The organism is Archangium sp. (assembly GCF_057119385.1).
The window spans coordinates 56,080-112,079 of sequence record NZ_DBNGVP010000120.1; the positions used below are offsets into that span (position 1 = coordinate 56,080).

Annotated in this window: 49 protein-coding genes and 1 pseudogene (2 of these 50 only partly in view); 19 read left to right on the forward strand and 31 right to left on the reverse strand. The window is 69.8% G+C overall.

Annotation, left to right across the window (positions count from 1 at the left end):
• Window positions 1-141: the end of an Mpo1-like protein gene (locus AC16DP_RS29575; protein ID WP_329730534.1), read on the forward strand. Its footprint begins 267 nt before the window's first position; the window shows 141 of its 408 coding nt (coding positions 268-408); its start codon lies beyond the left edge, outside the window; its stop codon occupies window positions 139-141.
• Window positions 142-646: 505 nt separating this feature from the next.
• Complete coding sequence (locus AC16DP_RS29580) at window positions 647-2,014, forward strand: class II 3-deoxy-7-phosphoheptulonate synthase (RefSeq protein WP_329730533.1); 1,368 nt, start codon at window positions 647-649, stop codon at window positions 2,012-2,014.
• A 4-nt stretch (window positions 2,015-2,018) separates the two neighbouring features.
• On the opposite strand, the gene AC16DP_RS29585 is transcribed toward AC16DP_RS29580, so the two are convergent.
• Entirely contained in the window at window positions 2,019-4,079 is a 2,061-nt protein-coding gene (locus tag AC16DP_RS29585) for an ATP-binding protein (RefSeq protein WP_329730532.1), read from the reverse strand.
• A 280-nt stretch (window positions 4,080-4,359) separates the two neighbouring features.
• Here AC16DP_RS29585 and AC16DP_RS29590 point away from each other — a divergent pair.
• A pseudogene (locus AC16DP_RS29590) lies at window positions 4,360-5,278 on the forward strand (ornithine cyclodeaminase family protein).
• A gap of 15 nt (window positions 5,279-5,293) precedes the next feature.
• Here the strand turns inward: AC16DP_RS29590 and AC16DP_RS29595 are convergent.
• Window positions 5,294-5,551 carry a hypothetical protein gene (locus AC16DP_RS29595; RefSeq protein ID WP_329730529.1) on the reverse strand — a complete coding sequence of 86 codons (258 nt, stop codon included), beginning with the start codon at window positions 5,549-5,551 and terminating at the stop codon, window positions 5,294-5,296.
• A 217-nt stretch (window positions 5,552-5,768) separates the two neighbouring features.
• Between AC16DP_RS29595 and AC16DP_RS29600 the strand changes: the two genes are divergently transcribed.
• Window positions 5,769-6,044: a hypothetical protein gene (locus AC16DP_RS29600; protein ID WP_329730528.1), complete on the forward strand. Its 276-nt coding sequence runs from the start codon at window positions 5,769-5,771 to the stop codon at window positions 6,042-6,044.
• Here AC16DP_RS29600 and AC16DP_RS29605 read toward each other — a convergent pair.
• The 5 genes from AC16DP_RS29605 to AC16DP_RS29625 all read right to left on the reverse strand — a co-directional run bounded on the left by AC16DP_RS29605 (window position 6,041) and on the right by AC16DP_RS29625 (window position 9,582).
• Window positions 6,041-6,790 carry a hypothetical protein gene (locus AC16DP_RS29605; protein WP_329730527.1) on the reverse strand — a complete coding sequence of 250 codons (750 nt, stop codon included), beginning with the start codon at window positions 6,788-6,790 and terminating at the stop codon, window positions 6,041-6,043. The two genes, AC16DP_RS29600 and AC16DP_RS29605, sit on opposite strands and share 4 nt — an antisense overlap.
• A 77-nt stretch (window positions 6,791-6,867) precedes the next feature.
• Complete coding sequence (locus AC16DP_RS29610) at window positions 6,868-7,776, reverse strand: NmrA/HSCARG family protein (protein WP_329730526.1); 909 nt, start codon at window positions 7,774-7,776, stop codon at window positions 6,868-6,870.
• Window positions 7,777-7,850: 74 nt separating this feature from the next.
• Window positions 7,851-8,456, reverse strand: coding sequence for a hypothetical protein (locus AC16DP_RS29615; RefSeq protein WP_329730525.1), 606 nt, complete (start codon window positions 8,454-8,456; stop codon window positions 7,851-7,853).
• A 131-nt stretch (window positions 8,457-8,587) separates the two neighbouring features.
• Window positions 8,588-8,995, reverse strand: a complete 408-nt coding sequence (locus AC16DP_RS29620; RefSeq protein ID WP_329730524.1) for a DUF2203 domain-containing protein — start codon at window positions 8,993-8,995, stop codon at window positions 8,588-8,590.
• Between the two features lie 65 nt (window positions 8,996-9,060).
• Window positions 9,061-9,582: a hypothetical protein gene (locus AC16DP_RS29625; RefSeq protein ID WP_329730523.1), complete on the reverse strand. Its 522-nt coding sequence runs from the start codon at window positions 9,580-9,582 to the stop codon at window positions 9,061-9,063.
• 417 nt (window positions 9,583-9,999) lie between these two features.
• Here AC16DP_RS29625 and AC16DP_RS29630 point away from each other — a divergent pair, with 417 nt between their 5' ends.
• Window positions 10,000-10,974 carry a terpene synthase family protein gene (locus tag AC16DP_RS29630; protein ID WP_329730522.1) on the forward strand — a complete coding sequence of 325 codons (975 nt, stop codon included), beginning with the start codon at window positions 10,000-10,002 and terminating at the stop codon, window positions 10,972-10,974.
• Window positions 10,975-11,067: 93 nt separating this feature from the next.
• Here the strand turns inward: AC16DP_RS29630 and AC16DP_RS29635 are convergent, their stop codons facing one another.
• The 7 genes from AC16DP_RS29635 to AC16DP_RS29665 form a co-directional block, all read right to left on the reverse strand.
• Window positions 11,068-12,402 carry a hypothetical protein gene (locus AC16DP_RS29635; RefSeq protein ID WP_329730521.1) on the reverse strand — a complete coding sequence of 445 codons (1,335 nt, stop codon included), beginning with the start codon at window positions 12,400-12,402 and terminating at the stop codon, window positions 11,068-11,070.
• The gene (locus tag AC16DP_RS29640; RefSeq protein WP_329730520.1) at window positions 12,399-14,708 is read right to left on the reverse strand and encodes a hypothetical protein; all 2,310 of its coding nucleotides are present in this window, start codon (window positions 14,706-14,708) and stop codon (window positions 12,399-12,401) included. The genes AC16DP_RS29635 and AC16DP_RS29640 overlap by 4 nt, the downstream gene beginning before the upstream one ends.
• Window positions 14,709-14,911: 203 nt before the next feature.
• Entirely contained in the window at window positions 14,912-15,520 is a 609-nt protein-coding gene (locus tag AC16DP_RS29645) for a TIGR02265 family protein (RefSeq protein ID WP_329730519.1), read from the reverse strand.
• A gap of 54 nt (window positions 15,521-15,574) precedes the next feature.
• On the reverse strand, window positions 15,575-16,270 hold the full coding sequence (locus tag AC16DP_RS29650; protein WP_329730518.1) for a c-type cytochrome: 696 nt from the start codon (window positions 16,268-16,270) through the stop codon (window positions 15,575-15,577).
• Window positions 16,267-17,487 carry a YncE family protein gene (locus AC16DP_RS29655; protein WP_329730517.1) on the reverse strand — a complete coding sequence of 407 codons (1,221 nt, stop codon included), beginning with the start codon at window positions 17,485-17,487 and terminating at the stop codon, window positions 16,267-16,269. Before AC16DP_RS29655 ends, AC16DP_RS29650 begins: the two co-directional genes overlap by 4 nt.
• Window positions 17,484-18,104: a hypothetical protein gene (locus tag AC16DP_RS29660; RefSeq protein WP_329730516.1), complete on the reverse strand. Its 621-nt coding sequence runs from the start codon at window positions 18,102-18,104 to the stop codon at window positions 17,484-17,486. Before AC16DP_RS29660 ends, AC16DP_RS29655 begins: the two co-directional genes overlap by 4 nt.
• Before the next feature lie 3 nt (window positions 18,105-18,107).
• Window positions 18,108-19,490 carry a WD40/YVTN/BNR-like repeat-containing protein gene (locus AC16DP_RS29665; protein WP_329730515.1) on the reverse strand — a complete coding sequence of 461 codons (1,383 nt, stop codon included), beginning with the start codon at window positions 19,488-19,490 and terminating at the stop codon, window positions 18,108-18,110.
• Between the two features lie 189 nt (window positions 19,491-19,679).
• Between AC16DP_RS29665 and AC16DP_RS29670 the strand changes: the two genes are divergently transcribed.
• Window positions 19,680-21,248, forward strand: coding sequence for an LVIVD repeat-containing protein (locus AC16DP_RS29670; protein WP_329730514.1), 1,569 nt, complete (start codon window positions 19,680-19,682; stop codon window positions 21,246-21,248).
• Window positions 21,249-21,309: 61 nt separating this feature from the next.
• Here the strand turns inward: AC16DP_RS29670 and AC16DP_RS29675 are convergent, their stop codons facing one another.
• Both AC16DP_RS29675 and AC16DP_RS29680 read right to left on the reverse strand, forming a co-directional pair.
• Entirely contained in the window at window positions 21,310-22,107 is a 798-nt protein-coding gene (locus AC16DP_RS29675; RefSeq protein WP_329730513.1) for a hypothetical protein, read from the reverse strand.
• 1 nt (window position 22,108) lies between these two features.
• Window positions 22,109-23,179, reverse strand: coding sequence for an AAA family ATPase (locus AC16DP_RS29680; RefSeq protein WP_329730512.1), 1,071 nt, complete (start codon window positions 23,177-23,179; stop codon window positions 22,109-22,111).
• Between the two features lie 152 nt (window positions 23,180-23,331).
• On the opposite strand from AC16DP_RS29680, the gene AC16DP_RS29685 reads away from it, so the two are divergent.
• Window positions 23,332-24,018, forward strand: a complete 687-nt coding sequence (locus tag AC16DP_RS29685; protein WP_329730511.1) for a class I SAM-dependent methyltransferase — start codon at window positions 23,332-23,334, stop codon at window positions 24,016-24,018.
• A gap of 13 nt (window positions 24,019-24,031) precedes the next feature.
• Here the strand turns inward: AC16DP_RS29685 and AC16DP_RS29690 are convergent, their stop codons facing one another.
• From AC16DP_RS29690 to AC16DP_RS29700, 3 genes are all read right to left on the reverse strand, one after another.
• Window positions 24,032-24,859, reverse strand: a complete 828-nt coding sequence (locus AC16DP_RS29690; protein WP_329730510.1) for a methyltransferase domain-containing protein — start codon at window positions 24,857-24,859, stop codon at window positions 24,032-24,034.
• Window positions 24,860-25,158: 299 nt separating this feature from the next.
• Entirely contained in the window at window positions 25,159-26,436 is a 1,278-nt protein-coding gene (locus AC16DP_RS29695; RefSeq protein WP_329730509.1) for a YecA family protein, read from the reverse strand.
• A 97-nt stretch (window positions 26,437-26,533) separates the two neighbouring features.
• Window positions 26,534-27,745, reverse strand: a complete 1,212-nt coding sequence (locus AC16DP_RS29700; RefSeq protein ID WP_329730508.1) for an OmpP1/FadL family transporter — start codon at window positions 27,743-27,745, stop codon at window positions 26,534-26,536.
• 199 nt (window positions 27,746-27,944) lie between these two features.
• On the opposite strand from AC16DP_RS29700, the gene AC16DP_RS29705 reads away from it, so the two are divergent.
• The 4 genes from AC16DP_RS29705 (at window position 27,945) to AC16DP_RS29720 (ending at window position 33,825) form a co-directional block, all read left to right on the forward strand.
• Window positions 27,945-28,532 (forward strand): hypothetical protein, encoded by a 588-nt coding sequence (locus tag AC16DP_RS29705; protein WP_329730507.1) that lies wholly within the window; start codon window positions 27,945-27,947, stop codon window positions 28,530-28,532.
• A 261-nt stretch (window positions 28,533-28,793) separates the two neighbouring features.
• Window positions 28,794-30,749 carry a Hint domain-containing protein gene (locus tag AC16DP_RS29710; RefSeq protein ID WP_329730506.1) on the forward strand — a complete coding sequence of 652 codons (1,956 nt, stop codon included), beginning with the start codon at window positions 28,794-28,796 and terminating at the stop codon, window positions 30,747-30,749.
• A 466-nt stretch (window positions 30,750-31,215) separates the two neighbouring features.
• Window positions 31,216-33,201 carry a Hint domain-containing protein gene (locus AC16DP_RS29715; RefSeq protein WP_329730505.1) on the forward strand — a complete coding sequence of 662 codons (1,986 nt, stop codon included), beginning with the start codon at window positions 31,216-31,218 and terminating at the stop codon, window positions 33,199-33,201.
• Between the two features lie 300 nt (window positions 33,202-33,501).
• Complete coding sequence (locus AC16DP_RS29720; protein ID WP_063796948.1) at window positions 33,502-33,825, forward strand: CBS domain-containing protein; 324 nt, start codon at window positions 33,502-33,504, stop codon at window positions 33,823-33,825.
• Here the strand turns inward: AC16DP_RS29720 and AC16DP_RS29725 are convergent.
• A complete protein-coding gene (locus AC16DP_RS29725; protein WP_329730504.1) occupies window positions 33,822-34,700 on the reverse strand; it encodes an alpha/beta fold hydrolase in 879 nt (292 codons plus the stop codon). The genes AC16DP_RS29720 and AC16DP_RS29725 overlap by 4 nt on opposite strands.
• 164 nt (window positions 34,701-34,864) lie before the next feature.
• Between AC16DP_RS29725 and AC16DP_RS29730 the strand changes: the two genes are divergently transcribed.
• Entirely contained in the window at window positions 34,865-35,560 is a 696-nt protein-coding gene (locus AC16DP_RS29730) for a nucleotidyltransferase family protein (RefSeq protein ID WP_329730503.1), read from the forward strand.
• 48 nt (window positions 35,561-35,608) lie between these two features.
• Here the strand turns inward: AC16DP_RS29730 and AC16DP_RS29735 are convergent, their stop codons facing one another.
• The 7 genes from AC16DP_RS29735 to AC16DP_RS29765 form a co-directional block, all read right to left on the reverse strand.
• On the reverse strand, window positions 35,609-36,544 hold the full coding sequence (locus tag AC16DP_RS29735) for a hypothetical protein (RefSeq protein ID WP_329730502.1): 936 nt from the start codon (window positions 36,542-36,544) through the stop codon (window positions 35,609-35,611).
• A 125-nt stretch (window positions 36,545-36,669) separates the two neighbouring features.
• Complete coding sequence (locus AC16DP_RS29740; RefSeq protein ID WP_329730501.1) at window positions 36,670-37,557, reverse strand: type VI immunity family protein; 888 nt, start codon at window positions 37,555-37,557, stop codon at window positions 36,670-36,672.
• 164 nt (window positions 37,558-37,721) lie between these two features.
• Window positions 37,722-38,516: a hypothetical protein gene (locus AC16DP_RS29745; protein WP_329730500.1), complete on the reverse strand. Its 795-nt coding sequence runs from the start codon at window positions 38,514-38,516 to the stop codon at window positions 37,722-37,724.
• 111 nt (window positions 38,517-38,627) lie between these two features.
• On the reverse strand, window positions 38,628-39,461 hold the full coding sequence (locus AC16DP_RS29750) for an OmpA/MotB family protein (protein ID WP_329730499.1): 834 nt from the start codon (window positions 39,459-39,461) through the stop codon (window positions 38,628-38,630).
• Window positions 39,462-39,511: 50 nt separating this feature from the next.
• Window positions 39,512-40,099 (reverse strand): hypothetical protein, encoded by a 588-nt coding sequence (locus AC16DP_RS29755; RefSeq protein ID WP_329730498.1) that lies wholly within the window; start codon window positions 40,097-40,099, stop codon window positions 39,512-39,514.
• Window positions 40,096-40,782, reverse strand: a complete 687-nt coding sequence (locus AC16DP_RS29760) for a TetR/AcrR family transcriptional regulator (RefSeq protein WP_329730497.1) — start codon at window positions 40,780-40,782, stop codon at window positions 40,096-40,098. Before AC16DP_RS29760 ends, AC16DP_RS29755 begins: the two co-directional genes overlap by 4 nt.
• Before the next feature lie 77 nt (window positions 40,783-40,859).
• Window positions 40,860-43,439 (reverse strand): sensor histidine kinase, encoded by a 2,580-nt coding sequence (locus AC16DP_RS29765; protein ID WP_329730496.1) that lies wholly within the window; start codon window positions 43,437-43,439, stop codon window positions 40,860-40,862.
• Window positions 43,440-43,997: 558 nt separating this feature from the next.
• On the opposite strand from AC16DP_RS29765, the gene AC16DP_RS29770 reads away from it, so the two are divergent.
• From AC16DP_RS29770 to AC16DP_RS29795, 6 genes are all read left to right on the forward strand, one after another.
• Complete coding sequence (locus AC16DP_RS29770; protein ID WP_329730495.1) at window positions 43,998-44,849, forward strand: HAD family hydrolase; 852 nt, start codon at window positions 43,998-44,000, stop codon at window positions 44,847-44,849.
• A gap of 113 nt (window positions 44,850-44,962) precedes the next feature.
• Window positions 44,963-46,114 carry an AAA family ATPase gene (locus tag AC16DP_RS29775; protein ID WP_329730494.1) on the forward strand — a complete coding sequence of 384 codons (1,152 nt, stop codon included), beginning with the start codon at window positions 44,963-44,965 and terminating at the stop codon, window positions 46,112-46,114.
• Between the two features lie 11 nt (window positions 46,115-46,125).
• Window positions 46,126-46,875: a hypothetical protein gene (locus AC16DP_RS29780; RefSeq protein WP_329730493.1), complete on the forward strand. Its 750-nt coding sequence runs from the start codon at window positions 46,126-46,128 to the stop codon at window positions 46,873-46,875.
• A gap of 6 nt (window positions 46,876-46,881) precedes the next feature.
• A complete protein-coding gene (locus tag AC16DP_RS29785) occupies window positions 46,882-47,394 on the forward strand; it encodes a hypothetical protein (RefSeq protein ID WP_329730492.1) in 513 nt (170 codons plus the stop codon).
• A gap of 39 nt (window positions 47,395-47,433) precedes the next feature.
• Window positions 47,434-48,396 carry a hypothetical protein gene (locus AC16DP_RS29790; protein ID WP_329730491.1) on the forward strand — a complete coding sequence of 321 codons (963 nt, stop codon included), beginning with the start codon at window positions 47,434-47,436 and terminating at the stop codon, window positions 48,394-48,396.
• Window positions 48,397-48,413: 17 nt separating this feature from the next.
• Window positions 48,414-48,740 carry a hypothetical protein gene (locus tag AC16DP_RS29795; RefSeq protein ID WP_329730490.1) on the forward strand — a complete coding sequence of 109 codons (327 nt, stop codon included), beginning with the start codon at window positions 48,414-48,416 and terminating at the stop codon, window positions 48,738-48,740.
• Window positions 48,741-48,864: 124 nt separating this feature from the next.
• On the opposite strand, the gene atpA is transcribed toward AC16DP_RS29795, so the two are convergent.
• The 3 genes from atpA to atpH all read right to left on the reverse strand — a co-directional run bounded on the left by atpA (window position 48,865) and on the right by atpH (window position 52,742).
• Window positions 48,865-50,412, reverse strand: coding sequence for a F0F1 ATP synthase subunit alpha (atpA, locus tag AC16DP_RS29800; protein ID WP_483956898.1), 1,548 nt, complete (start codon window positions 50,410-50,412; stop codon window positions 48,865-48,867).
• A 164-nt stretch (window positions 50,413-50,576) separates the two neighbouring features.
• Window positions 50,577-52,022, reverse strand: a complete 1,446-nt coding sequence (locus AC16DP_RS29805; RefSeq protein WP_329730898.1) for a sensor histidine kinase — start codon at window positions 52,020-52,022, stop codon at window positions 50,577-50,579.
• A gap of 174 nt (window positions 52,023-52,196) precedes the next feature.
• A complete protein-coding gene (atpH, locus tag AC16DP_RS29810) occupies window positions 52,197-52,742 on the reverse strand; it encodes an ATP synthase F1 subunit delta (protein WP_329730897.1) in 546 nt (181 codons plus the stop codon).
• 160 nt (window positions 52,743-52,902) lie between these two features.
• On the opposite strand from atpH, the gene AC16DP_RS29815 reads away from it, so the two are divergent.
• Window positions 52,903-54,723, forward strand: coding sequence for an Hsp70 family protein (locus AC16DP_RS29815; RefSeq protein WP_329730896.1), 1,821 nt, complete (start codon window positions 52,903-52,905; stop codon window positions 54,721-54,723).
• 51 nt (window positions 54,724-54,774) lie between these two features.
• On the opposite strand, the gene AC16DP_RS29820 is transcribed toward AC16DP_RS29815, so the two are convergent.
• On the reverse strand, window positions 54,775-56,000 hold the 3' portion of the coding sequence (locus AC16DP_RS29820; RefSeq protein ID WP_329730895.1) for a galactose oxidase-like domain-containing protein. It continues 187 nt past the right edge of the window; 1,226 of the gene's 1,413 nt are visible here — the last part of the coding sequence; the start codon falls outside the window, past its right edge — the gene reads right to left on this strand; its stop codon occupies window positions 54,775-54,777.

Here is a 56,000-nt window from a genome sequence, read left to right on the forward strand (position 1 = left end):
ATGGCGGGCCTGATGCTGGTGGGCCGCCTGTCCAAGCACCTCGCGCGTGCCGGCGTCCGGGACGAGGACGATCAGTCCGGAGGTCATTTGCGGCGGGTGCCGGTGCCGGTTCCGGTCCGTACCCGCCGCAACGGCCGCTAGGACGCGGCCTCCCCTCTGGGGAACGGGCGCCTGGGACACCTCCCGGGCGCTGGTGTACACCGGGGCGCGATGCCTACCCGACTGCTCGCCGCCCTGGGGTTGCTGATTCCCTCGCTCGCCCTCGCCGGTGATTCCCGCTGCCAGGGCTCGCCGAAGGCTCGCGCCGCTCGCTTCTCCGCCCAGGCGTTGAAGGGCAAGCCGCCAGCCGAGCGCTACGCCGAGTACGTCCGCGCCTGCTCGCTGGACGCGGTGGTGGAGCTCACGTTGGTGTGGCACCTGCGCGCGCCTCTTCCCGCGCGCCGTCGACTTCGGGCCGGCCTTCCCCGGGGACTTCTACATGGGCCACGCTCCGGACGAGTCCATCTCCCTCGAGAACCTCGACGCCACCACCCGCATGGTCGCAGAGGCCCTCCACACCCTGGCCCTCACGCCGCCGACGAAGTGAGCCGGGGACGGTGTCGCACCCAGCGAACCAGGCGTCCACTGTGATACTCCTGTCCCTGGCATGAGCACCTGGTCCCCCACTTCCTGGAAGACGAAGCCCATCACCCAAGACGTCCGCTACGAGGTCCCCAAGGAGGTGGACGACGTGGTCGCGGAGCTCGGCCGGCTGCCTCCGCTGGTCACCTCCTGGGAAGTGGAGCGGCTGCGCGAGCTGCTCGCGGATGCCCAGCAGGGCCGCCGCTTCCTGCTCCAGGGCGGCGACTGCGCCGAGTCGCTCTCCGACTGCCGTCCGGACATCATCACCAACCGGCAGAAGATCATGCTGCAGATGTCGCTGGTGCTCATCCACGGGGGGCACCGGCCCGTCATCCGCGTGGGCCGCATCGCCGGCCAGTACGCCAAGCCGCGCTCCAAGCCCACCGAGACGCGCGGCGGCGTGGAGCTGCCCAGCTACTTCGGGGACCTCGTCAACCGGCCCGAGTTCACCCCCGAGGCGCGGCGGGCGGATCCCCGGCTGATGCTGGCCTGCTACCACCACGCGGCGATGACGCTCAACTTCGTGCGCTCGCTGAGCGACGGTGGTTTCGCCGACGTGCACCACCCCGAGTACTGGGACTTGAGCTTCTTCCAGCAGGCCGCCGTGCCGGGCGAGCTGCGCGACGAGTACGAGCAGACCACCCGCAAGCTCAGCGAGGCCCTGCGCTTCATGGAGGCCCTGGGCGAGCGCAACGTGGCGGACCTCACCCGCGTGGACTTCTACACCAGCCACGAGGGCCTCAACCTCCACTACGAGTCGGCCCAGACGCGCCAGGTTCCGTGGCGCCCGGGTTGGTACGACCTGACCACGCACCTGCCGTGGATCGGCGAGCGCACCCGCGCCCTCGACGGCGCGCACGTGGAGTTCTTCCGCGGCATCCGCAACCCGGTGGGCGTGAAGCTCGGCCCCAGCGTGTCTCCCGAGGACGCCGTCCAGCTGGCCGAGCGGCTCAACCCGGAGAACGAGCCGGGCAAGCTCGTCCTCATCACCCGCATGGGCGCCCAGAAGGTGACGGACGCGCTTCCCCCGGTGGTGGAGGCCATGCGCAAGGCGGGCCGGCTCGTGCTGTGGGTGTGCGACCCCATGCACGGCAACACCGTGAGCACCTCCTCCGGCATCAAGACGCGCAACTTCGATGACGTGCTGCACGAGGTGGAGCAGAGCTTCGACGTGCACGAGAAGCTCGGCACCCACCTGGGCGGGGTGCACTTCGAGCTCACGGGCGAGGACGTCACCGAGTGCATGGGCGGCGCCGTCGGCATCACCGAGCGGGACCTCGAGCGCAACTACGCCACCCTGTGCGATCCCCGCCTCAACTACCGCCAGGCCCTGGAGATGGGCTTCCGCATCGCCCGGCGCATGAGCCGCCTGCCCCGCCCGCCCCACTCCTGAGCCGCTACACGGGGGGCGAGGGCGGCGTGCCCCGGGGCAGGTGCACCATGAAGGTGGTGCCCTCGCCCGCCACGGAGCGCACCTCCACCTCGCCCCCGTGCGCGTGCGCCACCTGCCGGACGATGTAGAGCCCCAGCCCCACACTGCGCGTGGCCGCCTTGCCCGTGGTGCCTCGCCGGAAGGGCTGGAAGAGCGTCGCCTGCAACTCGGCGGGAATGGGCTCTCCCTCGTTGTGCACCGAGAGCAGCACCTCGCTCCCGGCCTCGCGCACCTCCACGCGCACCGGTGTGTCCGGCCTCCCGTGATGCAAGGCGTTGCTCAGCAGGTTTCCCACCACCTGCGCCAGCCGGTCCGCGTCCCACCACCCCCACCCGTCTCCCCGGACCTCCAGCTCCAGCCGCCGGCCCGGGTGCGTCACCTGCAGCTCCTCCAACGCCCCCCGGGCGATGTCGTGCAGGTTCACCCACTCGCGCAGCACCGGCAGGCCTCCGCCCATGCTGCTGCGCGCGAAGTCGAGGATGTCGTTGAGCATCCGCGCCATCCGCCCCGCGCTCTTGCGGATGCGCTCCACCGCGCGCACCGCCCCGTCGCTCAGGTCCTCCGTCCTCTCCAGCAGGAACGCCGAGGCGCTGATGGCGTTGAGCGGGTTGCGCAGGTCATGCCCCAGCACCCCGATGAGCTGCTCGCGCAACTCCGCGGAGCGGCGCAGCTCGGCCTCCACCTCCTTCTGCGGGGTGATGTCCACCACCACGCAGCCCAGTCCCAGCACCTCGCCGCTCTCGGCGCGCACCGGGTAGTAGCTGCCCAGCCAGTAGCGTGCCGGGCCCTGGTAGTCCGGGCCGTGGCTGATGAACTCGTGGTTGGACACCGGCTGGCCCGTCTCCAGGATGCGGCGGAAGAGGGGCTCGTAGAGGTCCGCCACCCAGTCGGGCACCACCTCGCGGACGCGCCTGCCCCGGTGGAACTCCACCGAGTGGCCGTGGAGGGTGGCCAGCGTCTCGTTGATGCGCAGGTAGCGCAGCTCCTGGTCCAGGAAGGCGATGCCCACCGGCGAGGCCTTCAACAGCGTGTCCAGCTGTGCCAGCGAGTGCTGGGCCTCGGCCCGGATGAGCCGCTCGCGCTCGGCCAGCTCCGCCTGCACGATGAAGCCGGTGGCCCGGGTGACCATGGCCCGGAAGAGCAGCTTGTCCGCCTCGCTGAACTCGAACACCGTCCTCGAGGCCATGTGCGCCACGCCCGCGAGCGTCTCGCCGTGCAGCAGGGGCACACTGTAGGTCGCGCGCAGGCCGAGCTCGCGGATGGGCTCGTAGAGCATCTGGGGGTGGGTGGCCACCGAGCGCACCGAGCGCGGCTGCCGCTCGGCGGCCACCTGGCCCGTGAGGCCCTGGTTCAACGGGAGGCTGGCGCCCTCCGCCAGGGCCTGTTCCGCCCCGAGCCCCACCGCCGCCCGCAGCCGCAGCCGCTCCCCCTCGCGCAGCAGGATGGAGGCCCCATCCACCGCCACCGCCGTCTCCATCAGCACGTTGAGCAGCCGTGGCAGGAAGGTGTCCAGGTCCTCGCTCTCCAGCGCCGCCTGGGACACGCGCTCCAGCGCCTGCATCATCCGCTCGCGCGTGCGCGCGTAGTAGGTGATGGCGGTGATGATGCCCTGGTCGATGGCTTCATCCATCAGCTCCAGCTCGGCGAGGCCCGGCCAGTGGCCCGAGCGCTCCAGGCACCGGAGGATGGCGTGGCGCAGCAGCCCGTACTCCAGGGCGACCTCGCCCGGCTCGAAGCCCAGCTCCAGCCGCTGCAGGCCGTGCTCTCCGGGGACGAACTCGGGCACCCGGGGGGGATGCCCCGCCGAGGCCTGCTCCGCCGCGTCCGCCAGCCGCTCCAGGAACTCGGGCATGTGGTTGCGCAGCAGGGCGCCTTCCGGTGAGTCCGGGTGGCGGCTCCGCACGGCGCGCTCCCAGTCCGCGAGGATGTCCTCCCGGTGCCGTCGCAGGAAGTCCGCCAGCCGGTACTTGCCCTCGGGCTCCGGCCCGGATGGCCCGGGTGGTTGAGGTGGCTCCTGATCCCTCATGCGCGCTCCCCCCCAAGGCGATCTCCGTGTCCCGCCTCGAGTCTGCTCATGGCGGAGGAGCGCCGCCTCGTACCCGCGAGCCAGGAGGAGGAGCCCGGGAGCCGTCCGGCATTCCCCCCTTCCGGCGGCGCGGCCTGCCGGCCCTTTCCGCCCTGGCCCCTCCTCCCTGGAGGGCAGACGACGCCCCGCTTCGACGAAGCCCCACCCGGGGGAGGGGAAGGGTTAGGTTGGAGGCAAGATGAGCACCCTCCTCCTCACCCGCAGCGATGTCGTCCGTCAAATGGAGGCCCTCACCCTCCTCTCGGAGATGCGCGAGGCCTTCCGCGCGGACGCCGAGCGCCGCCCCGCGGAGCCCCAGCGCGCCCGCGCCCCCCTGCACGACAAGGGCAGCGCGCTGGTCGTCTTTCCCGGCACCCTGCCCGGCATTCCCGCCTACACCGTGAAGGTGCACGCGCAGTTCCCCGGCCGTACGCCCGCCATCCAGGGGGTGGTGCAGCTGCATGACCTGGAGACGGGGGCGCTGCTGGCGATGATGGACTCGGGCCACCTCACGGCGCTGCGCACCGGCGTGGTGGGCGCGCTGGCGGCGGACGTGCTCGCCCGGCAGGACGCCTCCCGGGTGGCCCTCATCGGCGCGGGCGCCCAGGCCTCCATGCAGCTCAAGAGCCTGCGGCTGGTGCGCAGCCTCGACCACGTGCGCGTCTTCGACGTGGACACGGCCCGGGCCGTGGAGTTCGCCACCCGCATGTACCACGCGCTCAACCTGCCGGTGCGGCCCGCCATGTCCGTGGAGGAGGCGGTGGAGGACGCGGACATCGTCATCACCGCCACGCCCTCGCGCGAGCCCTTTCTTCCCGGGCATGCTGCGCGGCGGCTCGCACGTCACCGCGCTGGGCGCGGACGAGCCGGGCAAGGCCGAGCTCTCCGCCGGGCTGCTGCGCCAGTCCCTCTTCTTCTGTGACAACCGGGCGTTGAACGTGGCCATGGGCGCCCCCGCGGGCGTGGGCCTCGGCGACGACGTCATCCACGCGGAGCTGGGCGAGGTGCTGGCCGGCACGAAGCCGGGGCGCACCGATGCCGGACAGGTCACCCTCTTCGGCGCGGTGGGCCTGCCCTTCCAGGACCTGGTGGCGGCCTGGCACGTCTACCAGGGCGCGCGCTACGACGAGCTGGTGCAGCGCGTGGACTTCGGGGCCTGAGCCCTCTCGCGCACCTCAGTGCGTGGTGCGGCGCGGCGGGCGGGAGATCTCCCGCGGGCCGGACAGGAGGCTGTCGGGGCCGTGGTGCAGGTACACCTCGTCCGCGACGATCTCCCGCACGTCCTCCAGTGGCACGGCGTAGTCCTTGCGCCAGACGAGCAGGCTCTTCTCGACGATGAAGCCCTCGTCCGTCACCTCGACGACATGCCCGAGCTTCTCGCCCCGGTGGGTCCAGACGACCATGCCCTCGTGCAGCTCCGAACGCTCCGCCATGTGCCCACTCCTCCTCACGTTGGAGGGACCGCCGGGCGGCGGCCCCGGACATTCAAGCTAGGGACGGGGCGAGGGCCCGTCACCGGGCGGGCAACCAGGCTCGCGCCGAAGGTTGGTTGGTGCACGAAGGTGGCGAGCGGCCGGGGCGCGCTGGTGTCGTCTGCCCGCGCATGCCCATCTTCCCCGGGTCCGGAGGTGGATGATGATGGTGGGCTTCATGGCTTCGAGGACGGGGCGTTGGACGCGCATGCTGACGGGCGCGTCCCTGGTGGTGGGCGGCCTGTCCACGGGCTCGGTCAAGGGCAAGCTGATGGCGCTGGCGGGGCTCGTCCCCCTGCTCGCGGGCGCCTTCGATGTCTGTCTCTTCGGTCCGCTCTTCGGGCTGCCGCTGAAGGGGGAGGCCATCCGCCGCAAGGTGGGGCTCATCGGCGAGGACTCGCTGCTGCCCCACCCGCCGATGCCGCTCACCGAGCGCCCCACGCTCCTGCACTAGGAGCGCACGCCGAAGGGGATGGAGAGGGTGCCGAACGTCTCTCCGGTGCGCGCGTCCACCAGCCGCGCCTGGAGGGTGACGGTGCCCTCGCGCTCGCTCACGTTCTGGAAGTAGAGGAAGCCGGTGAGGGTGCCGCCCGGGTCCAGGGTGCCCTCGGGCAGCGCCTTGCGCAGCATGTCGCGCGTGGGCAGCGGCTCCGGCGGTGGGCGCGCGTACCAGGAGGAGTACGGTCCCCAGAACGGGTCGTACCAGCCCGGTCCGTACCAGGGATCATACCAGCCCGAGCCATACCAGCCGCGGCCCCACGGACGGCCCCAGGCGAACGCACCCGGTCCCCACCCCCAGCGGGAGCCCACGCCCACGCCGAAGGAGAGGCCCACGTTGTTGTCGTAGCCCGAGCCGCCCACGGCGGCGTGGCCTTCCTCGCTCAACTGGAAGGGCGAGAGGGCCGCGTAGGAGAACTGGGAGCTGCCCTTGAGCGAGAAGGCGTCGTACTGGATGCGGAGGGGCCGGCCGCTCTGGTTCTCGATGCGCACCTGGACGGGGGTGACGATGCGCTCGAGGTCCGAGGGGTTGCCCTTCCACGCGTCGCCATCGGCCACCAGGCGCACGCCTTCGGCTTCGGCGACGGCCGCGCCGGCCTGGGTGGTGGGAGTGCTCGGCAGGGGCTGCAGGGTGGTGGGGGTGACGCAGCCCGCGGCGAGCAGCAGCGCCGCGAGCGCGAGCCAGGGAGCGCGCGTACGCATGGGGGTTCTCCTCCCTCAACATTAGGAGTGGACCCGGGTCCATGCTGGAGCGGGGCGGTGGCCGCCTGGTGTGGAGGCTAGGGCCCGGCGGCGGTGGTGCCGCGCCAGGCGGTGCCCAGCAGCGCGTCCCAGTCCTGCACACGCGCCCAGTCCTCGAAGGTGTGCCAGCCCACCTCGGGGAAGTCGCGGCGCAGCAGGGCGATGTTGGCATGGTAGCCCACGCGCTGCAGCCACTCGAACATGCGTCCCAGGTCCTCGTTGGCCGAGAGCATGGCTTCCAGCGGCATCTCCTCGTAGTGCAGCTTGTGGCCGCTGACGTAGGAGAGGAGGGCCGCGGCCTGCTCACCCGTCACCTCGTCCGAGGAGACCTCGACGCGCTTGCCGTAGAGCTCCTCGGGCCACTCCATCAGCCGGGCGCAGAAGGCGGCGAGGTCCGCCATGGACACCATCTGCAGCCCCTGGTGGGGCGGCAGGGGCAGCGACAGCACGCCCTCGCGCATCCGCTGCGCGTAGGCGGCGCCGAGGAAGTTCTCCATGAAGAAGACGGGCGCCACGATGGTGTAGGGCAGGCCGCTGCGGCGCAGGTGCTCCTCCACCACGTGCTTGGTGTCGAAGTGGGGGATGCCGGTGTTCTGGTCCGCGCCCGCCACCGAGGAGTAGAGGAAATGGCGCACGCGGGCCAGCTTCGCGGCGTCGATGAGGTGGCGGCCGTGGCGCACCTCGCCCTCGAGCCCTCCGCCCGCGAAGGGCGTGGCCATGGCGAACACGGCGTCCACGCCCGCCATGGCGCGCTCGAGGCTCTCGGGATCATCGAAGTCCCCGGTGACGAGCTCCGCGCCCCGCTGCGCCAGCTCCACGGCCGCGGGTGCGTCCGGGGAGCGGACGAAGGCGAGCACGCGGTGCTCCCGCTTGAGGAGCAGGCGGGCCAACGCGCCGCCCTGCCTTCCGGTGGCACCGGTCACCAACACGGTCAGGGGTCGGAACATGCGATTCCTCCGGACGAGAACCTTCTCCCAAGGTGGGGATGGGCGGCGCGTGGGTCGAGGGGCCGGGCCAATGGCTAGCGCTTCTTGCCTGGTCCCTTCTTCTTCGTTCCGCGCTCCTGCTCCTTCTCCTGCTCCTTCTTCTGCTCCTGCTTCGCCGTGCGGCCCGTCCGGGCGGACACCTGCTGGGCGACCCGGCGCACGCCGGAGAAGGCCTCACCGGCCAGCTTCCGCGCCCCGCTGAGCGGTCTCCCCTTGGCCGCCTCCTTCGCCGCCTCCAGCACGCTCGACACCGCCTGCTGGGCCAGGCCCTTCAGGCCCGCGGCTCCGGCCTCGTCCGACTCGAGCGCCTGGGGCTGCTCGGCCCGGGGCTGCTCGGCCCGGGGCTCCTTCTTCGCCTCCTGGCGTACGGGCTCGGCGTTCCGCTGCTCCCTCGCCTCGCGCGGAGCGGCCTCGGACCGCGCGGGGGTCTCGGAGACGCGCATCTGCTCCGCGCGCTCCCGCTCCTCGCGGTGCTTGCGGTACAGCTCCGCCGTCTGCGCGTGCTGGCGCCCGTAGTGCACTCCCTCGTCGGTGTGGGGCTTGGACTGCTCCGCGGGAGGCGTCTGCTCGGCACCGCCCGGGTTCGTCGTGCTGGGCTCCGGCTTGTCCGCCTTGAAATGATCGAAGCTGTACGTGCGCATCCCTGTCTCCTTGCCCGTCGTTTGAATTCCAGCGCTGGTCCGGAAGGTAGGAAGCACCCTCCAGGACAGGAACCGGGGATGGGGGCAGGCAGGAGGGCGAGGGCCCCTCCGTCAGGCGCTCTGCGAGTGCTTCAGCTCAGGTAGGACGCGGCGAACTCGTGGGCGTGGACGATGGGCTGCCGTCCCGCGAAGCCGCCCTCCAGCTCGTGCCAGTGCGACACCTCGGGCTCGCCGAAGCGCCAGCAGAGGTACACCGGGCGGCCGCCCTTGAGCGCGCGGAAGTCCACCAGCCCGTCCGCGGCCTTGATCTCCACGCCCAGCTCCTGGAACTGCTCCAGCTCGTTCTGGATGGTGTCGATGAGCGCATCCCGCTCCCCCCGCAGGGGCGCGGTGCGCTCCGGGCCGGCACCGGCCGCCTGGAGCTCGTCCAGCTCGCGCACGAGCGCATGCACGCGCTCCACGAAGGGCCGCACCCCGGTGAAGGTGCGGGTGAGCAGCGGGATGAGGCGGTTGGCTTCTTCCACTCCGAAGTAGCGCATGGCGGCCCCGAGCTTAGCGCCCGGGACCGGTGAAGAGGGGCGGAGAGCGCCTCCGCGCTTCGTCGTCAGCGCTTCTTCGTCGGCACGCGTCTGGCGGCGGTCTTCACGGCGCGCGCCACGGTCTTCTTCGCCGCGGCCGCGGCCCGCGACAGCACCTTGCGTCCCACGTTGCGCAGCGACACGGGCGTGTCCGCGCTCTTCCGGGCGGGGCTCTTCTCCACCAGGGGCTTGCGGCTCGGGGTGGCCTTGGGGGCCGCCGCGGCCGCCGTCTGCTTGCGAGCGGGTGCCTTCTTGGCCGCCGCGGGCTTCGCCTGCGCCGTGGCCTTCCTGGCCGCGGGTTTCGCCGCCCCCGCCGTCTTCGCCGCCGGTGCGCGCTTCCTCGCCTGCGCGCGCGAGCGGTAGCGCTTCACGGTCTCGGCATGGGCCTGTCCGTACGTGGCGGGGGCCTTGGGCAGCATGGCGTGCTCCGCCTTGTCCTGGCTCAGCGCCAGCTCGTGCTCGTCGTTGCCGAGCCGCGGGCCCGAGCCCTGGTAGGTCTGGGCGGGCTGCTGCGACTTGAAGGGTTCGAAACTGTAGGTTCTGCCCATAGATGTCTCCTGCTGGCGTACCTCGGCTGCCCCAAAGGTAGGGAGCCCGCGCAGCAGGTGGAATGTCTTGCGGGACAGGGGGAGCGGGCGAGCGGCGGGTCTGAAAGGACCTGTGGAGACCCCCTAAGTCAGACGTCTGTTCGCGCGCGTCCTCCTCTCGCGACCCACGCGCACGGGTTGCGCATGGGGGGCGGGTGTCTGATGACCTGGAGGGTCGGACGGACCTCCCCGCAAATCCGGACAGGGCTGAATAGAATTGAAAGCCCTATTGGAATTCTACGCCCCCCCATCTCGAAAGGCTCGCATCACGCGGGAGCCAGGTCTGGTGGGCGAGGGCAACCCTTCACGTGGGCCCATGCCTTGCACGACTCCGTGTCGAAGCAGACTCGTCAGCAGTCGGGGGAGAGCGAGACCATCATGAGCGACTTTCATCTGCCGCAGCTGTTCTGCCCGATCACTCCGGAACTGCACCCCCTCATGACGCAAATCGAGGGCGACGCGCTGGAGCGCTGGTCGAAGTACCTGGGTGTGCACGCGAGGCACTCGGTGTTCCGCAAGCTGCAGCGCAGCCACTTCCCCTTCCTGCTGGGCCGCTGCCACCCGGACGTGCCGCAGGAGAACCTGAGGGCGGCGCTGGACTTCCTCATCTGGAACTTCTCGTGGGATGACCAGGTGGACGTGGGCGAGGTGCCCGCCGAGTGGGTGCGCCAGCAGAGCGAGATGGCGCGGGCGGTGCTCGAGGGCGCCATTCCCTACCACGACGCGCCGCCGCTCTTGTGGCTGCTGGCGAGCATCCGCGAGCGCATCGCCGCGCGGATGCCGGAGCAGTGGATGAAGCGCTTCATCCACGCCTGCTGGTGCTACTTCGAGGGCACCATCTGGGAGGCGGATGTGCGCGGCAACCGCGTCTGCCTGGACGTGGACACGTACATCCAGCTGCGCCGCCTGTCGGTGGGCACGTACATGGGCTTCACCCAGGTGGAGGCCATCGAGGGCTTCCTGCTGCCCGACGAGGTGCTGGCGCACCCGGCCCTGCAGCAGCTCGTGGAGACGGCCACGGACATCATCGCCTGGGCCAATGACTTGTTCTCGCTGGCGCAGGATCTCCAGGACGAGTTCCACCCCAACCTGGTGTTCTCGCTCCAGAAGGAGCGGGGGCTGGGGCTGCAGGAGGCCATCGACGTGGCGGTGGACATGCACGACACGGCGATGCGGCGCTTCCTGGAGCAGGAGAAGCGCCTGCCCTCGTTCGGCGAGCACGACGCGCACGTGGCGCGCTACGTCACCGGTATCCGCCGCTGGGTGCGCGCCAACGTGGACTGGTCCATCCAGACGGGGCGCTACCAGGAGGGCGCGGGCGAGGCGGCCCCCCAGGGGGTGCGCGTGGCGTGAGCGGCTCCACGCTCGTTGGTGTGCCCCTCCCGTAAGGGGCAGAGCCGTGGGCGCTCGTGAAGCGGGGCGGCGAGCACCGTGTCGTTTCGCCCTTCAGCCCCGGTGCCGCTCGGCGATGCGGTAGAGCCAGGTGAGGGAGTAGTCCAGCAGTGCCTGCCGCGAGCGCATGTAGTTGCGGGCCCGGAGGAAGGGAAGCCAGACGCGGTTGCCCACGAGCACCTGGGCCTCCTCGAGCTTCTGGCGCGGAATCCACCGGCCGCCGAGGTTGCGCACCAGCACCTCGCCCAGGTACGCGCCAATGGCGGGCACCGCGTGCGCGTCGATGGCTTCCCTCAGGCGGCTCTTCGGGAATTCCTCGCGCCAGAAGTAGAAGTCGGCGTCCGTGAGGGACTCGGGCGTGGCCTCGAAGACGGAGGGGACGTCCGAGTGCAGCAGCGCCACGAGGTGCTCGGCCAGGTCGCCGTAATGCTCGAGCGAGCGCTCCGGGTCGTCCACGTCCGGAGGCAGCGCGGAGCCGGCGGGGCGCCACTCCTCGGGCTCGGGGGGTTGCCACGCGTTGAGCTCGGCAATCCTCCGCTGGCGCTCGTGACTGGCGGCCTGGTCCACCACCCGGGAGAGAAGCGAGGCCAGCTCCGGGTGGAAACGGGGCTCCACGGGGGCGAGCATGGCACTGCGCTCATGCAAGGTACGCAGCACGGTGTCGAAGTCGAGGTCCGGGCGGAGGTGGGCGTGAGCGCGGGCCTGTGCGAGCCGTGCCTCCTTGCTGGCGAAATCCGCCACGGTGGGCCACGTCACCAGGAGGACGGAGCCGTTGGGCAGCTCCTCCACACGGTGGGCTGGGGTGGACAGCATGCGCTCGCGGCCCACGGTTTCCACCAGATGGGGGCCGAAGACGTTGAGCCAGAACACCTCGTAGATTTTGTCGAATCCGTCTCTCAGTGCCGCCTTTTCATCCCGCCCAAAATCAGGAGAGCCCGCCAGGCTCCTGTCAGCGACGCTGTGGGCTGCGGCATGAGTCACAGGGTAGTGAGAGGCCCAGGCTCGCGTCATCTCCACGAACAACCGGCAACGCTCCGCTTCCGAGAAGAATGCGAGCGGCTGCACCTCGAGCAAGATGGTGAGCTTGGGAGTAAGCGGTGGGAAATCAAGCCGAGGCCATATCTCCAACGTGGGCCAGGTCGTCCGGTAGAGGCCAATGGACGTTCCTCTTTCGTGACGCTTCTCCTCCAGCGCCTTCCAAATCGCGGAGCGGGAGTACTTGCGTCGACGCTTGCCTTCAACGATGTCCGGCATCCACCCATCAGCGTATCGCTCGAGTTCTCCAAGCAGGGGCTCCAACTCACTCTCCAGTGGAGCTTGCTGGTCGAAAGCACCGTCAAATGTGAGCAGGAGGCTGTCCTCCAGGCGCGACAACTCCAACACCTTCATTGGAATAGAACCTCCACGCCCGGGACGGCGTCTTTCGTTGCGGTGACAGCGGCTCTCAATCGGTCTGCGTTCAAGGGCTTGAGGTCGCCGCCCTCGTAAACCAGACGCACCCTCGGCACTTCCACCTCGCCACCTCTCGGGAGAAGGGACCGCAGAGAATCCCGGCGAATGTCCAGCTTTTCTCCATATTTCTGCAGAGCTTCTCGCGCATCCGCAGCCAGTTGGGTTTCGAGAGCTGGACCTCGCAGTCCCGCGAGATCGCGGCTCTTGAAGCTGAAGGTCTCCACGCGCCGTGGCCCTGGGCCGAGCGCGCCTTCCTCGATGACGAGCACGTCAGCGAAGCGCAGGCCTGAGCCCGGCTTCCACACGCCCACCTGCGTTTCGATGCGGGGCTTGTCGAAATCCCCGAGGAGGCTGCGCTGGGCCCGCGGCTTCTCCGCGTCCGCTTTCAGCAGCCTCACCATGTCGCGCTCGAAGGCCAGCCCCCGGGCAAACCACCCGCGCAACTGCTCGTAGCCCTTCCACTTGAGGGGGCCCTCGGCGGCCGTGCCACTCTCCACCTCCTTGAAGCGCTCGTTGTAGTACTCCACGTACTCGCGCCAGCGCGGGTTGCCCCGGGCCTCCGGTGGTGGGGCGTCGAGGAAGGGGCGGTGCTGCTCGAGCACCCTCAGGTCCCTGGGCAGGCGCGGGCCCGTGGCCTCGAGCTCCGCCACCGCCAGCTTCGCCTCCACCACCGGCAGCGTGTGCCCCACGCCCTCGTCCACCAGCGAGGCCAGGGTGCCCTGTCGCTCCGCGGCACCAGCCTTCGTGGCGGAGGGACGTGCGGCCTCGTCCGCCGCTGCGGCGGCTTTCCCGGCGCCCGCCCCGCTCTTCGAGGGAGGGGAGCCCGAGGCCCCAGGCCTTGCCTTGGACATGAGCGGCCGTGCACGGGCCACGTTTCCCCGGGCCTCGTGCAGTGCCAGCGCGGCGTCCGCCCCGCCCGCCGCGACGAAGCGCCCGGCCTCACGGCTGGCCCGGATGTACCCCGCCAGGTCGCGCAGGCCCTGGAGGTTCATGACTCCCTGGAGCTGCCGCGCCGTCTCTCTCAGGGCCCGCAGCCGCGCGTCCGCGGCGTCCACCCCGGTGCGCAGGCGCGAGCGCACGCCCGCGGCGCCTTCCCCCGTGGCGAGGGAGCGCACGCCCTTGTAGCCCCCGAGGAGGGCCAGCACCAGCGCCGGTGTCGCCTCGCGCATGCCCTGCTCCCACTCTCCCCGCCACAGCGACTCCACCCCATGCAGGGAGGTGGCGACGAAGTGGTAGCCCCCCAGCGGCACCCCAAAGGTGAGCTCGTCAAAAGCACTCAACGCCAGGGTGTCCGCCGAGGCGTGCTCCACCAGCTCCCTCCGGGCCCTGGCGAGGGCCTCCTGGTACTCCGGCGGCAACTGGCCCCGGATGGGGAAGAAGGCGAGCTCGCGCCCTGCGTCGTTCATGGAAGTGCTGGAGAGCGCGTCGGCGCCAAATCGGAGAACGCCTCGGCCCAGGTCGGCGAATTCGGAGTCCCTGTCCACCCGGGCCGTGGGTTTGAGCCCCCGCTTCTCCAGGGCGGCTTGGAAGGCGGGCAGCAGCGCGAGGGTTTCCTCCAGCCGCTTGTCCCGGGCCAGCAGGAAGAGCATCTCCCGCAAGTCATCGTCATGGGAGGAGTCGACGGTGAAGACGGCGAGCACCTGGGCATTGAGGCGCCCATGGGCCTCGGGGGCCTTCACCAGGAGGGCGGTGCGCTTGTCGTTGAGCAGGCGGGCGATGTCCTCGCGCGGTGGGCCCAGGGCCCCGAGGCGCACCGCGCTCCAGTCGTCCAGGGCCTCCAGCAGCCGGGGCATGTCCACGCGCTGTTGCAGGGCGAGGACTTCCCCGGGCGAGGAGCAGGTGAGGAAGGGCGCCAGCAACTCCTCGGGGCTGGAGGAGAAGTCGGGCCAGCCCGGGGGCACCGCCTGCCCTCCGCACGAGGGCGGCTCCTCGGAGACAGGCCCCGTGCTGGCCAGCTCGGACGCGGGCGCCTGGCCCGCGCTCGCGAGGGAGGCGTCCGGGCTCAATCCGCGTGCGCTGCGGCGGCGGTGCAACCGCTGCTGCCCACCCGCCTCGGAGGAGAAGGCGGGCTCGTCCGCCTCCGTGGAAGCAACAGGGGAGGACACCTCGAGTGAGGGGGCCGTGGCGCCCACCTCCCGTAGCGTGGAGAGGGCATGGGAGGCCCGCTCAGCGACGCAGCCGGTGGAGAGCAGCATGGCCCCCAGCAGCGTCGCCCACCTGTGTGCCAAGGCCTCAGCGCGCATGGTCTACCCCCGGGCCGAGCGACGCGAAGGCACCCGGGCGTAGGTTCCCCGTCCGCCTTCGGAAACACCCGCGTGCCGCCCTCGGCCAGCGCACCTGGCCCGAGTACAGAGGGCGTGCCCCTGGCTGGCCCCGGACCAACGCCCGGACAGCTCAGGAGGCTCGCTCTGCACGAGACCTCCTGACAGGACTCGCTCCAATTGGCCTACTCCCAGGAGAACTCGACCGAGAAGTCGGTGAGGGTGCTCTGCCGCACGGTGGCGCGCGCGCCCTTGAGCTGGGCGGCGTTGAGGATCTGCATCAGCGAGCCGGCGAAGTAGGCCCCGGGAACGGCGTTGACGTAGTCCACGCGCCCGCTCTTGGGGCCGGTCCACGTCAGCGTGCAGGAGCCGTGGTCCCACGCCGTCTTGTAGGCCGAGGGCATGCTCTCGATGAGGCGCTTGGGCTCCTTGCCCACCAGCGACAGCAGCATCTTGCCAGTGGTGGACTCGAGGAAGCGGGGCGCGACGCGCATGCCCAGGTGCTGCATGGCCCCGTCGAAGCCGCCGTGCTTGTCGCTCAGCTCGCGCGCGGCGGCGTACGTCAGCTTGAGGAAGGTGCTGACGGGGTAGGAGAAGAAGGCGGTGAAGTTGCCGCTTCCGGCCGCGTCCACGCAGCGCTTGAGTGACTCCGCGTTCCCCTCGGTCCGCACCAGCTCCAGCGCGGAGCCGAAGAGGAATCCGCGCGTGGTGTCCTTGGGCCCCACCAGGGCCAGACGCTGCTCCAGCTGTTGTTGCGTTGCTGCGGACCCCTGCGACGACTGCGCCGTGCTCATGCGTGTGACCCCCGGGAGTGACGTCTACTCTACGACGGTTCACGGGGGTCTGTTCTAGAGGTCCAAGAATTCGAGCAGTGCCCCCAACTCCTTGTCCGACAAAGCTTCCTGGCTGTAGGGCGGCATATTTCCACCCACGCCGAAGAAGCGGCCGTGCCGCACCTTCTCGATGAAGACGAGCCCTGGGGGCACGCCGGGGAAGAGCGTGCCGTAGTCCCGGGAGACCTCGGGGAGGATGGAGGCGAGCTCGGTGAGGCGGCCCTTCCCGGTATGCGGCTCGCCGTGGCAGTCCTGGCACGCGGCCTCGTACACGCGCTCGCCCTCGCTGGCGCTGCCACGCGGCACGTCGGTGATGTCCTTGACGAGCGTGAAGGGCTGGGCGGGTGCCTGGGCGTCCGGGCTGATGCTCACGAGGTACTCGTAGAGGGCGCGGCTCCTGGGGTCCTCGGGCGTGAGCGGGGTGACGCCACGCATGAAGGCCGTGTAGCAGAAGTTCACCGCGTCCAGCAGGCGCGTCTCGTAACCGCCCCACCAGTGGGGACGGGACGCCACGTTGTGCAGCGACAGGCCCACGTATGTCTTTCCCGCGGGCGGCGTGGCCGTGGTGGCGTGGCACGTGGCGCACGAGAAACTGTTGTACTGGCTCTCCGACAGCGCCGCGTCGCGGAACAGTTCTTCGCCGTACTCCGCCGCGGGCGTGGGCCCACAGCCGGCCGCGAGCAGCACCGCTCCCAATCCCAACCACCTCATGGCTTCCTCCGCAGGATGCCCACCGAGTCCGGGTAGATGCCCACCTTCACCGTCTTCACCACCTCGCCGGCCTGCAGGTCCAGCACGTGCAGCGTGCCCGGGCCCCGGTGGTCGCCCTCGCACACCGCGAGCGCATGCCGGCCATCCGGCGTGAGCTCCACCTGGTGCACGTTGAGGCAGCCCGCGTCCGACAGGTGGATCTCCCCCTGGATGGCGGAGGTGGCCGTGTCGATGACGGCCACCGCGTCCACCGCCTGGTAGGGCAGGTAGAGCGTCTTGCCGTCCGGAGTGACGACGCCGAACATGGGCGCGCCGCGCAGCCCGTAGATGGAGCGCTCGGGCCTCACCGTGAGCGACTCGGGGTCGAGGTAGTGCACGATGCGGCTCTTGAGCGAGCTCACCCACAGCGCGCCATCCGTGGGAGACAGCGTGAGCGCATACGGCTCGTGCCTGGGCGCGAGGGCGGTGCCCGCGTTGGGCATCTTCACGCGGGTGACGGTGGGCGCCGGCGTGTCGAGCTGCACCACGGCCACCTCGTCCGAGATGCACGCGGCATAGGCGCGCGTCTCGTCGGGGGACAGGCGCACCGCGTGCGGCGCCGGGCACAGGGGCACCATCGCCTTGCGCGTCAGGGTGTCCGCGTCGAGGATGGCCAGGCGCGCGTCCATCTTGCTCTCATCGGTGGTGCCGCTGTTGGCTGCCTCCTGGATCTTCAACATGTCGAAGTGCGTCTGGTACAGCGTGCGGCCGTCCGCGCTGAGGATGAGGTCCCCCGGGTTGCGGTCCACGCGCACCGAGCCCACCAGGCGGTTGTCCTTCGCGTCCAGCTTGAGGGCGTAACCATCCGCGGTGCCGCTGCCGTGGTTGCCGTGCGGACCCGAGCCGGCGCCGGGCACGAAGTAGGAGAGGCCCACGTAGTAGTAGTCCCCGCGCGGGGAGAAGGCGGCGTGGTGCGGCCCCTCCAATTCCACGGGGTTGAGCCCCACCGGGATGCGCGCCAGCTCGCCCCAGTCCGGCGAGCCCATGCTGTCCAGGTCCAGCAGGCTCACGGTGTCATCGAGGCTGTTGGTGACGACGATGCGCCCGCCGCCCAGGCCGGGCAGCTCCGGCCCCGTGGGCCAGGCCGTGTCATGGGCGAAGTCGAGCTCCGGCGGCTCCGTGCCGGTGCACGCCCCGAGCGCGAGCGGGGCGAGCAGTGCGATCAGGTGCCGCCTCACGGCGCGCTCCGGCGGAAGGTGCGCGGCTCGGCGAGGCGGTAGGGGCCCTCGGTGACGCGGTTCTGCACGAGGTAGGCGCTCATCACCTGCACGGTGAGGTCCTTGCCCGCGTGCTTGCCCAGCGCTTCCCACGTAGCCGTGTCGAGCTGCCAGGACAGCTCCGAGGTCACCACCTGGGCCACGGGGCACTCGCCACCGGCGGAGATCTCCACCCAGTAGAGGTCTCCCGTGTACGGAGGCAGGTGCGCGTGGGCGGTGGGCAGGAGCAGGTCTCCCAGCCAGGCGCCGAAGGAGCGCGAGGGACGGGGCGCGGACTCGAGCGCGAGCATGCCCGGGCCGGGCCGCCGCAGCGAGGCGCGCAGGGGCGAGGTCCACTCCCAGGTGGGCGGGGTGGCATCGGCCGGGTACACCTCGCCCGGGGAGGGGGAGAGGAGGTTGACGGCGCGGGAGGCGTCGAGCGGCCGCTGCTTCACATCCACGAGGGCGCGCCAGGCCTCGTCGGTGGACTTGCCGGCGTAGAGGGGCTCTCCACAATCCGTGGCGGTGCCCTGCTCACAGGCGGACGTGGCGAGGGCGAGGGCGGCCACGCAGGCGGTGCTCAGGTGTTTGACGTTCATGGGTCAGTTCTCCGGGTTGCGCCGCCGCGGACGGCGGAAGAGCGAGAGCGCGAGCAGACAAGCCGCGGGCACCAGGCCGCTGGTGGACGAGCAGCCCTTCCTGGGCGGAGGCGGGGGCTCCGGCGGAGTGGGCTCGGAGATGCCACCATCTCCGGGGTTCGTGCCCGCGTCGGCGCCCGGCGAGCCACCGTCCGGCGTCCCGGCATCTCCCGTCTCCCCGGGCGTCAGGTTCGGGTCGGCCTCGATGGTGGGGGCGAACTGGGGCCAGTAGGGCCGGCAGATGTCATGCGTCGGAGTGCCGGCGGGGCACGCGGGGGGTTTGGTGTCGGGCAGGTTGAAGAGGGGCGTGTACGTCTGGCCCTCATCGGTGGTGGTGGCCAGGGCCCAGTCGTGCAGGCGCGAGGCACCGCAGACGTAGAGGACATCGCCCTCGCGCTGCGCGCAGGCATTGCCGTCGGGCAGGGGCAACTGGGTGGCGTAGGTCTCCCCGGCGCGGACGCGGAAGAGCCGCGTGTGCGTGGCGGCCCAGAGGGTGTTGCCGTCGGCGGAGACCTCGATGCCGATGAGGTACTCGCCGAGGCCGTCCTGGGCCTCACCCTCCGGGTGGAGCACGGAGGTGAAGGTGCGGCCCCCGTCCTTGCTCTCCAGCACGTACGTCCAGCCCTGCCAGGAGACGCGCGCCCAGAGCCGGTCCGGGTCGGTGTCGGACACCTTCATGACGAACAAGTCGTACGGGTAGGGGGGCGCCGGGTAGGCCGGGAAGGACTGGGCGATCTCCTCCCAGTGCGCGCCCTCGTCATCACTGCGGTAGATGCGCAGGCTGGTGGCGGTGCCACCGGAGACGTAGATGCGCCGCGAGTCCGAGGGCGCCACCTTGACGGCGGTGAAGACGACGGTGTCGCTCTGCAGGACGGGGGTGAACGTCTGGCCCCCATCGTCGCTGCGGTAGACGCCGTTGCGCGAGGCGCTGCGGCTCGTCGTCACCCACAGGCGCGAGGGATTGGACGGGGGCGAGGCGAGCCCGATGGGCCAGAGCCCCCGGGACTTGAAGTAGTCGTGCACCGACCAGGTGCAGCCGCCGTCCTGCGAGCGGATGAGGGCGGCGCCGGTGGCCGCGAGCAGGGTGCCATCGGGCTGCCACAGGAAGGTCTCCGGGCGCCACCCGCCGTAGTTCATGGCCTCGGGGCAGATCCAGCTCCAGCTCTTGCCACTGTCGCGGGAGATGACGGCACCGAAGGTGGCGCCGAGGAACATGTCCTCGGGATGGCCGCGGCGCACGGTGACACTGGTGGTGTCGGGGTAGCCCAGGTGCGCCAGGGCGGGAGGGGTGTGGAGCGCGAGCAGGACCAGCAGCCCCGCGCGGCGGAGTGAAGAGAGGAATGTCATGGGAGGCCCTCCGTGGGCGGAGCCCGCACGATGAACGGCAGGAGTGGAAGGGTATACCGGTGCCCGGTGAGAGGGGATGGATATGTGTCGGGTGGCTCGCTCGTTCACCGGGCGTGCGCGAGGGTGGGAGGGCCGTCCTCCGGGGGCGCGGTATCGTGGGCGCTCCGAGTCACGAAAGGAAACGCCGACATGAGATGGACGCGTCGCGCCTGTGCGGTCCTGGCCATTGGAGTCCTGCCGTTGTCCGCCTGCAACCGCGAGCCGCCGGAGGTGCCGGCCACCCACGATGTCCAGGGAGACTGGGTGGACACGGGCCGCTACGCGGCGTGCACGGTGCGCCCCACCACGGAGGCCACCTGCGGAGCGCTGGAGGGCTTCGATGTCTCCCGGTGTGACACGGGCTCGCTGGCCGGCATTCCGGGGGACGGCATCTACACGATGCTGTACCGGCTCGACGCCGAGTCTCCTGGCATCGGCGCGGGCTCCTTCCGTGTGTCGGCGGATGGGAGCCTGGACTCGTTCCGGGGAGTGAAGCCGGCGCAGCGGCAGGTGGACGCGGACACCTTCTTCCTGTCGAGCACGCGCACGCAGGGGACCTCGACCACGCTGCGCAACTCGGTGGTGGGGTGCCGGGCCGAGGGCAACCGGCTGTACGGCTGCTACGTGAACTGCCGCGACGGGAGTATCTCCGGTGCGGGCACCTTCGTGGCGGAGCGCTGGGCGCGGCGCGCGGGCGAGGCGGAGGCCTCGGGGCTGAGGCTCGTCTCCGAGTCGTTCGTGGAGGGGGGCCTGCCAGTGGACGTCTACGTCACGCAGGGCCATGCGTACGTGGTGTCCATCCCGGATGGGACCGAGCCCGGAGGGCTCACGGTGTACGACGTGAGCAACCCGGAGGCGCCGGTGTTCAAGAAGTGGATCAGCCAGCCGAACGACAACTATTGGAACGGGGTATGGGCGAAGGGGAACGCGCTGTACGTGGCGAGCGCGAGCACGGGCGTGGTGGTGTTCGACATCACGAATCCGGCGAGTCCGCAGCTGGTGAAGAGCGTGTCATCGGGACAGGGGGGGCGGGTGGACGTGCACACGGTGTTCGTGGAGGGGGAGCGGCTGTACGCGATGTCACCGGGCCCCTCGCCGCGGACGTTCATCTACGACATCCAGAAGCCCACGGAGCCGAGGCGGCTCGGTGATTACGGGGAGGTGGGAGCGGGCTCGAATCCCCAGGTGGGCTACCCGCATGACGCGCTGGCCTTCGAGGGGATGCTGTACATCAACCACTGGTCGGGCGGGTACGTGATGGTGGACGTGAGCGACCCGGCGAATCCGAGGAAGGTGGGGGCGTACACGTACCCGTACGCGACGAGCCACGCGAACGCGGTGGGGAAGTTCGGAGACAGGCGCATCGCGTTCGAGGGAGGGGAGAACTGGGGAGCGCACCTGCGGGTGCTGGACGTGACGGACCCCGCGCAGCCGAAGCGGGTGGGCGAGTACAAGCGGGAGGAGAACGCGTCCATCCACAACATGGTGCTGAAGGGCGAGCGGCTCTACATCGCGTACTACCATCACGGGGTGAGGGTGCTGGACGTCTCGGAGCCGGAGAGCCCGAGGGAGGTGGCGTACTACAACACGTACCGCGAGACGGATCCGGGCCGGGGGGAGAGCTTCTACGAGGGGGCGATCGGCATGAGGGTACCGGGAGACGGGTACGTGTACGTCATCGACACATCGAGGGGACTGCTCATCTTCCCGGAGCCCTGATGCGCAACCACCCCTCTCCCTCCGGGAGAGGGACGGGGTGAGGGTATCGAGCATCCCTCTGTCAGTCCTGAGTCAGCGGCCTGGGAGGAACACCGCTCAGACGTGGAACCAGCGACTCCGTGGTCTCATCGAGAAACGGGGTCAACCCACTGTGCGTGCCGCGAGCGCGCAGGAGCACGAGGGGAGCCTCGGTCCAGCAGCGAACTTCCCGCTCCCTCTCACCGGCTGTGAGGACTTCGAGCACGCGCTTGGGGCTGCGTTTGGCCTGCTCCTTCTTCGCATCGAGCCGGTGGGCCTCCTCACAGGGGTTGAACCCAAGCTCCTGGCGCATGGCGGCGAGGCGGGCCCGTTCGGCCTCCGTTTCGGGCTCGAATCCGGCGAGCACCCAGGCCTCACGCATCGGGTCGGGGCTTCCGAGGACGAGCTCGAAGGAGACAAGGGGCCGGGCCTCGGTACGGGCCTGGTGCAGACCCGTGCGTCTGGCGGTTCCCTGGTCATCCATGTCCCAGACGAGGATGACCGCGTCGATTTCCGTGCCGCTCAGTGCGAGCTCGCGGGCCACGAGGAAGGCGGTGCGCCCCATGAGGGCACCAGCTTCTCCCGGCCGTCCCGCGAAGTGCCCCTGAGGCACACGGAGCTTGAGACGGCTCGCGTAGGCCGACAGCTTGTGAAGGTCGAAATGGTTCCGGCCCTCTCCATCGGGTACCCAATCGCGGAAGCCCTTCCGAGCGTCTTCGGAAGGGCCCTCGAGCAGCTCCCGGACCCAATCGGGACCTCGTTCCCGGAGGACACGATCGACCAGCCCCTGGATGGTCTCGAGGTCGGCGGGGGACTCACAGAAGACGAGGAGCTTCGCCATCTCACTTCTCCCCTACGACCCAACGCCACTCCGGGTCGAGGCTCCAGAGCTGGCCCGTGGTGAGGGCACCGCGCATCTTCTCCGCCTGGGGATGCTCCGAGAGGCTTCGGCATGCGACCGAACCATCCTTGCGTGGAGCGAACACACGGACATCGGAGGGCTCGAGCGCGTCGAGGATGTAGGGCGAATGCGTGGTGGCGACGAGCTGGACCTCCGGGAAGCCCTCGAGGAGGCGCTTCAACTCGCCCATCAGCTCCATCTGGGCCTGGGGATGGAGGGATTGATCGATGTCATCGAGCAGCAGGATGCGCGGACGGTTCGGGCTGCAGAGCGCGGTCAGCAGCGCGAGGGTGATGAGCGTGCCCTCACTGGCACCATGGGCCGGGACGTCGAGGGCATCCTTGAAGTCGATGAAGACCTTGTTGCCGATTCGCGGCTCGCCCTGATTCGGCGACTGGGACATCTTGACCCGTCGGACGCGAATCCGCTGGATGCTCGGGACGATCCTGCGCAGCTCCGACTCGATCTGCTCGAAGGCTTCCTCCCGCTCGAGCTTCAGGGCCGCGAGGGCAACCGCTGTGTTGCTCCCATCCGCGTCCACAGCGGGGTTCTCCTCGGAACTGTAGGCAGTGGCGGAGATCCGGTGGGCATCGAAATGGTAGAGCACCGCTGGGCCGACGAGCGATGCGAACCGTCGTTGCGGTGGGAGGGAGACCGTGTCCAACTGACCGCTGAGTCCGCCATGCGACCAGTCGACCCGGATGGCCTGGTCTTTGCCAGGATCGGGTGGAGAGAATTGGATGGCGAGCTTCCATGGAAGCGCATCATCCGTTCCCTCCGCGGCGAGGGTGATGGGCTGCTGTTCCGACCGGCGCAGGAGATCCTGGGGGCTCATCTCGTCCTGAAGGACCACGGCGGGCTGCTCGTTCATCAGCCTGTCCATCAAGTCGAGTGCCTGGAGCACGCTGGTCTTTCCGGTGCCATTCGGGCCAACGAGCACGGTCAGGCGACCCAGGGGGACGGTGGTGTCGCGGTGGCCCTTGAAGTTCCGGAGTTGAATGGACGTGATCATCCAGGGGGTTCCTTCAGCCGTTCCTGGCGGGGCACCCTAGCAAGGTCGCGCGCACTGCGGGTGGTGGACATAGGCCTCATGAGGCATACGCTCGAAGTTCCTGAAACGGAGGCAGCCAGATGAGCCCGATCGCTTTTTCCCGACCCCGAGCCGTGAGCACCCTCTTCGCCGCGGTGCTCCTATCCGCCGTGGCCTGCGCGCACCGGCCGGAGCCGAGCGAAGCACCCGCGCACACGAAACACGCGCACGGAGCGCACCACGGGGGGATGCCGCACCGCTTCGAGAACGCGGAGGAGTGGGCGAAGCGTTTCGAGGAGCCGGAGCGGGACGCGTGGCAGAAACCGGACGAGGTGGTGACGGCCCTGTCCCTGCCGGCGGACGCGAAGGTGGCGGACATCGGAGCGGGGACGGGCTACTTCGCGGTGAGGCTGGCGCGGGCGGTGCCCCAGGGGCGTGTGTACGGCGTGGACATCGAGCCGGACATGGTGCGCTACATGAGCGAGCGCGCGAAGCGCGAGAACCTGGGCAACCTGGAAGCGGTGCTGGGCGAGCCGGGGGACGCGAAGCTGCCGGAGCCGGTGGACGTGGCGCTCATCGTGGACACGTACCACCACATTGGCGATCGGGTGGCTTACCTGAAGCGGCTGGGTGAGAAGCTGAGGCCCGGGGGGCGGGTGGTCATCATCGACTTCCGCATGGAGTCGCCGAAGGGGCCGCCCCGGGAGCACAAGCTGTCCCCCGAGCAGGTGCGCGGGGAACTGGAGGCGGCGGGCTACCGGCAGACCCAGGCGCACGACTTCCTGCCGGACCAGTACTTCCTGGTGTTCCAGCGCGGGTGAGCCGTCACGCCGCTCACAGCCGCTTCGCGGTGATGACGATGTAGCCCATGCAGCGCATCGCGGTCTCCGTGATGCGCGCCCATTGCTCCTGGATGGCCGCGAGGAACTCGTCGCTGTACGCCCGCCGCACCTCCTCCTCCTTCTCCCGGATGGCGGCGGACACCGCACCGAACGTCGCCATGACGTTCTGGGTGATGTCCAGCACCTGCTCGACCTCGTAGCCCGTGTCGCGGATGAGATACGGGTAGTCCTCGGGGCTGATGAAGCTCCGGGTGACGAACGCGTTCTGCAGGAACGTCTGATCCTCCGGCGAGGCCTTCTCCGCGACGACGATGTCCGCGATGAGCAGCCGTCCGCCGGGGTGCAGCACGCGCGCCACCTCGCGCAGCACCGCGGCCCGGTCGGGCATGTGGAAGATCGACTCGAGCGCCCACGCCGCATCGAACGACCCGGCCTGGAACGGCAGCGCCATGGCGTTGCCGCAGAGGAACGACGTCTGCCCGCTCGTGCCATGGAGGCTCGCCCACCGCTCGGCCTGCGCGGCCTGCCGGGGGCTGATGGTGATGCCCTCCACCATGCATCCGCTGCTCTGAGCCAGCCGCGTCGCCGGCTCCCCGAGCCCACAGCCGATGTCCAGCACCCGGTGGCCCTTCTGCGCCCCGAGCTGTTGGATCATCAGGTCCGTGAAGCGCTGCTGCGCCTCGCCGAATGTGCCGCCGGATCCACCCGAGGGCCAATAGCCCAGGTGCAGGCTCCTGCTGCCGATGATCTCGTAGAACGGCGTGATGTAGTCGTAGTGCCGCGCTACGGCTTCCGGTGTTGTCTTGCTTGCCGCGGTCATGGTGCCCGACAGCATACGCTCCAACGCCCGTGCGGGTCGCGGGGCTCGCGTCGTATCACCCACCTCGCACCCCGATGCTCGCCGCCGGAGCACCGTTGCGAAGCTATCAGTTCCCTCAACCCACCCTCGACACAGCCTGGAGCATCCTGGAAGAGCGGCTCTCCTCGCAGCCTCCCCCGCTCCAACAGCCACCGCACCTTGCTGCTCGCCCGCGCGGCTTCACGCGCGGTGAGCCCCTGGAGCGCGCGCGCCGCACCGTGCGTGCGGCGCTCATGGGGGGGGAGGGGGCTCGCAATCTCTTACATCGAGATGGGATGGGCTCGCAGCCAGTCCTGGGCGCGGCGGATCCGCTCGGCCGCCGCGGGCAGGTTCATCTCCCCCAGCAGCTTCCGGTAGGGCTCCAGGTCCTCCGCCGTCCACTGCGTCTTCGCCTCCAGGTCCGCCCTCACCACCTGCTCCTCCGCCGAGCGCGCCTGCGGCTCGCTGTACGACGTGAGGATCGCCGCCAGTATCATCCGCACCGGCTCCGCCTCGAAGGCCACCGCCGCGTCCGAGAAGAAGGCCCGCGTCGTCTCGTTCAGCGCCGTGTCCTTCGCCTGCGCCCGCATCCGCTCCAACATCCCCGGCAGCATCTCCCGGTCCGAGTCCAGCGCCGCCCTCACCGCGCCCAGGAAACCGGACACCGCCGCGCTCCGGGCCTTCGCGTCCATGCCCGGCACCTTCAGCGCGTTCAGCGGCTCCCACAGCACGCTGGTGAGCCACACCTGCTCCTCGGGTGTGAAGACGGACGGCGTCATGCTCTGGCGCAGCGCCGCCTCCACCCGCCCCGAGCGATCCTTCGCCTCCTGCGTGATGCGCGCCGCCAGCTCCGGATCCGACTCCACGTACTTCACCAGCGGCTCCATCTCCCCCTCGCCCGCCTTGCGCAGCACGTCGCGCGCCTCGTCCGAGAGGTCCGCGTGCTCGGCGAGCGTCTCCAGCTTCGACGCCAGCTCCTGGCCGTGCCGGGCGCCCCACTCGCGGAACTGCACGCCGAACACCACGTCCAGCACCGGCCGGTCCTCCGGCTGGAAGTTGCCCGTCTTCGGCGTGGTGGACAGCAGCGCCCCCAGGCACAGCGCCTGCCGGTCCTCCGCGCTCAGGCCCGCCGTCGTGGCCCGTACCAGCAGCGTGGTCCTCAGCTTCTCCAGGAAGGCCCGCGTCCCCAGCTCGCGCACCGTGCCCAGCCGCAGCGTGTTGCGCGCCTGCGCCGGGTCCCTCGCCACGGCGTCCTCCAGCCGCTCCAGCTCCCGCGTCACGTGCTTGTCGAAGGCCGCCGCATCGAAGCGCAGGCCCGGGCCCGGACCCCACTGCGTCAGCAATTCGCCCAGGTGGTCCAACGTCTCGGACACGCGCGACATGTCGCCGCTCCCGAGCATGTCCATCGCCGCCTGCAGATCCTGGGCGAGCGGGTGCTCGGCGGGCTTGGGCGCGGCGGCCGCTTCCTTCGCCCGATCCTCGGCGGCATGGCAGCCCTTGTACTTCTTGCCACTTCCGCAGGGGCAGGGGTCGTTGCGTCCGGGCTTCTGGCGGCTCATGTCCTCACACCTCTCGAAGGAGAAACGACGGGGCCCGGCACACGGTAGTGCCGGGCCCCCTCTTCACCCAGGTGTGCTCCCTAGCAGGGCGAGCGCGTCAGGGCGAGTAACCAAGCGTCAGGCCAATCACGTGGGCCGAGCCCTTGTAGGTGCCCGGCAGCGGCGGGAAGGTGCTCTCGTTCTCCATGAGGGAGATGAACTGGTAGCCCGCGTCCACCCGGAAGGCGGAGAAGGCATAGCCGGCGCCCAGCGACACGCGGATGCGGTCCGCGTCCGGCAGGTCCGGCGCGAGCGTCTCCGCGGGCGAGGGTGTCGGGTCGTAGACGAAGCCCGCGCGCACCGCCAGCGCGTCCGTCACCATGTACTCGCCGCCCACGTGGACGTTCCACCGGTCCTCCCAGTTCTTCACGGAGGGCTGGTTGAAGGCGGGGGTGCTCTGGAACTCGAAGAGGATCTGCCGGACGCTGGACCACTTCACCCAGTTGACGTCGGCGGCCAGCAGCAGCTTCTGCATCGGCGTGAAGGCCAGGCCCAGCCCCAGCGAGGCGGGCGTCTCCAGGGCCACCCGGACGGGCTGGTCCGGGAACGCCGGGGCCACTGGCTCCGGGAAGCCCGAGAAGTCCGCGTCGCCCTCGTTGAACAGCAGCACACGGCTGCGGAAGTGCGCGCCGAGCGTCAGCATCCCCGGCAGCAGGTCCGCCTGGACGCCCGCGTTGTAGCCGAAGCCCCACGAACTCGTGGACAGCGACAGCTCGCCCGTGGCTCCGGCGGCCGGAGACGGCGGGGGCACCACGATCTGCCGGCGGACATCGAGCGTGCCATACACCGCCTGGAAGCCCACGCCCAACCGCAACCAGCTCAGCGGCGCATACGCCACCGTGGGGTTGATGTCGAAGGTGGCCACCTGCGACTCGCGGGCGATCTGCCGCCCCACGAAGTCGTCCGGCCACTTGCTGTTGGCGCCAAAGGGCGTGAAGACACCCACGCCCGCGGCGAGCTGGTGGGTGATTTTGTAGGCGAAGTAGCCGTGCGGCGGAGGCGACACCGGATTCTGCGTCTGCTCGACGCCCGTCGCCGTGGGCGTGAAGCCCAGGTGGGCGAGGATGAGCGAGTCGCCGAGCTGGAGGTCCAGCTTGTTCACCCCGAGGATGCCCGCCGGGTTGTAGTAGATGGACGAGCCATCCCGCATGCTCGCCACGCCCGTCGAGCCCATGCCGGTGGCCCGGGCGCCCTGGGTGTCGATGGCGATGCCGGCTGCCTGGCTGGCCCCCGCGGCGAGCAGGGTCACGACCGTGAGTGTCTTCTTCATACGCGAGTCCTTCTTCGCGACGACCGACTGCGTTTGCCTTTGGTGAGGTAAGGTTGAGTCGTACCCGGAGTGTGGCATCCCCTCCTCGCGGGCAGGTGCGCGTGCGCTCCCGGACAGAGGGGGGTGGGGGCTCGGCGCTTCGCGTCGGGTGGAAGACGGACGATGCCGGGGGGGCGGTTCCCGGATATAGGTTGGGCCCATGAAACGACTGCTCAGTGCGATGACCCTCATGGCGGCCGTGGGCGTGGCGCAGGCCCAGGCGCAGCAGCACCCCCCGGCGGCTCCTTCGGAGCAGCAGGCTCCCCAGGGCGCTCCCGAGGCGGGCGGCCTCACGTGGACGTCTCCCGCGGGTTGGGAGACGCAGGGCGCCCGGCCCATGCGCGTGGCCACCTACCGCATCGCTCCCGCCAAGGGCGACACCGACGCCGCCGAGCTGGCCATCTTCTACTTCGGCGCCGGCCAGGGCGGCGCGGTGGACGCCAACGTGAAGCGCTGGCTGGGCCAGTTCCAGAAGGCGGATGGCACCCCCATCACCGAGAAGGACGCGCGCTCCAAGAAGGAGACCGTCAACGGCCTCGCCATCACCACGCTGGACGTCAAGGGCACCTATACCGGTGGCGGCCCCATGATGGGCCCCTCCACGCCCAAGCCCGGCTACCGGCTGCTGGGCGCCATCGCCGAGGGCCCCGAGGGCCCGCTCTTCTTCAAGCTCACCGGCCCCGAGCGCACCGTGGCCAGCGCCGAGAAGGGCTTCCGCAAGCTGCTCGAGTCGGTGAAGAAGAAGTAGGAAGAAGTTTTCCCACCGCGTCCATCCGGAGACACCCTGGAACGTCGGGCGTGCGACGCACGTCTGGCTCGGGTGTTCCGGGATTCAACAGGCAACGGCGTTCCCTCTGCACGGCGCTCGCGGCGGACACACGTTGGCGGTGAGCCGGGACGTGTGCACTCCGACCCATCACCTTGATCCCCACGAGTGACCACGTCACCAGGGCTCCTCCTCCCTGGGTAGGGGAGGTGCACCCTCATCCCCCTTGCTTCGGATGGAATCATGCGAAGTCGCTTCCTGACCCTGATGATGGTGGCCGCGCTCTCGTCCGCGTGCGGCCAGCAGCGGCAAACCCCCGCCACCGAGGAGGTGGACGAGCAGCAGCTCGCGGAGGACTCGCGCGAGATGGCCCGGCGCTATTCGCAATGGCAGGCGTCCCTGCGCGCACAGGCGATCAAGACCGGGGACAACGAGAAGATGCCCCTGGACCTGAGCGACGAGGTGCACTACCGCTTCGTGATGAACCGGCTCAAGGCCTCGGGGCTCTCGGCGCTGAACGCGCCCCTGCTCTTCCTGCGCCTGGACGAGCTCCACCGCCGGCTGCCCCTGCCCGAGCGGCCGATGGAGGCTCCGGTGGTGGGCATGACGGCCACGGCGGACGGCATGGCGTGTGGACACATGATTCCGCTCGGCCTCAGCGGGAGTGACACCGCCTATGCCCGCTTCAACGGCACGGGCCTCACCTCGTGCTTCGGCGGCTCGGACTACGGCTACGTGGACCTCACGGCCTTCGTCACGGACGAGGACCAGACGTCCTTCCAGTTCCTCGCCAGCGAGTCCCACGAGGAGTACGCGGGCAAGGTGCTGGAGACGCCGCCGCTCGAGCTCGCCGTGCCGAGGCAGGACGACAAGCAGCTGCTGGTGGACTCGCTGGCCATGGCCTTCAACGAGACGACGGGCGAGGAGCAGCTCACCTATACGTCGGTGTCGGCCACGCTGCACCCGGTGCCGGGGCTGGGCGAGGGCGACATCGTCCTCGAGCACCCGAAGGATCTGCTCAAGGACACGCCCGAGAAGCACATCCGCGTGTGCCTGGAGCGCGGGGCGCTCGGCGGCTACCTGGATTGTGATTACGGGCTGGTGCGCCAGGAGGCGGACGGGACGTGGACGCCCTTCCCGGCCTCGGGGGCCACGGGCATCGCCGGCGTGGATGTGGCCGCCACGCGGGACTCCGGGACCGCGACCGGCGTCCCCACGTGGATTCCCAACCCGGGCGCGTACTTCGAGGCCCCGGTGAAGCCCGTGGACCCGGCGCGCTTCCAGCTGCCCATGCGGGGCCACTTCATGCCCCACGTCCTGGAGGAGTGCCAGGTGACGAAGGTGACCAGCAAGGTGGCGGCCATCCTGGTGGACGCCGGTGGCTGGTGTGAGGCGGGCACGGCGGCCGGCACCGTGGTGGGCAAGGGCGAGCTGCCCTGGAAGGTGGCCGCCCCCAGTGCGTCCGGGGCATACCCCTTCGACGGCATCGTGGATTTCGGTACGGGCAACTGCCTGATGCACGCGCAGAACGTGCGGCTGGAGATGTGGGTCTACACCGAGGGCACGTGCCCGGACCCATACGGTGGCGAGCCGGAGCCCTTCCGCTGCCCCTCGAAGAAGGTGGTGAGCCCCGTGGACTACAAGCGCGGGTGCCTGGCGGAGGGGACGCGGGTGACGCGGGCGGATGGCCGGAGCGTCCGGGTGGAGCAGGTGAAGGTGGGGGAGAAGCTGCTGACGCAGGGCACGGGGCGGGCGCTGACGGTGACGTCCGTGACGCGCGGTGGGGAGAGCCAGCCGCTGGTGAAGCTGCGCGACGAGCAGGGGCGTGAGGTGCGGGTGACGCAGACGCACCCCCTGGTGACGGCGGCGCGCGGCGTGGTGCAGGCGAGCGAGCTGAAGGTGGGGGACGCGGTGCTGACGCGCACCGGGGCCCGGAAGCTGGTGGCGGTGGAGCGCGTCCCCTACGCGGGAGCCGTCTACAACTTCGCGCTGGGCACGCCGGAGGAGCTGGCCGGGCTGGGGCCCGAGGCGAGCACGCTGTACGCTGGCGGCTTCCTGGTGGGTGACAGCCAGCTGCAGGAGTCGCTGGAGAAGGCCCGGCGCGTGGATGCCCGGGCGCTGCTGACGCGGCTGAACGGCGCCTGGCACGAGGACTTCCGGCTGTCCCAGGCCCGGAAGCTGGCGCGCGCGCGCCGGTAGCCCACGCCCAGAAGCTCGAGGTCCCCGAGGGGCCGTCCCGGACATACAGGGGCGGCCCTTCTGCTTTTCCCACGGGCCCGCCAGCTGCCCCGCGGCCCTGGGTGCGATCACACCTCCCCACACCTTTCTACAGGCCAGAAGGTAAGGAAAAGCTTTTCCCCCTCCTTTCTACAGACATGGGTATGGGAAAGGATTTGCCCAATCCTTTCTACAGCTTTCTACGCCAGCGCCATGAAAGGCTTTCAGCTTTTTCCCTCTCATCCGGGGGGGAGGCGGGCGAGGGCATCCGCTCGGCTGGCCGTGAGTCCTTCCCGGCGGGGACCGGGCATTGTCCGGTGTTCGCGGGTTTTCCTTGAAGTGTGTCTGTGTTTGGACAGGGAAGGAAAATCCTTTCCCAGACCGTCTTCCCATTGCGCGAGGCATCCCCAGTTTCCCGCCGTCTCCAGCCCCTGTGAGGTCAAACCCCATGAAACTGTCTTTGAATGCGCCGTCCCGGATGCTTCCGCGCCTCGCCCCGGTCATGTTGGGCCTGGCCCTGCTCGGCGCTGGCTGCGCCCAGCAGAAGGCGCCCGCGCAGCAGGTCGACGAGAAGGCCCTCGCGGCCGACTCGCTCTACATGGCGCGGCTCTACGCCGGCTGGGAGCAGCAGCTGGAGGCGCAGGGGCACTCGCGCGGCGGCCGGAGCTCGCAGATGGCGCTGGACCTCGCGGATGACACGCAGTACCGCTTCGTGAAGAACCGCCTGCTGGCCGCGGGCAACACGCCGGAGAACTCGCCGCGGCTCTTCGGCAAGCTGGAGACGCTGCGCAAGGAGAAGAAGACCGGCACCCCGGGCCCGAAGGCCCGCAAGGACCGGCTCACCTCGGCCGCCACCGGCGAGGCCCCGGAGAACTCGCGGTGTGGCCACCTGCTGCCGCTCGCCGACGTGGCCAGCCCCGACAACACGGTGGCGAAGTTCCAGGCCTCCGGCCTCGTCACCTGCTTCAACGGCTCCGACTACGCCTACGCCGACGTCACCGCCTTCGCCGCCAACCGTGAGCGCACGCAGTTCCGCGTGCTCGGCACCGAGTCCCTCGAGGAGTACGCCAGCGCCGTCCTCGAGACGCCGCCGCTCCCGCTCTCGCTGAAGGTGAACCTGGAGGAGGAGCTCTTCGTCGACTCGGTGGCCATCGCCTTCGACGAGGAGACGGGCGAGCAGCACCTGTCCTATGCGGTGGCCGAGTCGTCCCTGGTGGCCCTGGGCATGCACGACATCAACCTCATCACCGTCCAGCACCCCAAGGAGCTGATCGGCAAGATGCACAGCGACAATCCGATCCGGACCTGCCTGGAGCGTGGTGCCGTCTCCGGCTTCCTGGATTGTGATTACGCCTCGGGCAGCAAGGATCCCGTCACGGGCATCTTCAAGCCCTTCGCCAAGCCCTTCACGGGCGTGGGCGCGGCGGACCCCGAGGCGAGCCACTCCGTGTGGGTCCCCGCCGCCGGGGCCTACTGGGCGCCCGCGAGTGGAACCTATGAGCCCAGCCACCTCTACCTGCCCATGCGTGGCTGGTACCAGGTGACCCTGCCGTCGGACTGCACCTTGAATGAGATGCTCAGTGAGGCGACCGTCGTGCTGATGGAGCGTGGCGGCCGTTGCTCCGCGGGCACCATGCCCGGCAACAGCGTCCTCAAGGGGAGTCTGCCCTTCAAGACGCCGTTCCTCGACGAGTATGACCGCACGAAGCTCAACGTCCCCTTCGATGGGCTGGTGGACTTCGGCAAGGACTGCCTGGACATGTACCAGAACGTGCGCCTGATGATGCGCGCCACGCTGAAGGCCACCTGCGTGGACTACGCGGGCAACAGCCGGCCCTACACCCGCTCGCGCTACCAGGACATCCTCAACCTCGACTGGCGCAATGCCTGCCTCGCCGAGGGCACGCGCGTGACGAAGGCCGATGGCTCGCAGGTGCCGGTGGAGCAGGTGAAGGTGGGGGATAGGTTGCTGGCCAATGGTCAGGGCCAGGCCCTCACTGTGACGACCGTGTCCCGTGGCGGCGAGCGCAAGCCGCTCGTGAAGCTGCGCGATGCCCTGGGCGGCGAGGTGATGGTCACCCAGACGCACCCCATGGTGACGGCCACCCGCGGCGTGGTGCAGGCCGGCGAGCTGAAGGCCGGTGACTCCCTGCGGACCCGCACCGGTGCGACGAAGCTCGTGGGCGTCGAGCGCGTGCCCTTCTCCGGTGACGTGTTCAACTTCGCCCTCGGCACTCCGGAGGAGCTCGCCGTGGCCACGCCCGGGACGAACACGATGTACGCCAACGGCTACCTCGTGGGTGACAGCCAGATGCAGCTCACCCTGGAGAAGCAGCGCTCCAGCGACTCCCGCGAGGTGCTCGCCCGCCTCAACGGCGCCTGGCACGAGGACTTCCGCCTGCACCAGGCTCGCATCCAGAGCGCTCGCCGCTAATCCCCTTCACGTATGTCCGTGAAGGAGTGCCCGTGGGCCAGGCGCTGACAATGTGCCCATTTCCCCTCGCCCTCCGGGAGAGGGGATATGCCCCAGGGCCGTCCGGAGTTGCCGGGCGGCCCTCTGCTTCATCAGAAGGGCAGCCAGCTCGGCTTCACGCTCCGGGGGTTCGTGAGGGTGTAGGCGAGCTGGCTCCGCAGGTCTCCGAAGGCCATGGTGTCAGGGGGGCGCCGGGGAGCACGGCAAGGCGCTTGCTACAGCCGGAGAGAGCCCGAAGGGGCTTCTTCACTGGAGGTGGTCGTGACGCGCCGCACTGTCGAGCCCCAAGTCGTTGCAATGCCTGACATCATCCTCTATCCCCGCGACACGGTGATGCGCGCGCTCGAAGTGATGCACCGTTACGGCGTGCACCTGTTGCCAGTGGTGGATGAACGACACGGCGAAATCCTCGGCCACGTCTCCGAGGAGGAGCTGCACCGCATCTGGTCCACGCTCCCGCTGGCCCGCATGACTGAAATTCTGACTGCCCGCGCCACCCTCGCTTCGGAAGGAAGTGCAGGCGACCGTCCGCGCGTGGTGCTCGTGCCGGGCGGGCAGGGCGTTCGCTCCACCTGGTTGCACTAACGCGCGTCCGCCACCCGACGGATGGCGGCGATGATCTCCTCGGGCACCTCTTCCTGGAGGAAGTGGCCCGCGGGCGTCTCGGTGACACGGGCGCGCGGGAACACCTCGCGGTGACGCCGCAGTGCCCGGCCGAGGATGGGGTCCTTCACTCCCCACACCAGCTCCACCGGTCCCTGGAAGGAGCGCGCCCAGGCGTCTCCCTCGGTGAGCTCCGCCACCGTGGGGTGGTGCGGGCCGTTGGGCACCATGCGCGCCAGGGCCAGGGGTGCCGCGCGGTCCGCCACCCTCCTCAAGGGCCACGCATAGGCCCTCGCCACGTCTCCCGAGATGGAGGACGGGTCCCCTTGCGTGCGTCCCAGCACGGGCACCGGGAAGTTGAACAGCCGGAAGGCCACGTCGCTGACGACGGGCATCTGCGAGAAGCGGTGGAAGGCCGTGGTGCGGAAGCGCTCGGGCTTGAGGAGCGCGGTGTTCATCACCACCAGCCCCGTCACCCGGCCGCCCGCTCGCGCCGCCATCCACGCGCCGATGGGGCCTCCCCAGTCCTGCACCACCAGCACCACGTCCTTCAACTCCAGTCCCTGGACGAGCTCCAGCAGGGCCTCGCCATGGCGCCGCAGCGTGTGCGCGGACACCTCCCGGGGCTTGTCGCTCAGCCCGAGCCCGATGAGGTCCGGCGCCACCACCCGGTACGGCGCTCCCGCCAGCCCCGCCATCACCTTGCGATAGAGGAAGGACCAGGTCGGGTTGCCGTGCAGCAGCAGGACGGGGCGCCCCTCCCCCTCGTCCACGTAATGCATCCGCCCGAAGACAGTCGGGGCGAAGCGCGGGCGGTACGGGAAGAGCCGGGTGATGAAGGTGGGAAGTTCGATCATGGGCGCAAAGGCGTAGCACTTGCGTGCATGGTCAACATCAGCGGTGTGCCCAATGCCGACTTCCCAACGGGCTGCCCCCGGGGGCGCGGCCAGATCGCTCCACGCTTGCCAGGGTGTAGGGGGTCGCCCCCACGCCAACCGGTGGGGGCCGGAGGAGGCGTGGCATGAAGGCTGTGGCGATCATCCTCGCTGCGGGGGAGGCCAGGAAGATGGGCTACTCCAAGGCACTCATCGAGCACGAGGGGGGCAAGAGCTTCCTGCAGTCGCTCGCATCGACGTTTGGCAAGGCCGGCTGCTCGGTCATGGGCGTCATCGGCAAGGAGGCCGATGCCGTGCGTGACCAGCACCCGGCCATCCACCTGGTGGAGAACGAGCGGTGGCAGGACGGCCAGCTCAGCTCGGTGAAGGCCGGGCTGGAGGCGGCCTTCGAGGACGGGGCGGACATCATTCTCCTGCAGCCGGTGGACATGCCCGCGCTGCGTGCTTCCACGCTCAAGTCGCTCATCAAGGCGATGGGGGACTCGGTGGAGGCCATCCGCCCCGAGTTCGAGGGGGCCTCGGGCTTCCCCATCATCCTCTCGCGCGGCGCCGCCGAGCGGCTGCGGGACAGGGACTCCACCGAGACGCAGCTGGAGGTGGCGGTGCGCGGCCTGCAGGTGCGCCGCATTCCGGTGAAGGACCCGGGCGTCGTCGTCAACATCAACACCCCGGAGACGTACGAGCGGCTGTTCGGCTCGGCGCCGAAGCTGGCGCCTCCGCCCAAGCGCCGGGGCAAGAAGTCCGAGTCCACGGGCACCCCGGTGTCCACGGGCGCGTCGGCTCCCCTGGAGGCTTCCTCCGAGGGGATTTCCGGAACGTGAGCCCGGCGCGGCGTGCCCGGACCCGGCTGGCGGGTCCGGGGCACGTTGCTAGAAGTACAGGCCGACGCCCGCGTAGGGGCCGCTGAAGGAGTCGCGGTGCACCACGCCGTCGACCAGGCCGCGGTCATCGAGCATCAGCACCCGCCAGCCGGCGCGCAGGTTGATGGCGCTGAGGTGCAGGGCCAGGCCCGCCTGGGCGTCCAGCTGCAGGTGTGGCGCCGGGACGATCTGCGCGCGGGTCTCCAGGTCCAGGGAGCCCAGGAGGCAGCGCTCGAAGGACAGGGCGAGGCTGGGGCCCGTGAAGGTGGCGTCCGGCGCCTTCGCCGAGGCGAACCCGCCCTCCAGGCGCAGCCGCGTCTGGTCATCGGCGTACACCGCGAGCGTCAGGTGCAGGGAGAAGAGGTCGATCTTGTCCTCGCCCGCCGTGCCGTCGTCCGTGGGCAGCCGCATGCCCGTGCCCGCCAGGGCCACGCCGAAGCGCTCGCCCTCGATGCCCGCGTTGAGCCCCACCGCCGAGCCCTCTCCCAGCGCGAGCCCTTCCGCGTTCACCCGGAACATCAGCGTGTTGCGGTTGCGCACCTCCGACGTCTGAATCCGCTGCTGGACCACCGGCTCCTGCCCGTAGGCGTACATCGGCTGCTCGCCGGGGGCGGGCTGCGCCTGGGGGACCTCGGCGGGGGCGGTCTCGTAGGTGGTGGTCGCCTCCTGGTAGTGCGAGGCGAGTTCCGCGACATCCGCGGCGATGTGGATGATGTCCAGGATGGTGCCCACGGTGTTCGCGACGTCGTTCGAGGAGCTGGAGCCACCGGAGCTGGAGCCGCCGCTGTTGCCGTTGTTGGAACCCACGGGGCTGGCGTCGTGGACGTTGTCACTGCTGGAGCTGGAGGAGTCGGAGCGCTTACCGAAGCGCGCCTCGGCGGTGCCAGCGGTGAAGAGCAGGCTCGATGCCAGGGAGGTGCACAGCAGTTGCCTGAGGGTGGGCACGGGATTTCTCCGGGCGGGAAGAAAGGGGCGCCAGTGGGTGACCAGAGGCTCGGACGGCCGCCTGCCCGGTTTATTCACGGTGCTTTTCCGCGCGATTTCCGAGGCGGGGCGGAGGCATGTGGGTGTCAGTCGAGGAAGCGTCTCCACCAGCGCGTCGCCTCGTCCTGGGTGAGGCGCAGGCTCGAGTAGGTGGGGGGCTGGTCGAGGGTGGTGGTGTCCGAGAGGTCCAGCGGCTCGAGCCAGGGCTCCAGCACCCGGGCGAGCTCCCGGTACGCGGGGAGGGCCTGCCCGGTGGAGAGGTCTCCGGCTTCGGGGTGCTCGCCGAGGGCGATGACTGTGCGTTCCTCGTCGAGCGGGTACACGGTGGTTTCGGGAGATTGGAGGCGAGCGCGAAGGGCGGTGGCGCCACCGAGCTGGCCCAGCACGGGCTGCGCGAGGAAGTTGAGCCAGTGGACGCCATCGACACGTGTGCCCATCCGGTGCGCATGGGACCAGGCCGGGCGCAGGTCGATGCCCGGGTAGCGGAGGAGCTCGGCGCGGAAGGCATCTTCCCGGGAACGCAGGGGCCAGTAGAGCTGCAGGGCGAGGCCCACATGGCCGGTGGTGAAGCGAAGCTGGGAGGCCATCTCCAGGGCGAGCTCGCGCACCTTCGTGGGTCCGTGGGTGTGCAGGTACTCGGTGGGGAGTGTCGCGGTGAGCGTGCTCACCAGGTTGGGAGGGGGCGTGCGCGAGGGAAGCCGGGCCCGGTACCAGAGCTGGTAGCCGTTGGTGCTGCCGAAGCCGCCATCGAAGATGAGTTGGGTGGCGTAGCCCCTCTTCTGCAGGCGGTAGAGGGTGGGGTCGCTGAGTTCTTCGATGAAACGGAACGGACGCTCGGGCCGGAGGAGGTAGTGGAGATAGTCCCAGGTCTCCTCGTTCAGCGGGTTGCCTTCGTCGTCATTGGTGTAGAGGTGATTGATGACGCTGGGGCCCTGCCCCACCGCCTGCATGTAGCTCTTGACCGCATGGCTCACCCCAGAGCCGATATCCGGGTGGTCGTACGGTAGGTAGAAAGCGAAGCGAACAACGTCTCGTGCCAGCAACTCCCGCAGCGGAAAGCGGGGTGTTTCGCCACTCCAGAGTTTGACGTGCACGGGACAACGTCCACGGTGGCGGATGCGAGGAAATGGGGAAGTCATCAGGGGATGCCGAGTTGGAAGAGCCCCGCAGGAGAGATGACGGCCGCTGGGCATCGGTTCGAGAGGTTCTGGTAGGCTTTCAATTGAGTCTCTACCCATTGTGATTTGTGTGGAGCCAGCTTCTGGTCGGAGAGGCAAGGGAATTTGAGCTCGTAGACGCACTGTACGTCGGTGGCGTTTCTCGTCCCGTGCACGACGAAATCGGGATGGAGGGTATCGACGCCCTTGTCCGTCAGCACGACTCCATTCACCTCGGGGTCGGGCTTGTAGCGAGGCTCGACGGTGAAGTTCTCGCGGAGGTTCGGAGGCAGGCGAGCCTTGAAGCAGGCGAAGGCCGCAGCGTGCTTGAGCCTTCCGAGTTCCTGGGCAAGGGTCACTTTTTCGCCCGACGCATCGAAGCCGACTCTTTTCAGGCACTCGGCGTCATTGGGGAACTTCCCATTCTCGAATGGGAAGCCTCCTTCCCGCTGCTGGTAGGCCTCGTTGATGTCCGCGTGCGCCTGGGCCACGCAGTCCTTGAGGGTTGCTTCGACCAGATCCAGCTCCGCGCCGGTGAGGGCCCGCTCGAGGGTGTTGAGTCCCTGGATGGCCTCGACGGCCTGGACGACCTTCTCGAGTACCTGTCCGGCGCGAGTCGCCGCTGGCACGACGATCTCCCCGGTACTTGCATTGACCGGGGCGGCACAGGCCAGGCCACACGACTGGTTGAACTGAGAGCGCGCGCCGGTGAGCTGTCCGCTCCGGGATGGCGAGGGGTGGAACGTGGTGGTGCAGGAGATGCTGATGAGCGCCAAGAGGTGAATCCAACCGAGCCGAGCCACGTGTCCCCCAACGGAATGAGCCGGGGGTCGAGAATGCATCGGGCATTCACCGCCGTGAAGCGCCTTCGGTGACGCCTCTCTCGGTTACCGCGCTTGTCCCGGGCGCTTCTTGGCCAGCCGTTGATCCGCGGGCGCAGCGGGTGCGGGAGGTGGCGTGGGTTTCGGCGGCGCGGGCATGAGCTGCAGCTCCAGCCGCCGGTTGCGCTCGCGCGCCAACGGTCCGTCATCCACCACCACCGGGTGGTACGGCCCGTAGCCCGCCGCCACCAGCCGCTCCGGGCCCAGCTTCGTCTTCTCCCCCAGCAGCCGCACCACCGTCACCGCGCGCGCCGAGGACAGCTCCCAGCTCGTTGCTTCCGGCGTCGTCTCCGGCACCGCGTCCGTGTGCGCCGCCACCTGCACCAGGTGTCCCTCCACCGCCAGCTTCGCTCCCACCCGCGTCAACAGCTCCGCTCCCGCGGGCGTCAGCGCCGCCTTGCGCGGCTCGAAGAGCAGCCGGTCCGCCAGCTCCACCCGGAGCCGTCCCTCCGTCTCCGTCAGGAAGACCTCGCCCTTCTCCAGCTCCGCCTTCAGCAACTGCTCCAGCTCCGTGCGCACCGCCTCGCGCCGCGCGAGCAGCACGTTCTGCTCCCCGGCCCGCTTGTTGAGCGCCGCGTTCTGCGTGGACAGCCCCTGCTGCTGTTGCTCCAGCAGCCGCAGCCGCCGCGCCATGCTGTCCCGCAGCACTTGCAGCTCCGCCACCCGGGCCTCGGACTCGCTGGCTTCGCGCTCCAGCTGCTCCACCCGCTGCATCAGCGACGAGATGGAGCGCGACGCTCCCCACCCGCCCAGCACCGTCACCCCCAGCGAGCCCGCCAGCAGCCACCAGGGCAACCACCGGCGCTGGTGCTTCTCCGCGTCGCTCGCTGCTCGTTCCATCCGGGGCTCCTCCTCGGCGCTCGTGGTTGGAACTCCAATGATATACGGATTCAGCGCAGCCAGTGCACCAGCGCCCACGCGGCCAGGGCCACCGGGGTCAGGAAAGCCGCCACATTCACCGCCGCCAGGAGCAGCGCCGCCGCCGACCAGCCCGCGAACGTCATCCGGTCCTTCCTCGTCGGCGCGGGCACCGGCACGTCCATCCCCAGCGCGCTCCGCATCTCCTCCACCGTCCGGCCCAGCAGCGCGTCACCGTACTCGGCCCGGTAGAGGTTGCCCGTGTGCAGGCCCCGCTGGAAGGCCTTGGCAATCCGCCGCGGCATGAAGAACAGCCCCGCGCCCATCCCCGACAGGTTCAGCAGCCACGCCACCCAGTGGTCCGTGCACCCGCCCGCCACTTCCCACGCGGAGATCTCACACTCGCCCCGGAAGTCCGTGCGGTAGCCCGTCAGCACGTGGTGCAGGTCATGGAAGCGCAACGCCCGCACGCGCTCGGCCGAGTTGGGGAACCAGAAGGGCACCGGGCCCACGTCCACCCGCACCCAGCGCTCGTCGTAGTTGCCGCCCTGTCCGAAGCCGTTCTCCTCGAAGTAGTGCTCGCGCGCCTGGCGCAGCGTCAGGGTCGCCTCGTTGCTCATGACCGCCTCCGTTTGTTTCCGCCAGCCGTTCCGCTCCCCGGCCCGAGCCCCTTCAGCTGCAGCGCGAAGGAGCGCTCGAGCATCGGGCGCCAGCTGTCCCCCGGGCCCAGTGCCCCGGACAGCCAGCCCATCAACGTCGTGATGTACAGCGAGAAGAAGTTGAAGCCCGCCATCTCCAGGTCCACGTCCCCGGCCACCTCGCCGCGCTCGCGCGCCGCCGCCACCAGCCCCGCCAGCCGCGCCGCGAAGGCCCGCTCCAGCTGCATCCGCTCCCCGCCCGGCCCCGGCTCCATGAAGAGCAATTCCCGGATGAACATGCGCGCCAGCGCCGGGTCCTTCGCGTACAGCCGGAAGAAGCCCTCGAAGACGTGCAGCAGCTGCTCGAGCAGCGGGGCCCGCGGGGGCAGCGTGCGGAAGCGCTCCTCCTGCACCGCCTCCACCCGCTCGGCCAGCACGAGCATCAGCAGCTCCTCCTTGGTGCGCGCGTAGAGGAACAGCGTCCCCGTCCCCACGCCCGCCCGCTCGGCGATCTCCCGCGTCGTCGTCTCCGCGAACCCCTTGCTCGTGAAGAGCTCCCGCGCCGCCTCGCGGATGCGCTCCAGCTTCTCCTGCTTGTTGCGCTCCCTCAGTCCCGGGGCCTCGGCGGCCTTCGGACGGGCGCTTGCCTTCCGAGAAGTGACCATGCTCAAAAATGAGTATGCTCAGAAATGTGCCGCGGCGCAAGCCAATCACCCGGTGGTGGGACGGCGGGGAGGGGCGTTCAGCCGAGCGGCAGGTGGAGCAGGAAGTGGGCGCCCTGGCCCGGCGTGCTCTCCACCTTCAGCTCGCCGCCGTGGGCGCGGGCGATCTGCCGCGACACGTAGAGGCCGAGCCCCAGGCTCTCGCGCGCGTGCTTGCCCGTGGCCCGCTGGTAGCGCTCGAAGATGCGCGCCTGCATCTCCGGGGTGATGCCCGGCCCGAAGTCCCGCACGCCGAGCACCGCCGTCCCTTCCCTGTGCTCCACGTGCAGCTCCACCGGCTGGCCGGCGGCGTACTTCATCGCGTTGGACAGCAGGTTCATCACCACCTGCTCCACCCGCAGCCGGTCCACCTTGGCCACCACGGGGGCCTCCGCGCGCACCACCGCGGTGCAGCCGGCCTCGGCCAGCTTCTCCTCGAAGCGCACCACCACCCAGTGCACCAGCTGCGCGAGGTCCACCTCCTCGCGCTCCAGCTCCAGGTGCCCGGTGGAGACGCGCGACACGTCCAGCAGGTGGCTGACGAGCCGCTCCAGCCGCTCCGTCTGGCGCCGGGCCGTCACCAGCGACTGGCGCAGCTTGTCCTCGGTGGGCATGTGGCCCGCGTCCACCGTCCGCTGCAGTGCCGTCAGCTGCAGGCTCAGCGCGGACAGGGGGTTGCGCAGCTCGTGCGTGGCGATGGCGACGAAGTCGTCCCGTGCCGCCACCGCCTGCTCCGCCTGGTGGAAGAGCCGCGCGTTGTCCACCGCCAGCGCCGCGCGCCAGGCCAGGTCCTCCACGAAGGCCAGGTCGCGCTCGGTGTAGCGGCGCGTCTCGTCCTGGCTCACCACCGTCAGCACGCCCAGCGTGCGCTCCCGGGCGATGAGCGGGACGAACATCACCGAGCGCGGACGCAGCGGCGCCAGCGTCGCCCGGAAGTGGGCGTCCAGGGTGTCGTCCTCCAGGAGCGTGTCGCCCACCTCGGACACCAGCAGGGCCCGGCCGGATTCCAGCACCCGCCAGGTGGGCGAGTCCGGATGGGGGTGGGGCGACAGGCGCCGCGCCTCCTCCAGCACCCGCTGGGTCTCCGCCCGGCGTGCCGCCGCCGCCACCCGCTCCAGGCGCTTGCCGTCCTCGGAGCGCACGTCGAGCATGCAGCAGTCCGCCAGGTGCTCGGCCACCACCCGCACGGTGCTCTCCATCGTGGTGCGCGGCTCCAGCGAGGAGGACAGCCGCGTGGTGGCCTCGGCGAGGAAGCGCAGGCCCTCCTCCACCTGCTTCTGCTCGGTGATGTCCAGCACCGTGAGGCCCACGCCCAGCGTCTCCCCGCCCACCTTCACCGGGAAGAAGGTGCTGTGCACCGGGCGCGGGGGAATGCCGGGCCGCGCCGGTATCAGGGCGTTCCGGTTCGTCCGCGGCTCGCCGCGCTCCATCACCTCGCGCAGCAACCGCTCCACGAAGGTGGCCTCCTCCGGCTCCGGCAGCAGCTCGCGCACGGTGTGCCCCCGGTGCGCCTCGGGGGACTTGCCATTCATGGCGGCCAGCACCGGGTTGACGAGCGCGTAGCGCAGCTCCCGGTCCACGAAGCCCATGCCCACCGGCGAGGCGGCGAGGAAGGCCTCCAGCAGCGCCAGGGTGGTGTCGCGCGCCCGCAGCGCGCCCTGGGCCTCGCGGAAGAGCCGGGCGTGCTCCACCACGAAGGCCACGCGCCGGGCCAGCTCCTCGGCGTACTTCAGCTCGCGCTCCGTGTAGCGCCGGCCCGGGGTGGAGAGGATGAAGTTGAGCACGCCCACCCGGCGCGCGCCCACCGACAGCGGCACCGCCATGCACGCGCGCGGCCCCAGCTCCTCCATGGCCCGCAGGTGCTCGGGCGTGCGCGCCATCGTGGCCAGCGCCTCGCGGGAGATGTCCGGCAGCAGCAGGGTGCGGCCCTCGAGGAACACCCTCGACAGCGGGCTCGGGCTGCCCACCTTGGGTGGAAAGCGCAGCAGCTCGTTCATCAACGGCTGGTGCGCCGGCTCCCGCGCGGAGGCCACCAGGCGGTGCAGCTCGCCGTCCTCGCCCACCACGTCGATGATGCAGAAGTCCGCCAGCTGGCGCGTGGCCAGCCGCGCCACCGCCTGCAGCGTGCTCTCCCAGTCCAGCGACTCCACCAACAGGCGCGTGGCCTCGGTGAGGAAGGCCTCGGCGTGCTCCGCCTGCCGGCGCGTGGTGATGTCCACCTTCACCGCCACCGCGCCCACGATGGTGCCCTGGGCGTCCTTCAGCGCCGTGGTGGAGTGCAGCACCGTGCGCCGCGCCCCGTCGAAGGCGACGAGCTCCAACTCCTCGTTCACCACTGGCTGCCCGTCGCGCAGCGTGCGCGCCAGGGCCCACTCGTGCGGCTCCAGCCGCCGGCCACTCCCGGGCCAGTAGCCCTCGTAGACGCCGTAGCCCTCCAGCCCCACCCGCGGCAGCGGACCGCCCCAGATGCTCTCCGCCACCGGGTTGGACTCCAGCGGCCGCCCCAGCGCATCCACGATGTAGACGCCCACGGGCATCAATCGCAGCAACGCCCGGAGGTGCTCGCGTTCGGCGAGCAGGGCCGCGGCTTCCGGAGGACCGGATGAATCGAGATGGGACATGACTGCGTGGACTCCCCCCGCGTCCACCATAACGTCCCCTCGTGGCGGGGAGCGGGCGGGACGGGCTGGACGTCGTCCACTGCGCGTTTCATCCGTCAGCCCGGCGGCGTGTTCCCTGTGGGTTCCCAGGGGCCGAGAAAAACGGGCGAGGGCTCCACCTTCAGCGTGGGGGCCGAAAAAGTTGAGGCGGCGCGCCCGGGGAGGGGAACCGGACGCGCCGCCCCCGCCGCCCCCGCACCCATGAGGTGCCAGGCGGAAGTGCAGCCCTACTGCATGAATGCACCGGTGGCCTTCCCAGGGGACCGCCGGAGCTTTCGGCGCCTACCTCGCGCCGACACTTTCGGTTGTACTCGGAGGGTCTGACATCCCCGTGGGCCCCAGCGTCTCCCCGGCGCCAGGGCCCACGGTTCCTCCGCCGACCGCGACTCCCTTCTACACGGAGAGTCTGACACGCCCGCGCCAGCAGTGGTTCCACTCCCGGGCTGACGCGCTCCGGCTTGATTCCAGGGGCGGCGGGAGCCTATTTCCTACCTCCTGCGACAGAGAGGGCCCAGGACGATGGCGATTCGATGTGTGGTGCTGGATTTCGATGGGACGTTCACCGACGCGGCGGCGGAAGGCGCGCCCTTCGTCCAGCACTTCCGTCGGCGGCTGTCCGAGGAGCTCGGCCGGGACGTGATGGAGGCGGGGTGGGCGGACGTGGAGGCCGGGGTGCTGGCCAGCAACGAGGAGCATGGCTGGGAGGTGGGAGGCCGCATCGTGGCGCCGGCCACGGCGGACCCGTATCTGCTGGCCAACTTCGTGGCGCGGCGGCTGTGTGACCGGCTCGGGGTGAAGACGGACAAGGCCGAGCGCGCGGCGCTGCTCGACACGCTCTACCGCGAGGCGTACGCGCAGGTGGGCATGGCCTTCAAGCCCGAGGCGAAGGAGGTGCTGGAGGCGCTGCTGGAGACGGGGCTGCCGGTGCACGTCGTCACCAACGCGCACACGGCCACGGTGGAGGCGAAGCTGACGAAGCTGGCCCCGCGCGGCCGCGAGCGCCTGCGCGTCTCGGGGGACGCGCGCAAGTTCCTCATCGAGCCGGCGTCCACGGAGGACTCCATCTTCTCCGCCGTGCCGGAGACGATGCACGTGGAGGCGCTGGTGCGTCCCATCCACCTGCGGCGTGGGCGCTACTACGATGCGCTGCGCCGCATCTGGAACGAGACGGACACCTCGCCGGAGACGACGCTGGTGGCTGGCGACATCTACGAGCTGGACCTGGCGATGCCCGCGGCGCTCGGGGCCCACGTGCAGCTGGTGCAGCGCACCAACACGCTCGAGTACGAGCGCCGGGCCATCGCCGCGCTCGGCTCGCGCGGCGGCATGGACCCGAGCCTGCGTGCCATCCTCCCGCGCCTGCGCGGCTGAGGCGGACGCGCTCCTTCATTCCAGCGGAGGTGGAGCTTGCTGCCGCTGGAAGCGAAGGGCTAGCTTGCGCCCGGAGCGCACCCTAACGAACCGATGACGAGGCCAGCGCACCCATGATTCGCGAAGTCTCGATCGAGAACTTCAAGTCGATCCAGGAGCTCAACCTGCAGCTCGGACGGGTCAACACGTTCATCGGTGCGAATGGCAGCGGCAAGAGCAACATCCTCGAAGCGATCGCACTCCAATCGGCCGCGGCTCAGAACAAGCTCGACAACGAGTTCCTGGCGTCACGAGGCATCCGCGTCACCGAGCCGATGTTCATGCGGGCGGCTTTCGATGCTGAGGGCGCACAGAGTGACATCACCATCCGCGTGCATTTGGATGACGATGTTGAGATTGCCCATCGTCTGTGGGCCGAGGAAACATCAGCCTATGCGCGATGGCAGGCTGCCCCCATCTGGGATCGTCCTGACCGGATGCAGCGCTCAATGCATGAAGCCGATGAAGCCTTCAAGCACATTGTGAAGGCATTGGGGATACCCGAGTCGGTGCTGGAAGAGCGTCTGCGTTCGGCCATTGAAAAAGCGGCGCTTTCCTATTCAGACAGATTGCCAGGCTTCATCGTCTTCTCTCCTGAGAACTCCTATCTGCGGATCTTCCAGGCCGAGGGCCAGATCCTCCCGCTTGGAATCAAGGGTGAAGGACTCTTCGCTCACCTCAAGGCACTGAATGCCAGGTTCCCTGCCCGCCTTGCGGAGATCATGGACAAGCTCGCGCTGATCGACTGGTTCGAGCGCCTGGACTTCCCTGCTGATCTCGCGCCCGGCGAGCGGAGCATTCGCATTCGCGATCGCTATCTGGCCGAAGGCGCGCTCTTCGACCAGCGCAGCGCCAACGAAGGTTTCCTCTTCCTCCTGTTCTACCTCACCCTCTTCATCAGCCCGGACACGCCCCGGTTCTTCGCCATCGACAACGTCGATGCGTCCTTCAACCCCAAGCTCTGCGCCACCCTCATCCAAGAGCTCACGGGGCTCGCCAAGAAGTACGAGAAGCAGGTGATTCTCACCACGCACAACCCCGCCGTGCTCGACGGTATCGACCTCACCGATGACGAGCAGCGCTTGTTCGTCATCGCCCGGAACAAGGACGGGCACACCAAGGCACGTCGTGTATCGCCGCCCAGGCCGATTGAAGGGGAGCCACCCATGAAGCTCTCGGAAGCGTTCATGCGCGGCTACATCGGCGGGCTGCCCAAGAACTTCTGACGAGGTGACACGTGCCCAGCTTCGGGATCGTCGGCGAAGGGGTCACCGACCAGATCGTTGTCGACAACATCCTGCTCGGATACTTCGGCGACGAAGAACCCATCGTCAACTACGTGCAGCCGCCGCTCGACAAGACCGGTGAGACGAGCGAGCCCGCTCCCGGAGGCTGGGGGCTGGTGCTGAAGTTCTTCGAGCTTGGCGAGCACCGGCGCGCTCTGCAGTTCAACGACTACCTGGTGGTGCAGATCGACACCGACGTCTCCGAGCAGAAGGGCTACGACGTCCCCCACCGTGAAGGCGGCCGGGAACTGGAGGTGGCGGAGCTCGTCATGCGCGTCACCGAGAAATTCAAGGGCATCATCGGTGACGAATTCTGGAGGGCACATGGCCACCGCCTCCTCTTCGCCGTCGCCGTACACGGAATCGAGTGCTGGCTGCTGCCCCTCTTGTACGATGACAATCGGGCTGCGAAGACAACGGGCTGCCTGGATGCCTGCAATCGCGAACGTAACAAGCGCAACAAGGCACCGCTCTCGACCTCAGGCCACAAGAGCGAAACGAAGAATGTGAAGGCGTATCAGGAGGTCGCTCGCGAATATGCGAAGCGCAAGCGCCTGTACGCCGTCCATGACAAGAATCCCAGTCTCGCGCTCTTCATCTCGCAGCTGGATGCGAGAAATGTGAAGGCAGAGCCAGGTGCTGCGCCCCTGGAGGGCGTACCCGGGCAGCAGCCCCCGACCTCATCGGATGCGGAGGAGTAGCTGGTGATGTCCATCGTCCAGAAGCCGTGTCTGCTCCTCCTCGTGGGAGCCCTCGCGAGCGCCTGCGCCGCCACGCCGGGCGCGAAGCGCGAGCCCTCCCCGTTCAAGAAGTGGCCCTCCAAGCCGCCGGACTGTGCGTTCGACTTCTTCGAGGAGGGCGTCGAACCCTCGGAGCCCTCGCGTCCCTACGAGGTGCTGGGCACGCTGGCGCTCGACGGCAACCAGTGGATGGGGCAGGTGGGGCGCGTCGAGGCGCTGCGCGAGACGGCATGCAAGGCCGGCGCGGACGTCGTCCTGCTCTCCCGTCCCTTCGAGCGGGGTTTTGGCAAGCAGGTCATCCGCTCCTACGACGTGCGCTTCGCCGTCTACACGGACGTGCCCCCTCCTCCCGAGGTCCAGGCCGAGCGCGAGGCCGCCCGCGAGAAGCCGCCCCCGCCGCGTTCACCGGACACCATTGTGGTTCCCGCTCCCGCCTGGGAGCAGGACGCGGAGGGCACCGCCGTCATCCAGAAGCGGTAGGCTGGAGGGGTCGACTCCACACCGACGCAGGAGGAGCCCATGAGAGGGATGAGAGGAGGGGCGCGGGCCCTGGGAGGTGCAGCGCTGGCGCTCGCACTGGTGCTGCCCACCGGCTGCAAGACGCCCGGCAGCTTCCGCGAGCCCGTGGCCCGCTTCCAGGCGGGCAACACCGAGGCCAGCACCGCGCTCGGCCAGTACTACTCGGAGCTCAACCGCTTCGAGCGCGATCTCTACCTCGACGAGCGGCTGTACGACACCTCCCTGGAGGTGCTCGCCAGCGACGCCGCGGGCCGGCCCACGCCCCTGGTGGGCAAGCTCTTCTCCCCCGAGTCCATCCAGGCCCGCATGGACGCCATCGCCCTGCTGGGCGTCTACGCCGAGCGGCTCGCCGCCCTCGCGGGCGCGGAGAACCCCGGCAAGCTGCCCGAGGCCTCCCAGGCCCTGGGCACACAGCTCGGCGCCCTGGGCACGCAGCTGGAGTCGCTGGGGGGCAGGGGAGACGCCACCGCCAGCCGGTACGTGGAGCCGGTCACCACGCTCCTCGGCGTGGCCACCTCGCTCTTCCTGGAGGCCCGCCAGGGCGCCGCCCTCCAGAAGGCCATCGAGCAGGGCGCTCCCCAGGTCAATGCCATCCTCGACCTGCTGGAGTCGGACCTGGTGGACGTGCTCGGGCCCCAGCGCCTCACCGGGGCCAAGCAGGCCCTCGCCTCGCGGGTGATGTTCTACAACCTGAACCGCGAGAAGCTCTCCCTCGCCGAGCGCCGCGCCGTGCTCGACGACATCCGCCGCGCCTCCGATACCTACGAGGCCCTCGTGGTCGCCCAGCCCGTGGAGGTGGCCCGCGCCCTGCGCGACGCCCACCAGGCCCTCCTCCACTTCGCCCGCTCCGAGCGCAAGGTGGAGTCCTTCGAGGAGCTCTCCGCCGCCATGCAGTCCTTCCAGGGCCGCGTGCAGACCGCCGCCGCCGCCGTCCAGCGCATCAGCACGTCCCCCAAGGAGTAGTCCCAGGAGGAGCCCCCATGGTCTTCGACACCCAGACGTTGACCCGCGTCGTCGAGCGCTGCTTCGACCTGTCGATGAGTGGTGCCCTGCCGGCCGAGACCCGCGCCCAGTACAACGCCCACGGCAAGCGCCTGCGCGAGCTGCTCATGCAACTGCTCGGCGCCCGCTTCGACGCCAACTCCGCCGAGTTCAAGCAGGCCACCGATGCCATGCACCAGACCAACCACGCCCTCTCCGAGGCCGTCGATGACTTGAACAAGGTCACCCAGGCCGTCGCTCGCGTCACGGAGCTGGCGGGGTTCCTGGACAAGGCGCTCGGGGTCGCCAAACGGGTCATCTCGTAGCAACCCGGGGCCCGGATACCCTCACCCCGTCCCTCTCCCGGGGGGAGAGGGGATGTCTTGAAACACGAAGCCCCGCGTTCCTTTCGGATCGCGGGGCCTGTGCGGCTTCAGCTCGGGGCGTCGATTACAGCTTGGCGCCCGGCGTCGGCTGGAACACCTCGTTGAACTCGGCGATGCACTTGTTCAGCACCGTCTTGATGTCCGCCGTCAGCTCGCGCTTGGCCGAGATGTCCTTGGCCAGCTGCGGGTAGCGGCCGTCCGAGAACTCGATGAACTCGCGCATCCACCGCACCACGTCGCTCACCGGCACCTGGCGGATCCACCCGCGCTTGTTCGCGTCCTCGCGGTTGGTGGCCGCGTACAGCTGCATCACCTGCTTCTCGACGGGCATGGGCTCGTACTGGCCCTGCTTCAGCACCTCCACCAGGCGGGCGCCGCGCGCCAGCGTCTCCTGCGTCGCCTTGTCGAGGTCCGAGCCGAACTGCGCGAAGGCCGCCAGCTCGCGGTACTGCGCCAGGTCCAGCTTCAGCGTACCGGCCACCTGCTTCATGGCCTTGATCTGCGCCGCGCTTCCCACGCGCGACACCGAGAGGCCCACGTTGATGGCGGGACGCACACCGGCGAAGAACAGGTCCGTCTCGAGGAAGATCTGCCCGTCGGTGATGGAGATGACGTTCGTCGGGATGTAGGCCGACACGTCACCGGCCTGCGTCTCGATGATGGGGAGCGCGGTCAGCGAGCCGGCGCCCTCCTCGTCGGACAGCTTCGCGGCGCGCTCCAGCAGGCGGCTGTGGATGAAGAACACGTCGCCCGGGTACGCCTCGCGGCCCGGCGGACGGCGCAGCAGCAGCGAGAGCTGACGGTACGCCACGGCCTGCTTGGACAGGTCGTCGTACACGATGAGCGCGTGCATCTTGTTGTCGCGGAAGTACTCGCCGATGGCCACGCCGGCGTACGGGGCGAAGAACTGCATCGGCGCGGGGTCCGAGGCGTTCGCCGTCACCACCACCGTGTACTCCATGGCGCCCGCGCGCGTCAGCTTCTCCACCACCTGGGCCACCGTGGACTGCTTCTGGCCGATGGCCACGTACACGCAGTAAACGTTCAGGCCCTTCTGGTTGATGATGGCGTCGATGGCCACCGCCGTCTTGCCCGTCTGACGGTCACCGATGATGAGCTCGCGCTGACCGCGGCCGATCGGCACCAGCGCGTCCAGGGCCTTGATGCCCGTCTGCAGCGGCTCGTGCACGCTCTTGCGCTTCACGATACCGGGCGCCTTCACCTCCAGGCGGCGCACCTCGGTGGACGTGATGGGGCCCTTGCCGTCCAGCGGCTCGCCCAGGGGGCTCACCACGCGGCCCAGCAGCCCCTTGCCCACGGGCACGGAGGCGATCTGCGAGGTGCGCTTGACCAGGTCACCCTCGCGGATGTCCTTGAAGTCACCCATGATGGCGACACCGACGTTGTCCTCCTCGAGGTTGAGCACCAGGCCCTTCACCCCGTTGGAGAACTCCACCAGCTCGCCGGACAGCACGCCCTCGAGGCCGTAGACACGGGCGATACCGTCGCCCACGGAGAGCACGGTCCCGGTCTCGGCGACGGTGACCTTCTTGCCGTAGTCCTTGATCTGCTCGCGGATGATTCTGCTGATCTCGTCGGCGCGGATTTCCATCTTGCGTCCTTGCACAGGGGCGGCCGGTGGGAATGCCGCCAGAGAAACCTATATGGCGGGGCCCCCTTACCACGCGCACCCCCCCACCGCAACGCGCAAGGGCCCACCCGGGCACCGGTTGTCATCGGCGCTGTAAGCGACACTGGAGGGAGGGGGTTTCCCTCTCAGGAGCCCGGGGCGTGCCGCGGCAGCCACACGATGAAGCGCGTGCCCAGGCCCACTCCGGACTCGACCGAGATGCGGCCTCCATGGGCCACCACGATCTGCCGGGCGATGTAGAGGCCCAGTCCCAGCCCATCGCCACTGGCGCGCTTGCCCCGCTTGAAGGGCTCGAACAAGGTCGCCCGCTCCTCCAGCGGCACCGGCGGGCCCTCGTTGCGCACCGTCAGGGTGATGCCGTCCGGCACCCCCACCGCCTTCACCTCCACCGGCGTGTCCTCGGGGCTGTGCTGCACGGCGTTGCCCACCAGGTTGTCCAGCAGCTGGCCGAGCCTCGACTCGTCCCAGCTCCCCCGCACGTCCCCCTCCACCTTGGAGACGATCAGCCGCGCGGGGTGCGACACCTGGAACTCCTCCACCACCCGCTCCAGCAGCTTGTCGAGCGACAGCGGCACCGGCTTCACCGGAATCCCCCCGGCCAGCCGCGCCCGCGTGAAGTCCAGCAGCTCGTGGATCATCCGCTCCATGCGCCGCGTCGCCGTGGCCACGTGCGTCACCTGCCGGGCCTGGGTCTCGTTCAACCCCCCGCCGCGCTGGAGCGCGCCCGTGCTGAGCTGGATGGCGTAGAGCGGGGTGCGCAGATCATGACCCACCACGCCCAGGAGCTGCTCGCGGAAGGCATCGGCCCGGGACGCGGCCTCCTCGGAGGCCTTGCGCGCGCTGATGTCCCAGACGGCCGTCATCCGCACGGTGCGTCCGCAGAACTCCACCGGCCGTCCCAGCACCTCCAGGAAGAGGCGCTTGCCGTCGGCGCGCAGGCCCGTCAGCTCATACGGGGACTCCACCTGCCGGGACACCGCCCGCTGCACCGCCTCGCGGGACTCGGGCGCCACCCAGCGCGCCAGCGGCTGGCCCACCATCTCCTCCGGCGGGCTGCCGAAGAGGTTGGCCAGCGGACGGCTCACCTCGAGGATGAGGCCCGCGTCATGCAGGAAGTAGCCGTCACACGACACGGCGACGAGGCCACTGAGCCGCTCCTCGCTCTCGCGCAGGGCCAGCTCCCGCTCCACGCGCTCCGTCTCGTCCTCCAGCATCACCCCCACGCCCGTGCGCAGTCCGCCCGAGGACGCCGGCAGCACGGTGAGCCGGAAGTGCCGCACGTGGGCATTCGCGGCGAAGCTCCCCAACTGGCCCGACACCCGCGCCCCCGACACCTGCTCACCAGCCAGGGCGCGCTGCAGCAGCGGCGTCAGCTCCTTGGTCAGCCCGGGCCAGACCTCGCCCGTGGTGCGGCCCTCGTACGCGCTGCCGGGCAGCCCGCTCAGGGTCATCAACGCGGTGCTGACGAAGCGAAAGCGCAGCTCCCGGTCCAGGAAGGCCAATCCGAGGCCCGACGCATGGAGTAGCGCCCCGAAACACTGCTGGGCCTCCTCGGAAAAAGAAGGGGCCATAAGGGCTGCGTGTGAGCGTTGGAGGACGGGCTGCGCCATGGTGATGGACCACGGGCCTGGGACCCGTGTGGTCACACCATAGCCTTTCCCCGGCCCGCTGGGAATACCGGGCTTGCCGGGAAGTGGGGAGGAACCGACAGGACGGGTTCCTCGGGAGTCCAGCGAGCGAGACGGCTAGCGCTGCTTCAGCTCGCGGCGCAGCTGCTCGAGCTGGGTGCGCAGGGTGCCGTCATAGAGGGTGCTGCCGACCTGGGCGGCGACACCGCCGAGGACGGAGGGGTCCACGCGGGACTCCAGCACCACGTTGCGCTGGGTGAGCTGCTTGAGGGTGCCGGCCAGGGACTGGAGGGTGTCGGCGGCCAGGGGGACGGCGCTGGTGACGTGGCCGCGCACGCGGCCGGCCTGGGCGTCCACCATGTCCCGGTAGAGGCGGGCGATGTCCGGCAGGTAGCCCAGCCGGTTGCGGTCCACCAGCAGACGCATGCTGTTGGCCAGCACGGGCTCCACCTGGCCGAGCGCCTTGAGGAGCGACTCCACCACGCGGGCGCGCTGCTCGCGGGTGTAGGCCGGGTTGAACAGGACGTCCGCCAGCTCGCGGTTCTGGCCGACGGCGCTGGAGAAGGAAGTGAGCTGCTCCGACACGGCATCGGCGCGGCCAGCTTCAGTGGCGACGTCGAGGAGCGCGCGGGCGTAACGGCGGGCGATTGACACGTTCACCATGGCGCGGCGGCCCTTAGCACGCCCCCCGGCCGGGGGCAACGCCGCGCCGTGTTCCCCGTCCGGGGTCTCCAATAAGTTCCCCTGGGGCTGTACCCGTCAGGAGGGGTGCACGGGGGGCCTCCGGAACCTCGCATCTCCGGCGTATCATGCACTTCCTTCAATGCGCGACCCCGTCATCGGCATCGATCTGGGCACCACCAACAGCGCCGTGGCCTCCGTGGAGGAGGGACGGCCCCGCATCATCCCCTCACGCTCGGGAGGCCGGCTGACACCCTCCGTGGTGGGACTCACCCCCAAGCTGGCCGAGCGCGTGGTGGGCACCAAGGCCCAGGAGCTCGCGAAGGAGCACCCCGACTGCGTGGTGTGGGCCACCAAGCGCTTCATCGGGCGGCGCTTCACCCCGGAGCTGGTGCAGCAGGCCAAGGCGGTGGTGCCCTACCCGCTGGCGGGCGGCAACACCGGGGACGTGCGCGTGAAGATGGCCGGGCGCACCGTGCCCGTCACCCAGGTGTCGGCGATGATTCTGGGTGAGCTCAAGCTGGACGCCGAGGCCTTCTTCGGGCGCGGGGTGAGCCAATGCGTCATCACCGTCCCCGCCAACTTCGATGACAGCCAGCGCCAGGCCACCCGCGAGGCGGCCACCATCGCCGGGCTGGACGCCATCCGCCTCATCAACGAGCCCACCGCCGCGGCGCTCGCCTATGGGTTGTCTCGCGGCTTCCAGGGCCATGCGCTCGTGTTCGACCTGGGCGGCGGCACCTTCGATGTCACCGTCCTGGAGATTACCGACGGCGTCTACGAGGTGAAGGCCACCGGGGGAGATCCGGCGCTGGGCGGCGAGGACTTCGACCTGAAGATTGTGGAGTGGCTGCTGGCGCAGGTGGACGACAACCACCGCGAGCTGGTGCACCGGGACGTGGTGTCCATGCACAAGCTGAAGGTGGCGGCCGAGCAGGCCAAGCGCGAGCTGACGGAGTACGAGGAGACGCTCATCTCCCTGGAGGGGCTGGGAGACCATACCCAGCCGGCGCGCAAGCTGACGGGCCTGGAGACGGCGCTGACGCGCCACTTCTTCGAGCAGCTGTGCGAGCCGCTGTCCAAGCGCTGCATCGCGGTGTGCGAGTCGGTGATGAAGGAAGCGGGGATGGACCCGCACGCGGTGGACACGGTGCTGCTGGTGGGCGGCATGACGCGGGTGCCGTTGATCCGCCGGCTGGTGACGGACTTCTTCGGCAAGGCGCCCTCCACGGACGTGAACCCGGACGAGGCGGTGGCGCTGGGCGCGGCCATCCACGCGGACGAGCTGGCGCGCCAGTCGGGCGCCGCGCTGCTGCTGGACGTGGTGGGCAACTCGCTGGGCGTGGGGGTGATGGGCGGACGGGTGAAGCACCTCATCCCCCGGAACAGCTCGGTGCCGGTGGTGGCCAAGGACGTCTTCCACCCGGGCCGCCATGGGCAGACGGAGGCTCGCATCCCCATCTACCAGGGCGAGAGCGAGATGCAGGACGAGAACCGCAAGCTGGGCGAGGTGGTGCTGCGCAACCTCCAGGGCGCCTCGCGCGCGGACACGCCGCTGGAGGTGACGTTCGAGCTGTCCAACGAGGGCACGCTGTCGGTGCGCGCCACGGACTTGAAGACGGGACTGAGCGAGGCGGTGAAGCTCGAGGCCCGCCCCCACCTGCCGGGCCAGGAGGCCGAGCGGCTCGTGAAGGAGCAGGCCGCGTACGCGCAGCGGCAGGCCCAGGCGGACGCGAAGAAGACGGAGGAGACGTTCCGCAAGCTGCTGGAGCGCGGCGAGAAGCTGGCGAAGCTGCTGCAGCGCACCGCCGAGGAGAACCCCAGCGACGAGGCGGACGCGGCGATGATCAACGTGCGCTCGCTGCTGGCCACCGGCTACTCCGCCCTGGAGGGCCGCGACGCCGAGCAGTGCGCCCAGGTGGCGCGCCAGCTCACCCAGCTGCTCTCCGGCCGCCGGGACTGAGCTCCTACCGCGCCTGTTTCCCCTCGCCCGAGGGGAGAGGGGATATTGGGCTCAAGGGACGGCTGGGATGCGCACCATCCGGCCCACGGAGGGCACGCCCGCGTCGTTCACCAGGAAGAGCTGGTAGTAGCTCGCCGGCGCCAGGTTGTTGTTGGCCGGCGCGGTGACGGTGAGGACGCCACTGCCTCGCGTGAAGGGCAGGGTGATCAACCGCTGGTTCTGGTCGAAGGCATGCGTCACCGCCCCCAGGGCAATCAGCGTCACCTTCGTCACCCGGCCCGCGTCCGGCGTCGAGATGGTGAACGTCGTGCCCGGTGACACCACGTCCGGCACCGAGCTCACCACCGGCCGTGCCCCCTTGAAGAGGTAGGGCGGCGAGAAGACCTCCGCGGTGTTGGCGTTGCGGCCTCCCGCGCTCAGCACCCGCCCGTCCGGCAGCAGCACCGCCGTGGCGTGATAGCCGCGATAGACCGTGTTGCTGGCGAGCCGCGTCCAGCGGTTGGTCGCGGGGTCATACACCTCGGCCTGGAAGACGGGGCGGGTCTTGTCGTCGAAGCCACTGCCCCGGCTGCCCCCCGTCACCAACACCGTCCCATCCGGCAGCAGCGTCGCGTTGTGCTGCCGCCGCGGCGTGCTCATGGGCGCCATGTACCGCCAGACCGGCGAGGCCACGTTCAGGTCGATCTGCTCCACGGTGGCCGTTGGCGGATCTCCTCCTCCGATGAGGAACACCCGGCCATCCAGGTACACCGCGGGCCCGTAGCTCCGGGTGCCGTAGTTGCTCGAGGGCCCGGAGCTCCAGGCGCCCGTCCCTCCCGGATCCATGAAGCGGCTCAGCCGCTGCGGCCCCGCCAGGAAGAGCCGGCCATTGGGCGCCAGGAACATCCGCGGGTAGTACGGCAGCTTCAGCCGCGCCGTCGTCATGTCCCGCCACGTCCCGGTGGCCGCCAGGTAGCGTTGGGGAATCTCGTTCATGATGCCGGTGCCCACCGTCTCGCCGGAGATCACCATCACGTCTCCGTTGGCCAGCGTCACGTTGGTGGGGTACCAGCGCCCATCGTTCATGTCCGGCAGGCGCGTCCACCGCGAGGTGAACGGGTCCCACAGGCTCGCGTCCTCAAGCCCCACGTGGCTCTCGATGTGTCCGCCCGTGATGAGCAGCCGGCCATCCGCGAGGTAGGAGTGGCCCGCGCAGAAGATGTTGTAGCCCGGCGCGGGCAGCCGGCTGAGGCCTCCCGTGGCGGGATCCCACAGCCCCGGCGGGTCATCGCCCTGGG

Coding starts and splice junctions, on each gene's coding strand:
- AC16DP_RS29580 (WP_329730533.1), top strand. CDS start 647: ATGAGCACCTGGTCCCCCACTTCCTGGAAGACGAAGCCCATCACCCAA.
- AC16DP_RS29585 (WP_329730532.1), bottom strand. CDS start 4,079: ATGAGGGATCAGGAGCCACCTCAACCACCCGGGCCATCCGGGCCGGAG.
- AC16DP_RS29595 (WP_329730529.1), bottom strand. CDS start 5,551: ATGGCGGAGCGTTCGGAGCTGCACGAGGGCATGGTCGTCTGGACCCAC.
- AC16DP_RS29600 (WP_329730528.1), top strand. CDS start 5,769: ATGGCTTCGAGGACGGGGCGTTGGACGCGCATGCTGACGGGCGCGTCC.
- AC16DP_RS29605 (WP_329730527.1), bottom strand. CDS start 6,790: ATGCGTACGCGCGCTCCCTGGCTCGCGCTCGCGGCGCTGCTGCTCGCC.
- AC16DP_RS29610 (WP_329730526.1), bottom strand. CDS start 7,776: ATGTTCCGACCCCTGACCGTGTTGGTGACCGGTGCCACCGGAAGGCAG.
- AC16DP_RS29615 (WP_329730525.1), bottom strand. CDS start 8,456: ATGCGCACGTACAGCTTCGATCATTTCAAGGCGGACAAGCCGGAGCCC.
- AC16DP_RS29620 (WP_329730524.1), bottom strand. CDS start 8,995: ATGCGCTACTTCGGAGTGGAAGAAGCCAACCGCCTCATCCCGCTGCTC.
- AC16DP_RS29625 (WP_329730523.1), bottom strand. CDS start 9,582: ATGGGCAGAACCTACAGTTTCGAACCCTTCAAGTCGCAGCAGCCCGCC.
- AC16DP_RS29630 (WP_329730522.1), top strand. CDS start 10,000: ATGAGCGACTTTCATCTGCCGCAGCTGTTCTGCCCGATCACTCCGGAA.
- AC16DP_RS29635 (WP_329730521.1), bottom strand. CDS start 12,402: ATGAAGGTGTTGGAGTTGTCGCGCCTGGAGGACAGCCTCCTGCTCACA.
- AC16DP_RS29640 (WP_329730520.1), bottom strand. CDS start 14,708: ATGCGCGCTGAGGCCTTGGCACACAGGTGGGCGACGCTGCTGGGGGCC.
- AC16DP_RS29645 (WP_329730519.1), bottom strand. CDS start 15,520: ATGAGCACGGCGCAGTCGTCGCAGGGGTCCGCAGCAACGCAACAACAG.
- AC16DP_RS29650 (WP_329730518.1), bottom strand. CDS start 16,270: ATGAGGTGGTTGGGATTGGGAGCGGTGCTGCTCGCGGCCGGCTGTGGG.
- AC16DP_RS29660 (WP_329730516.1), bottom strand. CDS start 18,104: ATGAACGTCAAACACCTGAGCACCGCCTGCGTGGCCGCCCTCGCCCTC.
- AC16DP_RS29665 (WP_329730515.1), bottom strand. CDS start 19,490: ATGACATTCCTCTCTTCACTCCGCCGCGCGGGGCTGCTGGTCCTGCTC.
- AC16DP_RS29670 (WP_329730514.1), top strand. CDS start 19,680: ATGAGATGGACGCGTCGCGCCTGTGCGGTCCTGGCCATTGGAGTCCTG.
- AC16DP_RS29675 (WP_329730513.1), bottom strand. CDS start 22,107: ATGGCGAAGCTCCTCGTCTTCTGTGAGTCCCCCGCCGACCTCGAGACC.
- AC16DP_RS29680 (WP_329730512.1), bottom strand. CDS start 23,179: ATGATCACGTCCATTCAACTCCGGAACTTCAAGGGCCACCGCGACACC.
- AC16DP_RS29690 (WP_329730510.1), bottom strand. CDS start 24,859: ATGACCGCGGCAAGCAAGACAACACCGGAAGCCGTAGCGCGGCACTAC.
- AC16DP_RS29695 (WP_329730509.1), bottom strand. CDS start 26,436: ATGAGCCGCCAGAAGCCCGGACGCAACGACCCCTGCCCCTGCGGAAGT.
- AC16DP_RS29700 (WP_329730508.1), bottom strand. CDS start 27,745: ATGAAGAAGACACTCACGGTCGTGACCCTGCTCGCCGCGGGGGCCAGC.
- AC16DP_RS29705 (WP_329730507.1), top strand. CDS start 27,945: ATGAAACGACTGCTCAGTGCGATGACCCTCATGGCGGCCGTGGGCGTG.
- AC16DP_RS29710 (WP_329730506.1), top strand. CDS start 28,794: ATGCGAAGTCGCTTCCTGACCCTGATGATGGTGGCCGCGCTCTCGTCC.
- AC16DP_RS29715 (WP_329730505.1), top strand. CDS start 31,216: ATGAAACTGTCTTTGAATGCGCCGTCCCGGATGCTTCCGCGCCTCGCC.
- AC16DP_RS29725 (WP_329730504.1), bottom strand. CDS start 34,700: ATGATCGAACTTCCCACCTTCATCACCCGGCTCTTCCCGTACCGCCCG.
- AC16DP_RS29730 (WP_329730503.1), top strand. CDS start 34,865: ATGAAGGCTGTGGCGATCATCCTCGCTGCGGGGGAGGCCAGGAAGATG.
- AC16DP_RS29750 (WP_329730499.1), bottom strand. CDS start 39,461: ATGGAACGAGCAGCGAGCGACGCGGAGAAGCACCAGCGCCGGTGGTTG.
- AC16DP_RS29755 (WP_329730498.1), bottom strand. CDS start 40,099: ATGAGCAACGAGGCGACCCTGACGCTGCGCCAGGCGCGCGAGCACTAC.
- AC16DP_RS29760 (WP_329730497.1), bottom strand. CDS start 40,782: ATGGTCACTTCTCGGAAGGCAAGCGCCCGTCCGAAGGCCGCCGAGGCC.
- AC16DP_RS29765 (WP_329730496.1), bottom strand. CDS start 43,439: ATGTCCCATCTCGATTCATCCGGTCCTCCGGAAGCCGCGGCCCTGCTC.
- AC16DP_RS29770 (WP_329730495.1), top strand. CDS start 43,998: ATGGCGATTCGATGTGTGGTGCTGGATTTCGATGGGACGTTCACCGAC.
- AC16DP_RS29775 (WP_329730494.1), top strand. CDS start 44,963: ATGATTCGCGAAGTCTCGATCGAGAACTTCAAGTCGATCCAGGAGCTC.
- AC16DP_RS29785 (WP_329730492.1), top strand. CDS start 46,882: ATGTCCATCGTCCAGAAGCCGTGTCTGCTCCTCCTCGTGGGAGCCCTC.
- AC16DP_RS29790 (WP_329730491.1), top strand. CDS start 47,434: ATGAGAGGGATGAGAGGAGGGGCGCGGGCCCTGGGAGGTGCAGCGCTG.
- AC16DP_RS29795 (WP_329730490.1), top strand. CDS start 48,414: ATGGTCTTCGACACCCAGACGTTGACCCGCGTCGTCGAGCGCTGCTTC.
- atpA (WP_483956898.1), bottom strand. CDS start 50,412: ATGGAAATCCGCGCCGACGAGATCAGCAGAATCATCCGCGAGCAGATC.
- AC16DP_RS29805 (WP_329730898.1), bottom strand. CDS start 52,022: ATGGCCCCTTCTTTTTCCGAGGAGGCCCAGCAGTGTTTCGGGGCGCTA.
- atpH (WP_329730897.1), bottom strand. CDS start 52,742: ATGGTGAACGTGTCAATCGCCCGCCGTTACGCCCGCGCGCTCCTCGAC.
- AC16DP_RS29815 (WP_329730896.1), top strand. CDS start 52,903: ATGCGCGACCCCGTCATCGGCATCGATCTGGGCACCACCAACAGCGCC.